This window comes from Mesorhizobium sp. B2-4-17 (assembly GCF_006441275.1).
Lineage (GTDB): Bacteria > Pseudomonadota > Alphaproteobacteria > Rhizobiales > Rhizobiaceae > Mesorhizobium.
Map to the genome: position 1 here is coordinate 1 of NZ_VFUX01000045.1, position 47,298 is coordinate 47,298.

At 62.3% G+C, this 47,298-nt stretch carries 45 protein-coding genes and 1 pseudogene; 12 read left to right on the forward strand and 34 right to left on the reverse strand.

Annotated elements, in window-relative coordinates; translation table 11 throughout:
• Positions 1–677: 677 nt before the first annotated feature.
• Positions 678–1,889 carry an MFS transporter gene (locus FJ548_RS27005; protein ID WP_140779476.1) on the reverse strand — a complete coding sequence of 404 codons (1,212 nt, stop codon included), beginning with the start codon at positions 1,887–1,889 and terminating at the stop codon, positions 678–680.
• A 105-nt stretch (positions 1,890–1,994) separates the two neighbouring features.
• Between FJ548_RS27005 and FJ548_RS27010 the strand changes: the two genes are divergently transcribed.
• Entirely contained in the window at positions 1,995–2,894 is a 900-nt protein-coding gene (locus FJ548_RS27010) for a LysR family transcriptional regulator (protein ID WP_140779477.1), read from the forward strand.
• 128 nt (positions 2,895–3,022) lie between these two features.
• Here FJ548_RS27010 and FJ548_RS27015 read toward each other — a convergent pair whose 3' ends face one another.
• The 5 genes from FJ548_RS27015 to FJ548_RS27035 form a co-directional block, all read right to left on the reverse strand.
• A complete protein-coding gene (locus tag FJ548_RS27015; protein WP_140779478.1) occupies positions 3,023–4,132 on the reverse strand; it encodes an NADH:flavin oxidoreductase/NADH oxidase in 1,110 nt (369 codons plus the stop codon).
• An 83-nt stretch (positions 4,133–4,215) separates the two neighbouring features.
• On the reverse strand, positions 4,216–5,874 hold the full coding sequence (actP, locus tag FJ548_RS27020; protein WP_140779479.1) for a cation/acetate symporter ActP: 1,659 nt from the start codon (positions 5,872–5,874) through the stop codon (positions 4,216–4,218).
• Complete coding sequence (locus FJ548_RS27025) at positions 5,871–6,188, reverse strand: DUF485 domain-containing protein (protein WP_140779480.1); 318 nt, start codon at positions 6,186–6,188, stop codon at positions 5,871–5,873. The genes actP and FJ548_RS27025 overlap by 4 nt, the downstream gene beginning before the upstream one ends.
• Positions 6,189–6,221: 33 nt before the next feature.
• Positions 6,222–6,629, reverse strand: a complete 408-nt coding sequence (locus tag FJ548_RS27030; RefSeq protein ID WP_140779481.1) for a hypothetical protein — start codon at positions 6,627–6,629, stop codon at positions 6,222–6,224.
• A 19-nt stretch (positions 6,630–6,648) separates the two neighbouring features.
• Complete coding sequence (locus tag FJ548_RS27035; protein WP_140779482.1) at positions 6,649–7,872, reverse strand: FAD binding domain-containing protein; 1,224 nt, start codon at positions 7,870–7,872, stop codon at positions 6,649–6,651.
• Between the two features lie 357 nt (positions 7,873–8,229).
• Here FJ548_RS27035 and FJ548_RS27040 point away from each other — a divergent pair, with 357 nt between their 5' ends.
• From FJ548_RS27040 to FJ548_RS27060, 5 genes are all read left to right on the forward strand, one after another.
• Positions 8,230–8,856: a TetR/AcrR family transcriptional regulator gene (locus tag FJ548_RS27040; RefSeq protein WP_140779483.1), complete on the forward strand. Its 627-nt coding sequence runs from the start codon at positions 8,230–8,232 to the stop codon at positions 8,854–8,856.
• Between the two features lie 544 nt (positions 8,857–9,400).
• On the forward strand, positions 9,401–10,645 hold the full coding sequence (locus FJ548_RS27045) for a cytochrome c (RefSeq protein WP_246678783.1): 1,245 nt from the start codon (positions 9,401–9,403) through the stop codon (positions 10,643–10,645).
• A gap of 4 nt (positions 10,646–10,649) precedes the next feature.
• Positions 10,650–11,138 carry a (2Fe-2S)-binding protein gene (locus FJ548_RS27050; protein ID WP_140779485.1) on the forward strand — a complete coding sequence of 163 codons (489 nt, stop codon included), beginning with the start codon at positions 10,650–10,652 and terminating at the stop codon, positions 11,136–11,138.
• Positions 11,135–13,375 carry a molybdopterin cofactor-binding domain-containing protein gene (locus FJ548_RS27055; RefSeq protein WP_140779486.1) on the forward strand — a complete coding sequence of 747 codons (2,241 nt, stop codon included), beginning with the start codon at positions 11,135–11,137 and terminating at the stop codon, positions 13,373–13,375. The genes FJ548_RS27050 and FJ548_RS27055 overlap by 4 nt, the downstream gene beginning before the upstream one ends.
• Positions 13,376–13,438: 63 nt before the next feature.
• Positions 13,439–14,023 (forward strand): hypothetical protein, encoded by a 585-nt coding sequence (locus FJ548_RS27060; protein WP_210242697.1) that lies wholly within the window; start codon positions 13,439–13,441, stop codon positions 14,021–14,023.
• Between the two features lie 46 nt (positions 14,024–14,069).
• On the opposite strand, the gene FJ548_RS30600 is transcribed toward FJ548_RS27060, so the two are convergent.
• From FJ548_RS30600 to FJ548_RS27090, 7 genes and pseudogenes are all read right to left on the reverse strand, one after another.
• On the reverse strand, positions 14,070–14,225 hold the full coding sequence (locus tag FJ548_RS30600) for a hypothetical protein (protein WP_246678785.1): 156 nt from the start codon (positions 14,223–14,225) through the stop codon (positions 14,070–14,072).
• A 260-nt stretch (positions 14,226–14,485) separates the two neighbouring features.
• A pseudogene (locus FJ548_RS27065) lies at positions 14,486–15,562 on the reverse strand (MFS transporter); the annotation flags it as partial.
• A 219-nt stretch (positions 15,563–15,781) separates the two neighbouring features.
• Positions 15,782–16,708 carry a VOC family protein gene (locus FJ548_RS27070; protein WP_140779487.1) on the reverse strand — a complete coding sequence of 309 codons (927 nt, stop codon included), beginning with the start codon at positions 16,706–16,708 and terminating at the stop codon, positions 15,782–15,784.
• Positions 16,709–16,999: 291 nt separating this feature from the next.
• Entirely contained in the window at positions 17,000–17,929 is a 930-nt protein-coding gene (locus tag FJ548_RS27075) for an AraC family transcriptional regulator (protein ID WP_140779488.1), read from the reverse strand.
• A gap of 99 nt (positions 17,930–18,028) precedes the next feature.
• Complete coding sequence (locus FJ548_RS27080; protein WP_140779489.1) at positions 18,029–18,457, reverse strand: MarR family transcriptional regulator; 429 nt, start codon at positions 18,455–18,457, stop codon at positions 18,029–18,031.
• 246 nt (positions 18,458–18,703) lie between these two features.
• Positions 18,704–19,897 (reverse strand): FAD binding domain-containing protein, encoded by a 1,194-nt coding sequence (locus FJ548_RS27085; RefSeq protein WP_140779490.1) that lies wholly within the window; start codon positions 19,895–19,897, stop codon positions 18,704–18,706.
• A gap of 144 nt (positions 19,898–20,041) precedes the next feature.
• Positions 20,042–20,968, reverse strand: coding sequence for a LysR family transcriptional regulator (locus FJ548_RS27090; RefSeq protein WP_140779491.1), 927 nt, complete (start codon positions 20,966–20,968; stop codon positions 20,042–20,044).
• Between the two features lie 97 nt (positions 20,969–21,065).
• On the opposite strand from FJ548_RS27090, the gene FJ548_RS27095 reads away from it, so the two are divergent.
• The gene (locus FJ548_RS27095) at positions 21,066–21,734 is read left to right on the forward strand and encodes a DsbA family oxidoreductase (protein ID WP_140779492.1); all 669 of its coding nucleotides are present in this window, start codon (positions 21,066–21,068) and stop codon (positions 21,732–21,734) included.
• Between the two features lie 125 nt (positions 21,735–21,859).
• Here the strand turns inward: FJ548_RS27095 and FJ548_RS27100 are convergent, their stop codons facing one another.
• A complete protein-coding gene (locus tag FJ548_RS27100) occupies positions 21,860–22,726 on the reverse strand; it encodes a helix-turn-helix transcriptional regulator (RefSeq protein ID WP_140779493.1) in 867 nt (288 codons plus the stop codon).
• 125 nt (positions 22,727–22,851) lie between these two features.
• Here FJ548_RS27100 and FJ548_RS27105 point away from each other — a divergent pair, with 125 nt between their 5' ends.
• The 5 genes from FJ548_RS27105 (at position 22,852) to lhgO (ending at position 28,963) form a co-directional block, all read left to right on the forward strand.
• Complete coding sequence (locus FJ548_RS27105) at positions 22,852–24,390, forward strand: sugar ABC transporter ATP-binding protein (RefSeq protein WP_140779494.1); 1,539 nt, start codon at positions 22,852–22,854, stop codon at positions 24,388–24,390.
• Between the two features lie 47 nt (positions 24,391–24,437).
• Positions 24,438–25,484 (forward strand): ABC transporter permease, encoded by a 1,047-nt coding sequence (locus FJ548_RS27110; RefSeq protein ID WP_140779495.1) that lies wholly within the window; start codon positions 24,438–24,440, stop codon positions 25,482–25,484.
• A 51-nt stretch (positions 25,485–25,535) separates the two neighbouring features.
• Positions 25,536–26,657, forward strand: coding sequence for a substrate-binding domain-containing protein (locus tag FJ548_RS27115; RefSeq protein ID WP_140779496.1), 1,122 nt, complete (start codon positions 25,536–25,538; stop codon positions 26,655–26,657).
• The gene (locus FJ548_RS27120) at positions 26,614–27,630 is read left to right on the forward strand and encodes a polysaccharide deacetylase family protein (RefSeq protein WP_210242699.1); all 1,017 of its coding nucleotides are present in this window, start codon (positions 26,614–26,616) and stop codon (positions 27,628–27,630) included. The genes FJ548_RS27115 and FJ548_RS27120 overlap by 44 nt, the downstream gene beginning before the upstream one ends.
• Before the next feature lie 61 nt (positions 27,631–27,691).
• A complete protein-coding gene (gene lhgO, locus FJ548_RS27125; protein WP_140779497.1) occupies positions 27,692–28,963 on the forward strand; it encodes an L-2-hydroxyglutarate oxidase in 1,272 nt (423 codons plus the stop codon).
• Positions 28,964–28,966: 3 nt separating this feature from the next.
• On the opposite strand, the gene FJ548_RS27130 is transcribed toward lhgO, so the two are convergent.
• From FJ548_RS27130 to FJ548_RS27220, 20 genes are all read right to left on the reverse strand, one after another.
• Complete coding sequence (locus tag FJ548_RS27130) at positions 28,967–29,590, reverse strand: hydrolase (RefSeq protein WP_181168921.1); 624 nt, start codon at positions 29,588–29,590, stop codon at positions 28,967–28,969.
• Between the two features lie 123 nt (positions 29,591–29,713).
• The gene (locus tag FJ548_RS27135) at positions 29,714–30,403 is read right to left on the reverse strand and encodes a hydrolase (RefSeq protein WP_140779514.1); all 690 of its coding nucleotides are present in this window, start codon (positions 30,401–30,403) and stop codon (positions 29,714–29,716) included.
• A gap of 354 nt (positions 30,404–30,757) precedes the next feature.
• Positions 30,758–31,060 carry a UBP-type zinc finger domain-containing protein gene (locus tag FJ548_RS27140; protein ID WP_140779499.1) on the reverse strand — a complete coding sequence of 101 codons (303 nt, stop codon included), beginning with the start codon at positions 31,058–31,060 and terminating at the stop codon, positions 30,758–30,760.
• Positions 31,057–32,664 (reverse strand): FAD-dependent oxidoreductase, encoded by a 1,608-nt coding sequence (locus FJ548_RS27145; RefSeq protein ID WP_140779515.1) that lies wholly within the window; start codon positions 32,662–32,664, stop codon positions 31,057–31,059. The genes FJ548_RS27140 and FJ548_RS27145 overlap by 4 nt, the downstream gene beginning before the upstream one ends.
• A gap of 173 nt (positions 32,665–32,837) precedes the next feature.
• On the reverse strand, positions 32,838–34,184 hold the full coding sequence (locus FJ548_RS27150; RefSeq protein ID WP_140779500.1) for an alginate export family protein: 1,347 nt from the start codon (positions 34,182–34,184) through the stop codon (positions 32,838–32,840).
• Complete coding sequence (locus FJ548_RS27155; protein ID WP_140779501.1) at positions 34,181–35,812, reverse strand: MFS transporter; 1,632 nt, start codon at positions 35,810–35,812, stop codon at positions 34,181–34,183. Before FJ548_RS27155 ends, FJ548_RS27150 begins: the two co-directional genes overlap by 4 nt.
• Entirely contained in the window at positions 35,809–36,237 is a 429-nt protein-coding gene (locus tag FJ548_RS27160; RefSeq protein ID WP_140779516.1) for a DoxX family protein, read from the reverse strand. The genes FJ548_RS27155 and FJ548_RS27160 overlap by 4 nt, the downstream gene beginning before the upstream one ends.
• 19 nt (positions 36,238–36,256) lie before the next feature.
• Complete coding sequence (locus FJ548_RS27165; protein WP_181168922.1) at positions 36,257–36,637, reverse strand: DoxX family protein; 381 nt, start codon at positions 36,635–36,637, stop codon at positions 36,257–36,259.
• A complete protein-coding gene (locus tag FJ548_RS27170) occupies positions 36,637–38,514 on the reverse strand; it encodes an amidohydrolase (protein WP_348640949.1) in 1,878 nt (625 codons plus the stop codon). Before FJ548_RS27170 ends, FJ548_RS27165 begins: the two co-directional genes overlap by 1 nt.
• Before the next feature lie 98 nt (positions 38,515–38,612).
• Entirely contained in the window at positions 38,613–38,885 is a 273-nt protein-coding gene (locus FJ548_RS27175) for a XapX domain-containing protein (RefSeq protein WP_140779517.1), read from the reverse strand.
• A 193-nt stretch (positions 38,886–39,078) separates the two neighbouring features.
• On the reverse strand, positions 39,079–39,201 hold the full coding sequence (locus FJ548_RS30780; protein ID WP_281407113.1) for a hypothetical protein: 123 nt from the start codon (positions 39,199–39,201) through the stop codon (positions 39,079–39,081).
• Positions 39,202–39,277: 76 nt separating this feature from the next.
• Positions 39,278–40,645, reverse strand: a complete 1,368-nt coding sequence (locus FJ548_RS27180; protein ID WP_140779504.1) for a dicarboxylate/amino acid:cation symporter — start codon at positions 40,643–40,645, stop codon at positions 39,278–39,280.
• A 114-nt stretch (positions 40,646–40,759) separates the two neighbouring features.
• Complete coding sequence (locus FJ548_RS27185) at positions 40,760–41,113, reverse strand: cupin domain-containing protein (protein ID WP_140779505.1); 354 nt, start codon at positions 41,111–41,113, stop codon at positions 40,760–40,762.
• A gap of 4 nt (positions 41,114–41,117) precedes the next feature.
• Positions 41,118–42,143, reverse strand: coding sequence for a zinc-binding alcohol dehydrogenase family protein (locus FJ548_RS27190; protein ID WP_140779506.1), 1,026 nt, complete (start codon positions 42,141–42,143; stop codon positions 41,118–41,120).
• 19 nt (positions 42,144–42,162) lie between these two features.
• Positions 42,163–43,077, reverse strand: coding sequence for a 3-keto-5-aminohexanoate cleavage protein (locus tag FJ548_RS27195; RefSeq protein ID WP_140779518.1), 915 nt, complete (start codon positions 43,075–43,077; stop codon positions 42,163–42,165).
• 15 nt (positions 43,078–43,092) lie between these two features.
• Positions 43,093–43,911 (reverse strand): SDR family oxidoreductase, encoded by an 819-nt coding sequence (locus FJ548_RS27200; RefSeq protein WP_140779507.1) that lies wholly within the window; start codon positions 43,909–43,911, stop codon positions 43,093–43,095.
• A 27-nt stretch (positions 43,912–43,938) separates the two neighbouring features.
• The gene (locus FJ548_RS27205) at positions 43,939–44,871 is read right to left on the reverse strand and encodes a dioxygenase (RefSeq protein WP_140779508.1); all 933 of its coding nucleotides are present in this window, start codon (positions 44,869–44,871) and stop codon (positions 43,939–43,941) included.
• Positions 44,872–45,329: 458 nt separating this feature from the next.
• Positions 45,330–46,097 carry a nuclear transport factor 2 family protein gene (locus FJ548_RS27210; protein ID WP_140779509.1) on the reverse strand — a complete coding sequence of 256 codons (768 nt, stop codon included), beginning with the start codon at positions 46,095–46,097 and terminating at the stop codon, positions 45,330–45,332.
• A gap of 260 nt (positions 46,098–46,357) precedes the next feature.
• On the reverse strand, positions 46,358–46,777 hold the full coding sequence (locus FJ548_RS27215; protein WP_140779510.1) for an Rrf2 family transcriptional regulator: 420 nt from the start codon (positions 46,775–46,777) through the stop codon (positions 46,358–46,360).
• Between the two features lie 185 nt (positions 46,778–46,962).
• On the reverse strand, positions 46,963–47,298 hold a 336-nt coding region (locus tag FJ548_RS27220; protein ID WP_140779511.1), incomplete at its 5' end, for an iron-containing alcohol dehydrogenase.

Sequence of the window (47,298 nt, forward strand, 5' to 3'; positions counted from 1 at the left end):
CAAGGCCTCGATCGCCGAATTCACCGACCTGCGCTGGGTGACGATCGAGGATCCGGGCCAGCATTATCCGTTCTGACGATCTGCCGCTAACTCGAGACTGTGCGGTCAATCCTCCACCGCCAACAAGACGGTGCCTTCGGTTACGCTTGAAGCCGGATCAGCCCGCCCGTCGGCGGACAGGTGTCAATTCACGTGTCGCGGTTTGAAAGGCAATTGCGGAACGAAATCAGGCATGGCGAAGACCCAGATTTGGGATGATCTCCGGTGCGCTCTTGCGTTCTTCCGTCACGGATCGGCAGCCGGCGCGGCGAGAGCCTTCGGGCTTTCTCATGCAACAATCCTTCGAAGACTGGAATCAGTGGAGAAGGCCTCAGGGATACGCCTCTTCGGCCGCCTTGCCACAGGTTAGCGCCCGACTGGCGAAGGCATTCGAGACGATCTCGGGCTGAATGGACGCTTATCTCACTGCGCGCCCAAGCTGCTGGCCGCACACGCAACCTCAACTGGGCCGATCGCGTGCATCTCGCCCCGGCCCGGTTTGGCGTCACCAGCAATTCTCACCTGACGTGGCGACGTGGCTTGGTGCAGAGCAAACTCATAGACGGCAAGGCCGACGCTTCCAGGCCGCGCTCGGCCGCTGAAGCGCGTTGTAATAACGCGCTTCAGGCCTTCCCTTGTCAGTGACCGACGGTTGCGACCGGCTGCGCCGTCCGATGATCGAGAAGGCGCACGGCTAGCGCAACCACCGCTAGAAGTCCACCAAGCGCGCTGACGCCGAGCCAGCCGGAATAGCCCCAGGCGGCCGTGCCGAGCGCTGCGCCGGCAGCGCCACCCAGAAACATCGCGGTCATGAAGATCGTGTTCAGCCGGCTCTTCGCATCCGGATCGAGTGCAAAGACGATATGCTGGTTGGAGACGAGAGCGCTCTGGATGCCGAAATCGAGCACGATCACGCCGATCACCAGGGCGGCAAGCGAAGCCCATGTCCCAAAAATCACCCAGGCGACGAGCGTCAGCACCCCGCCGAGCCAAATGATGGCATGCGGGCCGCGGCGGTCGGCGAGCCCGCCAGCGAGTGGCGCGGCGAAGATACCGACGGCGCCAACAATCCCGAACAAGCCCGCGACATCAGCGCCGAGGCCGAAGTGCGGCGTCTCCAGATAGAGCGCGAGGATCGTCCAGAACGCCGTGAACGAGCCAAATAGCGCCGCCTGCATCAAGGCCGCCGTGCGCAGCGCCCGCTCCCGCCTCCACAGATGGGCAAGGGAGCGGATGGCCGTCCCATAGGGCATGCGCGATGCCGGACGATGATTCGGCAGTGCAAGGAACATCAGGATGGCGGCGGCCAGCGCCAGTGGCACGCCGAGCCAGAACATCTCGCGCCAGCCCGCATGAGCGCCGACGAACCCGGAGAGAGTGCGGCTGAACAGGATGCCGGAGAGCACGCCGGCCATGACGGTTCCGATCGCCGAGCCGCGTTTCTCCGGCGCGGCCAGCGCGGCGGCGAAGGGCACGATCTGCTGGGCGACCGTGGAGCTTGCTCCGACGACCAGCGAGGCGCCCGCCAGCGACCAAGCGGACGGCGCCATGGCAGCAATCGCCAGCGCACCGGCGAGGACGACGAACTGCGCAACGATGAGTTTTCGCCGCTGCACGACATCGCCGAGCGGCAGAAGTAAGAACAGGCCGAGCGCATAGCCGAGTTGCGTCGCCGTGGGGATGAGGCCGGTGATCGGCTGGTGCTGGAACTCGCTCTCGATGATGCCGAGCATCGGCTGGTTGTAATAGATGTTCGCGACGGCGAGGCCGCTCGCTGTCGCCATTGCAAAGAGCGCGCCCTTGCCGAGCCCTTGCTCGGCGGAGGCCCCATCGGGTTTGGTCCTATCCATGTTTGTCGCCTTTCTGGCTTGAGACAGATGCAGGAGACGTAGCATTTCCTCTATCATCGTTTTAGTGATGTAGAATGATCGGCCTGTGTAACTGATTTCGATATAATGAACACGGATGATGTCCTCGTCTTCACCGCCGCCGTAGCCAGCGGAAGCCTCGCTGCGGCCGCACGTCGCTTGGGACTGCCGCCCATGGTGGCGACCCGCCGGCTTGCGGCGCTGGAGGCGACGCTTGGCGTGCGGCTTCTGTACCGCACGACGCGATCCCTGTCGCTCACGCCGGAGGGGGAAACATTCCTGCCCTATGCCGAGGCGCTGATCGAAAACGAGACGGCGGCGATAGCGCGCCTGCACTCGGAAAGTGTTGGCGCGGCCGGCCTGCTGCGCGTCTCGGTGCCGATTTCCTTCGGCCTGAAATTCATCCTGCCCTTCGTGCCGGCGCTCTTGCACGAGAACCCGGAACTGCGCATGGCCGTCGACCTAACCGACAGCCTGCCGGACCTCGTCGCGACCGGAACGGACCTCGCTATCCGCATCGCACGGCTACGCGACAGCAGCCTGATCGCGCAGAAACTCGCCGCCAATCCGCGAATGCTGGTGGCAAGCCCTGATTATGTGGCACGACGTGGCAAGCCACGCGTTGTTTCCGATCTTGCCGAGCACGATTGCTTGGCGCTCGGCGCCGCGACCCATTGGACCTTCCGCGCGCCGGATGGCGACCGCCATGCAAGGCTGAACGTCCGCCTCGCCTGTAGCACCATTGCCGGCTGCCATGCCGCAAGCCTTGCCGGCGGCGGCGTAGCCCTGCTCTCCAACTGGTATGCCGAAGGCGACATCGCCGCCGGCCGTCTGGTGCGTATCGACCTCGAAGATGCACGGCCGGAACCGATCAATATCTGGGCGGTCTATCCGACGACGCAGCTCGTGCTGCCGAAGGTGCGGGTCTTTATCGCGGCACTGCGCGCGACGATGGAAAGGGCGGGAATTCGCAACACTGCGGAATGAGTTTCGCATGCATCGATGCTCTCCTTCGGTGCTTTTCCAGCCGATAGTGAGATGCCGGACGGCTGCGGTGAAGTGTTCTAATCACCCGTTTTGCTAGACATTGATTGCGGTCCCGCCCAGACGCTCGCCTAAGCCTGGCGATCGAATAGATGGCGATGCTGCCGAGGCTGCGAGCGCAGATACTGGTCGGGCGCGTCCACCCTTTCTCCGAAATGCGCCGCCGCATGCCACGGCCAGCGCGGATCGTAGAGGATGGCTCGGGCGAGCGCGATCAGGTCTGCGTCTCCCGTCGTGAGGATCGCCTCTGCCTGTTCGAACTCCGTGATGAGGCCGACCGCGATGACCGGAATGGTTACCGCGGCCTTGACCGCGCGAGCGAACGGCACCTGATAATTCGGGCCGAGCGCGATCTGCTGGTGATGCGCGAGCCCGCCCGTCGAGACATGAATGGCCGCGCAGCCGCGCGCCTCCAGCTCCTGGCAGAAGGCGACCGTCTGCGCGACGTCCCAGCCGCCCTCCGCCCAATCGGTCGCCGAGACCCGCATCGTCACCGGCTGAACCGCCGGGAAGGCCTCCCTCACTGCCTCGAACACCTCAAGGGGAAAACGCATGCGGTTTTCCAGCGACCCGCCGTATTCATCGGTGCGATGGTTGGACAGGGGAGACAGAAACTGATGCAGGAGATAACCGTGTGCGCCATGAATCTGGATCGCATCCAGGCCGAGTACGGCGGCGCGTTTGGCGGCGTCAGCAAAGGCCGCGCGGATCCGCGCCAGTCCGGCGCGATCGAGCGCGTCCGGATGATCGTAGACATCGCGAAACGGGATGGCGCTCGGCGCGACCGTCTTCCAGCCGCCCTCAGCGTCCGGCGTGATTTGGTGACCGCCTTTCCATGGAACCTCAGTCGAGGCCTTTCGCCCTGCATGACCGAGCTGAATGGTGAGCGGCATGTCCGACCAGCGCCGCACACCGTCGAGAACCCGGCGCATGGCGCGCTCGCAGGCATCCGAATAAAGGCCGACATCGCCGTAGGAAATGCGCCCTTCCGGCGTGACTGCCGTCGCTTCGATGGTGAGCACGGCGGCGCCCGACAAGGCCAGGCTGCCGAGATGGATGAGATGCCAGTCGGTCATCTCCCCGTTTACAGCCGAATACTGGCACATAGGCGCGATGACGATGCGGTTTCGCAGCGTCATCGATCCGATTTCGAACGGCGTGAAAAGTCTGGTTCCGCTCATTGTGCTCTCCGGGGTTCCATGACGAGGGCTTGACGCGGTCGGCGACTGCCCCTGTCGGGACTTTTGCCGCCTCGGCTACGAGGTTACAAGGTGGCGGAGGGCCTCAAACCCGTATACGCCGTGACATATTGTTCATCGAAGGCATCTCGGGCCTGCGCCGCATTCTTGCTGCGATCGGCGAGCGAGACGATGACCGTCACCGCGAAAGCGAGCGGCACGGAGAACAGCGCGGGGTTGTCATAGGGAAACGGTGCCGGCCCGAGTTTGAGCACCGTCGTCCAGACACCCGGCCCGAACGCGACCATCGCCAGGGCCGAAACGAGTCCCACGACCGACCCGGACACAGCACCGCGTGTCGTCAGGTTTTTCCAGACCACCGAAAGAAAGATGATTGGGAAATTGGCGCTCGCGGCGATGGCGAAGACGAGGCCCACCATGAAGGCGATGTTCTGGTTCTCGAACAGGATGCCGAGCACGATCGCCAGCACACTGATCACCACCGCCGAAAGTTTTGAGATCAGGATTTCCGCACCTTCCGAGAGGCGTCCGCGCAGGATGGCACGCGCCACCAGATCGTGACCGGCGGCCGAGGCTCCGGCCATCGTCAATCCGGACACGACGGCCAGGATAGTTGCGAAGGCGACCGCCGAGATGAAGCCGAGCAGAACCGAACCGCCGAGCTTGTTGGCAAGGTGGAGCGCGATCATGTTGCTGCCGCCCAGAATCTTGCCGGCGCCATCCAGATAGGCCGGATCGCCAGTAAGCAGCGCTATCGCGCCAAAACCAAGGATGAAGAGGAGCGAGTAGAAGACAGTGATGAAACCGGTGGCGACCAGCACGGAGACGCGCGCCTGCTTGGCATCCGTCACCGTGAAGAAGCGCATCAGAATATGCGGCAGGCCGGCCGTGCCGAAGATCAGCGCCATGCCGAGCGACAGGGCCGAGATCGGATCCTTGACGAGGCCGCCCGGTCCGATGATAGCGATGCCCTTCGGATGGACCGCCACGGCATGGGCAAACAGTGAACCGAGACTGAAACCGAACTGCGACAGAATTAGCGCCGACATCAGCAGCGTGCCGGAGAGCAGCAGGATCGCCTTGGTGATCTGTACCCAGGTGGTGGCGAGCATGCCGCCGAAGGTCACGTACAGCATCATCAGCGTGCCGACGAGCACCACGGCCACCCAATAAGGCAGGCCGAAAAGCAGCTCGATCAGCTTACCCGCGCCGACCATCTGGGCAATCAGGTAGAAGAGCACGATGACCAGGGTGTTGATGCCCGCGACGGTGCGGACCGGCCGCTCCGACAGGCGATAGGCTGCAAGGTCGGCAAAGGTGTATCGACCGAGATTGCGCAAGGGTTCGGCGACCAGAAAAAGGATCATCGGGAAGCCGACGAGAAAGCCAATCGCATAGATCATGCCGTCATACCCCGCCCCATAGACCAGGGCGGTCACGCCCAGAAAAGTCGCCGCCGAAGTATAATCCCCGGCGATCGCCAGGCCATTCTGCAGGCCACTGAGGCCGCCGCCGGCAGCATAATAATCGCGTGCCGTGCGCGTCCCGCGCCGCGCCGCCCAGACGGTCAGCACGAGGCTTGCGACCACGAACAGCAGGAACAAGGAAATCGCCAGCGGATTGACTTCCTGCCGGGTGACCTCCCCTGTCAGCGCATCGGCAAGAGCAAGGGACGGAAACAGGGCCGCGGCAAAGGCCGCACAGCAGAAGGTGCCGTTTTTCATAGCGCGAACTCCTTCAGGGCATCGACCATGGCATCAAGATGGGCCGAGGCATAGGCGACATAGATGGCGGTAAGGACGAACCCTGAAATCATGATGCCGACCCCGGTGATGATCCCGACGCTGATCGCCGAGCCCGATGCGATCGGCGTGGCCAAAACCGCGGGCGCGAACGCGACGAGGCCTATGAAAGTGAAATAAATGACTGCCATGGCAATGGCGAGGCTGTTGCCGAGCCGCTTGCGCTTGGCGCAAAGCTCCCGAAAGTCGCGCCGCTCGGCAATGGCGCGCAGATCCAAAGGTCGATGGGTGTCCATTGAAAGATCCCGATTGCGAGGAAGGTTCGTCCGTCAGACGGGCAAGGGCGCGTTGGCGCTGTCCTTGAATTCGACGGTGGTGAAAATCAAATCCGTGCCGCCGATGTTTTCGAGGTCATGGATCATGAACTCCCCGGCGCGGTAATGATGGTGCTGCGTGTCCCCCGGCTGGTAGCTGGTCTCGGCCACCCGCCCGTCGCCGTAATGCGAGCGGGCCCTGCCCCCGGTCACCGCGGTCCAGAAGTAATCCAGGACGTGCGTATGGAAGCCGATGCGCTCGGAGGGTTTCAGCGTCAGCGACCAGACGCGCACCCTATCGGTCTCCGACACGAGCTCGCTGCCGACACGGCCATTGCCGGCATTGGCGACGAATTCCTGGGCGCGTATGGGGTGCAGCCACTCCGGCGCGTCCGGCCAGTGCTTGAAAACAAAAACACCCATTTCGATCTCCTTTGACGTGTCAGGCTGCGATGCCAGTCGATACGGCGGTTTCGCTCATGATGGCATCCGGGTGGCGGTGGCGTTCCGCCATCGCCCTTTCCTCCTCGGTGAGGATCTGGGCCTGCATGTAAGCTCCGAGATCGCGCGCCCGGCGGATCACCGCAGCGCCATAGGCGAGCCGAGCTGTCTCGTAACGAGCGAGTGCCTCGGCCCTATCGTCCGTGGTGGCAAGCGCCTCGGCGAGCGCGAAAGCGTCGCCGGCAGCCTTGGTGACGCCCATGCCCACATGCGGCCGCGCGACGAAGGCGGCATCGCCGAGCAGCACGATGTTTTTGCCGATCACCATGCGCGGCGTCTCGAAGTCCTGGATGGCCTGGATAAAGGGCTGCTGGGTCTTTTCCACCACCTCCGAGAATTGCGGCGAGAGCGTGCGCCGCGCCGCATCGCGCATCTCCTGGATGACTTCGAGGCGGATCTTGTTCGGCGGAATAGAGAGCGCGTGGGTATTGCCGTCCACGTCGGTCAAAATGCTCTTCAACGCGCCGTCCTGTGCCGCCGGGCGATACCAGACGAAGTTGAAGCGCCGGTGGCCAATCTCGGTGGATTCATCCGCGCCCGCGACGGGATAACCGAGCATCTGCTCGCCCGAGGGTAGCGAGAAGGCGAAATGGTTGCAGATCGCCTGCGCTGTTTGCGCCGAAAGATCGCGTTCCTCCACCAGCCCGCGCCAGGCAATATAGCCGACATAGTTGGGCATCGCCTCAGGCATGAACTGCAGGCGCACCGCGGAAAAGATGCCGTCCGCGCCGACGAGCAAATCGCCCGTCACCGCATTGCCATCCTCGAATTGCGCAGTGACCTTCGCGTCCTCCTGAACGACGTGCACCAGGTTCTTGCCGTAGTGGTAGCAACCGGCAGGCAAGGCCACCTTGAGGATGCCATAGAGCTTACCCCAGGAGGTCAGCACCTGAGGCAGCGGCAGTTCCGCCTGGATGCCGCCCTCCCGGTCGAACACGCGCCGCCCTTCGACGCTGCCGCCGACCTTGGCGGCGGAGCTGTCGATGCCGCACGCCTCCAGCACGCGAAAAAGCTCCGGATGGGTGACGATGCCGGCGCCTCGGCCGGCAAGCTCGGACGAGATCCGTTCGTAAATGCCGACGGTCCAACCCCTGCGGATCAGCAAGTGCGCCGCGAAGAGGCCGCCCATCGAGCCGCCGATGATGATTGCACGTTTGCGAGTCATAGTCGTTCTCCACGAAGTGCTAGGCGCGGCTCAGCGCACGCCTGAAAAAATTCGGAAGTTGAGTGGCCGTCCGGCGTTAGGCGCCGACCCCTCTCTTGCCGCACGCTGTGGCCGCGCCCGAACGACTGGTTGGCCGTCTGACCCCGGGTTTCGCGCAGCGGATTGTTTCCCCTCCTCACCATAGAAATCCTCCAATTTCTATTTATCGTTTGATAAATATCATATCATCCTATTTTCCGTCAACGGAAAATATTCCCGCTCTACGTGCTGCAGTTTCAGCTTGGTGGGCCGAAGCCTTGCAACTCTTTAATAATTGCCCGATAAATTACGGACCAAAACGGCCAAAGGAGAAGGCGGATGAGCACATCTCAGCCGAAGCGTCGAATGGCTCCTGATATGCGGGAGCAAGAAATCGTGCGCGGGGCGGTCAGCTTCTTCGCCGAGTTCGGCTTCGAGGGCCAGACCCGGGAACTGGCGAAACGCCTCGGCATCACGCAGCCCCTGCTCTATCGCTATTTCCCTAACAAGGAAGCGCTGGTCGAGCGTGTCTACCAGGAAGTCTTCCTTCGCCGCTGGAATCCCTTCTGGGAGGAACTTATCGGCGATCGCCGCCGCCCCCTGCAGGAGCGCCTCACGGCATTCTATCGCGACTATTCGGAGATGATCCTCACCTACGAATGGGTCCGCCTCTTCATGTTTTCCGGCCTCAAGGGCCTCGACTTCAATACGCGTTACCTGGAACTGCTACGCCAGCGCATTTTCACGCTGATCATCCAAGAGCTTCGCCATGCGAATGAACGGCCGTCCATCGAGACGTGTGCGATCTCCAAGATGGAGATTGAAGCCATCTGGGGCCTGCATGCCGCCATCTTCTATCTCGGCGTTCGAAAATTCATCTACGATCTGCCCGTCGACGACGTGAAAAGAGTCGTCGAGATGGAGCTGAAGGTCTTTCTCTCCGGCGTCGGAGCGATCCTCGAATGAAGCAGGGTCCTGTTCAGGAAGCCGCAACAGCGCGGCTAGAATGGTCGGGTAGCGAAACGCGGTTACCGTACGATGTCGCGCCGTCTGCTTCAGCATCAACACGCAACGACGGGGTTCAATTGAGAGTGAGAATGCAGGCGAGCACCGCTACCGTGATCCGACAAGGCGCTAGCATCGAGCTTAGACGTATCGCTGCACAGCCCTCGGACGAGATCGCCATTTGCTCATTCACGCTTTGACCTGCGACGACCTTGACAAAGCGGGCTTTATCCGTACGCGCGCGGTCGGCGAAGCACTCCGGCCGGGGCTGGGGTATCGCAGGCGAGGCGCCTCGTCCCCAATCTTCCGGCGTGCCAGCAGCACGACGCCTAGCCCCAAGAGGCGAGGTCCTGTTCCGACCGGCGCCATCGTCGAACAAAGAGAAGATGCATACCATCCAAATTACGGCCCTTTTCATCAAGACCGGCGGTCGGAACATTTTTAGAAGTCGGCATCTGAACGGCGGGTAGAGAACATGACGAGGGTTTCCCGAAGGACAGCCTTGGTGGTGCTCGGGGGCGTGGCGGTCGCAGGAATTGCGGGCCTGGTCGTCTCTGTCCACGAACCTGCTCTGGCCAGGATCGCCAGACCTGCGAGAGAGAATTTCGAAGCCGACTCGGTCCGGAGGGGAGAGCAGCTCGCGACGCTCGGCGACTGCATCGTCTGTCACACTGCGGATGACGGCGCGCCCTTCGCCGGATCTCGCCCGCTGCGAACGCCCTTCGGGACTCTCTATTCGACCAACATCACGCCCGATGAGCTGACTGGCATCGGCAATTGGTCGGAAGAGGCTTTCGTCCGGGCGATGAAAAACGGCGTGGCGCGCGATGGCAACCATCTTTATCCCGCACTGCCTTACGAGCACTTTACGCATGTCACGGATGGCGACCTCAAGGCTATCTATGCCTTCCTGATGACACGCCGCTCCGTCTCCCGGGAAACGCCGGCGAACGATCTGCTGCCCGGTCTCGGTTTCCGGCCTCTGCTTGCGGGATGGAAGCTACTATTCCTTCGCCGAGGCGAATTCGAGCCGGTGATGGACCGGACGGCAGAATGGAACCGCGGCAAATATCTCGTCGAGGGACTCGCCCATTGCGGTGCCTGCCATACGCCGCGAAACCTTGTCGGTGGTGAAGAACGCGGGCGGGAATTTGACGGTGGCGTGGCTGAAGGCTGGAATGCGCCCGCGCTAGACGCTTCAAATCCCTCGGCCGACCGCTGGACCGAGACGTCCCTCCACGCATATCTGAAGACCGGTTTCGACAAAGCCCATGGCGCCGCCGGCGGCCCCATGGGCCCGGTCGCGGAGGGTCTTTCCCGTGTCGACGACGCCGACGTTAAGGCGATCGCCGTCTACGTTGCCGCCCGAATGCAGGCCGGCAAAGACCGGAATATCCTAGCGATCGACAACGCCGTTGAGGCGGAAACGCGTTTTCCACAGGGTGCCCACCTGTTTCAGGGCGCTTGCGCGGGGTGTCACGAAACTGGCTCCCCGATGGGCCAGCAGGGACGCCCGCCGTTATCCCAACTCACGGCGGTGAAGATGGCGGACCCGACGAACGCCGCCCTCGCACTCCTGCAAGGCCTGCCGGCGACCAACGGAAGGGATCAGCTCATGCCGCCGTTCGCCGAGACCATGAGCGATAAGGATCTTGCCGACGTGCTCGCCTATGTCCGCGCGCGGTTCAGTGATGGTCCGGCCTGGGAAAACCTCAAATCATTAATTACAACGGCCCGTTTGGAGGATTAAGCAAGTGCGCTCCAGCCTGACTGTCAACGGAACGGATCACACGATCGAGGCGGATCCCAGCACACCCCTGCTCTATATCCTGCGTGACGATCTGGAGCTCAATGGCGCCAAATATGGCTGCGGCCTCGGCCAATGCGGCGCCTGTACGGTGCTCGTCGACGGCAAGGCGGTCTTCTCCTGCCTCACCCCCATCAGCGTCTTGGTGAACCGCAGGATCACGACGATCGAAGGTCTTGGCACCCTCTCGAACCCCAATCCTGTTCAAAAGGCCTTTCAAACCGAGCAGGCAGCGCAATGCGGCTACTGCATTGCGGGCATGATCATGCGGGCGCAGGCCCTTCTCGATCGAAACCTGGCACCTTCCGATGAAGAAATCCGCCTTCACATGCAACCGAACCTATGCCGCTGCGGCACTCATACGCGTATCCTGCGCGCGGTGCGCCGGGCCAGCGATGAGATGGTCGCAGGAACCGCGCCGGCAGGTACGAAATGACCCTGTCGCGGCGCGCATTCCTGAAATCCAGCGGCATCGCCGTAGCCTTCTCGTTCGTCTCACCGGCGCTAGCGCAGCTTTCGGGCGGCGGAGAGGGTGGCGCCGGGCCAGCCATTGTGGCGCCCGACCTGCCCGGCAGCCTGAAATCCTGGCCCTATCTCGATGCCTGGATCCAGCTCGACGCCACCGGCCAGGCTACGGTTTTCACAGGTAAAGCGGAACTGGGCCAAGGTATCAGAACTGCCCTACTCCAAGTCGCCGCCGAAGAACTCGACTTGGCGCCCGCGCTGATAACGCTAGTCACCGTCGACACCGAACGCACGCCTGACGAAGGGCTGACCGCCGGCAGCCACTCCATGCAGGACAGCGGGACCGCGATCCGCAACGCGGCAGCGAATGTTCGCATGCTCCTGCTCGAGAACGCGGCTGCAAGGCTCGAGCTGGCGGTCGACCAATTGCAGACCCAGGGCAACGGCATGATCAAGGCCGCCGACGGACGATCCTTGTCCTACCGGGATATTGCCGCCTCGCTGTCGCTGCACGTCAAGGCGATTGCCGGTGCGCCGTTGCGGCAGACGACCGACTTTAGGACGATGGGGACGAATATCCCGCGCGTCGACATCCCCGCCAAGACGACGGGCGGCCAGGCGTTCATCCATGATCTGCGACTGCCAGGAATGCTGCATGCGCGCGTTATCCGCGGACCAAGCGAGGGAACCCGCCTGAAACTTCCGCCAGGTACCGAGATCGAAGCTATGCCTGGTTTGGTGAAATTCATCCAGAACGGCGACTTCGCTGCCATTCTCGCCGAAAAGCAGTGGGATGCCATCCGGCTGATGCGAAAGCTCCTGGCATCGCCGTTCGAGCCGGTAGAGGCGGCGTTTCCGACAAACTCGGTCGGCGAAACACTGAAGGCATTGCCATCCCAGGATATCGTGATCCTCGATATCCGTGCGCCGACGCCGGCACCTGTAAAAGCCGTCTCGGCACGCTATTCGCGCCCCTGGATTAGCCACGGCTCGATAGGTCCTTCCTGCGCGCTCGCCCTGCTCGAGGACGACATGCTTACGATATGGACCCACAGCCAGGGCACGTTCGACGTACGCCGCGTGGCTGCGGACCTCCTTGGGCGGCCGATCGAGAAGATCCGCGCGATCCATGTCGAGGGCGCCGGCTGCTATGGCCAGAATGGCGCCGACGATGTCGCGGCGGAAGCAGCTCTCATCGCCATGTCCGTGCCCGGACGCCCGGTGCGCTTGCAATGGATGCGCGAACAGGAATTCGGATGGGAGCCGCTCGGCCCGGGAATGCTTACGGAATTGCAGGCCGGGGTCGATGGGAACAACCGCATCGTTGCCTGGAGACACGAGGTCTGGAGCAATCCGCACAACAATCGACCTGTCAATGCGGGCGGGGTACTCGTCGGAAACGAGATTGCATCTTCATTCCCGGTTCCGGAAGGCAAACCGATCCCGATGCCGGAGGGGGATGGCAGCCGGAATTCCAACCCGCTCTACGACCTGCCGAACATGAACGTGCTGTACCATTTCATAAAGGATAGGCCGGCCCGGGTCTCGGCACTGCGCTCCCTCGGCGCGCATTTGAACGTCTTCTCCATCGAGAGCATGTTCGACGAACTGGCCCTGCAGGCCGGCGTGGATCCCCTGGATCTGCGGCTCGACCATATGGCAGACAGGCGGGCAAGGCGCGTCATGCAAACCGCAACCGATGCCTTCGGCTGGAGAGGGCGGGTTCGCGGGGAGCACATGCACGGCTTCGGCATGGCATTCGCCCGCTACAAGAACCTCGGCGCCTATTGCGCGCTCTGCTTGGAAATCAGGGTCGATCAGGACACCGGCCGGATCGCTTTCGAGCGCGTCCAGGCCGCCGTCGATTGTGGCGAGCCCGTTAATCCCGACGGAATTCGAAACCAGGTCGAAGGCGCCGTCATTCAATCGCTGAGTTGGTGCACGCGCGAGGAAGTGGGCTTCACCTCCACGCTTCGCACCACATTCGACTGGAGCGAATACCCGATCCTGCGTTTCTCGGATATACCCGAGCGGATCGACGTAATTGTCGAGTCCCAACCCGGGCAGCCGTTCCTCGGTGTTGCGGAAGCCGGCCAGGGACCGGCATCCGCCGCACTTGCCAACGCCCTTGCAGACGCCACTGGCGTGCGCTTCCGTGAGATGCCGCTGACGCCACAGAAGGTACGTGCTGCGATCGTTACCCAGTGACGACGAACCCGGCCCACGGAAGGAGACACCTGGGTGCGGCATGTTTAGCAGAGGACGGAAACGATGACGCTTGACCAAGCCATGCCGGAGAGGAATGGCATCGAGCTCGAAACACCGGTGACGACTGTGATCCAACAGCATCCGCTGCCGGATGCCGTGGCTCGCTATGAGGAATGGCTCAAAGAAGTGATCCCGGTCGCTCAGACCTTTACCGGCCATCAAGGCGTGAATGTGATCCGGCCACAGGTGGCCTCTGAGCCCTACACGATTATCCTGCATTTCGAGACCGTTGCGAACCTTCGCAAGTGGCTCGACTCCGAAACGCGGGCGCTTCTCGTTGAGAAGATACGCCCCTTCCTCCGCGGGCAAGAGAACCTCGACATCAAGACTGGTTTCGAATTTTGGTTCACCCCACCGCCAGGCGGCCGGCCCGCCAAGCGCTACAAGCAATTCCTGATCACGCTATCGGCGATCTTTCCGCTGACGATTGTTGTTCCGTGGTCTCTCCAGCCGCTGTTTGGCTGGATTCCTCTGCTAGGGCTGCCCGTGATCCGCCATCTTCTGGTCGCGGCTTTGATCGTCGGTATCGTCGTCTATGTCGTCATGCCGCGCTACACGCAACTCGTCTCCCGCTGGCTGTTCCGTTGACGCAGAGAGGGTTGACTGGATTCCAACTCGCCAGCGTTCCCAGTGATCAGTGGACGCCAAGATGGGCGTGGAGGAGCGCGGTGTCGGCGACGAAATCTGCCGCTTTTCCGCGAGCTACTACTTCCCCCATATTGATGATGACGACATCGTCCGCGAGCCGGATGGCGAAATTCGTGTGCTGCTCGACCAGCACGATCGACAATCAAGCGCCTTGAGTGTCCCGATGATGCGGCCGACTTCCGCGACGATCTCTGGTGCGAGGCCTTCGGTCGGTTCGTCCATTAGCAGGACCAGCGGATTGGTCATGAGCGCGCGGCCGATAGCGAGCATCTGCTGTTCACCGCCGGAGAGCCGGCCGGCTAGATGAGCCCGGCGCTGAGCCTCGGAAAGAGCTCCAGAATGTCTCCCGCCTCCCATACAACGCGGCCGGCCGGCGCCGGGCGGCGGCGGGCGACGAGCAAATTGCATCGCTGCCGCGACAAGGGCGAAAGCCAGACCAAGCCCGACCACGCCGGTCCAGCCGCCGAGTTGGCCGTCATGCCGCCCGCCGAGCCGAGCGCCCCACCAAGAAACATTGCGTCTATCAGACAGTATTGAGCCGAGCTCTCGCTTCAGGTCGCAGCGCGAAGACGATGTGCTGGTTCGAAACCAGAGCGGACTGCACGGCGAAGTCGAGCAGCACGACACCGACGATCAATCCGGGGAGCGAGGTCCAGGCCCCGAAGACGATCCAGGACACCAAAGTCACAATCGCTCCCATCGCGACGACCGGCGCGGGGCCACGTGCATCGGCGAACCGACCGGCCAGCGGCGCAGCCAGGATGCCGACGGCGCCGATGACACCGAACAGCCCGGCAATATCCGCCCCAAGCTGGAATGGCGGCGCTGAAGCCGCAACGCGAGCACCGTCCAGAATACGGTAAAGGCCGCGAAGACAAGTGCTTGCGTCATGGCCGCGAGCCGCAAGGCCGGAAATTCGCGCCACATCAGCCCACCCGCCGCGAGCGCCATTGCTACGCCCAGCCAGAACATTTCTCGCCACCCGGCGTGGGTTGCCACGAAGCCCGCCAGGGTCCGGCTCAAAAGGATGCCTGTCAGAATGCCCGCCAGCACCATGCCGACAACAGCCCCTCTCCGCTCCGGCGGTGAGAGATGCGCCGCCAATGGAACGATCTGCTGAGCCACAGTAGCCGAGAGCCCCACCACGAGAGAGGCAAGGACGACGAGCAAGGCATTCGGAGCGAGTGCCGCCAGCACAAGCGCTATGGCGAGGAAGCCGAACTGCAGAACGATCAGTCGCCGCCGTTCAACGATGTCGCCCAGCGGGACGAGCAGGAAAAGTCCGCAGGCGTAGCCGAACTGGGTTGCGGTCGGTATCAATCCCGTCAGCCGGCCGGGCAGATCCTCTTCGATGAGGCCGAGCATCGGCTGATTGTAGTAGATATTCGCCACGGCGATGCCCGCGGCGCTGGCCAGCGCATAGATTGCCGAGCCTCGCAACATCAATGGAAGCGGGACGGCGACGCCCTCCTGTTTCATTTGTCAGCCTTTCCTGAAGCAGGTCTGCGCGCCATCGGAGCTGTCGATGAGGGCTGGATCCGCTCATCTGCCCAATGGCATCGGTGCGCTCGCAAGGTAATTCATCGCTGGCGGTCCGGGATTGCAGATTTGCATCGTCGCTTGAATGGAATCGCGACGAGCAGTGCCTGCATCGATCGCACGTCTTGACGCGATGTCGCGCGACAGCCGTGCGAAGGATCAGTCGAGGGGTGGCAGGAGCCGCATGATTTCCTCCTGGCGGCCGGCTAGCCCGGGAGGCAGGATGAGCCGCGTCCCCAGTTGCTCCCGCGTCTCGTCAAGAAGGAAACCCGGACCGTCGGTGGAGATCTCGATCAGCAGGCCATCCGGCCCGCGAAAATAGATCGAACGGAAATAATGGCGGTCCTTGGGCGCGGTCGCGGCAATGCCGAAACGTTCCATCAGGATCTCGGCCATCATCGCCTGGTCAGCTTCGTCCCTCGCCCTGAACGCCACGTGATGGATGGCCCCGGCCCCCAATCTGGCCCGGGGCCCGCCGCGCCGCCGGTGCAGGTAGAATTTTCCACCAGGTCCATCGTGGGCCGAGAACGCGGTCCAGTCTCCTTCCTGACCGATTTCCGTGAAGCCAAGGACGTCGGTCAAAATCTCCCCCATCAGGCCGGTTGCCTGGATGCTGAGAGAGACGCCGACCAGACCATCGACAGCGAACGCCGCGGGGAAGCCGGGCGTTCGCCGCACTGCTCCAGACATCGGCTCGGAGGCCACAAGCGCCAGCCTCACTTGGTCCGGATCTTCCAATATCAGCCCCGTCCCGCATAAGGGCAGATGGTCGCGCCTGTAGGGTATGCCGCAGCGCCTAAGGCGGCTTTCCCACCAATCGAGCGCGTCCGGGTGAACTCCGAGCAAAACCAGTTCGGCATCGGTTGGCTGCTTCGTCGCAGCTGTCGCGCTGGCCCAGGAAAAGAAGGACAGATGACCTCCAGGCGCACCGTCGCCTCGTCCATAGATGAGGTGATAGGTGCCCGGATCCTCGTGGGTTACTGTCCGTTTCTCCAAACGCATGCCGATAAATCTTGAATAGAAATCAAGGTTGCGCGCCGCATCCGTCGCAATCACCGTGACATGGTGCAAGCCGCGCCCAGTCATACTTGACGTCCCCTGCTCCGCAGCAGCGCCTCGACCTCAGCGCATATGATGACTGGCAATTCGACCACAAGCCCGTTGTCTCATGCACGTACCCCATGGCCCGTTGGTGTGAGCATCGGCCAATTTTACCGCGACAGCACTGGAGCGTCGGCCGGTCGCTAGGCGTCGAAGCCAATAGCGGATGTATCGCCCGATGCCCACCCGCAAAAGCTGCGAGACTGCAAAGATCAGTGATATTTGTGCGGAGAAAGATTGTGCTTGCCGGCCATGACAGCGTGTCTGCTGGCCTCACTACGGATTATTCCCAACTTGTCGACGCCATGCGCCGGGACTGACACCCGTGAATTGTCGGAACACGCGCGTGAAATGGCTTTGATCACCGAAACCGCAAATCAGGGCAATGTCTGAAAGCGAGGAATGCTGCGCGGCGAGGTGTTTCTTTGCTTCACCGATACGCAACTGTGTCAGGTATCGATGCGGTGCCACGCCCACGCTTCGACGGAATGCACGCGCGAAGTGGCTTGGCGTCAGTCGGCATTCGCTCGCCACCTGCGCGATCGTCAGAGCGGAAGCGAGGCGCATCGTCATGATTTCCTTGGCTCGGCGCTCTTGCCACGCCGCCAGACGGCCAGGCTGAGTGGCAGCGGTATCGAGTCCGCCATAAGCTTCCGCAAAATGGGTTAGAAGGCTGATTGCAAGCTGATCAATCAGCAGTTGGTTGGAACTGGCCACGGCAGCGGCCTGGATCAGCGCGTCGGACAATCCCCCCAGAATCCTGTCGGGAACGCCAATCTCCCAGCGCAAGGTCGAGATCGGTCGGCTACCATATTGATCGGCGAATGCCGAAAGGGCTCGGAACGGAATGTAGAATTGCAACGCCTCGAAGCGGCCTCGAAATTGCCATTGCGGAGTATCGCGCAGATCGAGCACGTCAACCTCTTTGGCCTCCACCCGGCCCGAACTGTGATGATGGCCGTCGAGCCAGCAGGAACGGCATTCCAATTCGTCGAGTTGATGCAAGATCGAGAACGCATCCTCACAGGGCGCCGGACCGGTTCGGTCCCTGAAATGGCGTTCGCAGGACAAATGGGTCGCGGCCAGTCCCAACTCTCCGTCGAGTTGAAACTCGATGATCGATCTTCCGGGCATCCCGAAATGCTCGGAAACGCGCGGGCCGAAAAAGCCCAGTTTTTCCTTCGTCGTCGACGATTTCATGAGCATGACAAGCCGCCCGTGGGCATTCCGGAAAAATTTAAATCATCCCGAGGCCCTGACACCATTTTTGAAACCTAAGCCCAAGTTCGCCGCGAGCAGAGCAATTCAACCAATCGCCGCTTCCAGTCGATCACGGATGGCGACGAGCGCGCGCCGGATTTCCTCTCGATCTTCATCAGTCTCGCCAATCGCATCGGCGATGGCGACATTGATCAGCGGGATCTTCCCCAGGATTTCCCGACCTGCCGGCGAAAGATCGACATGCACGACGCGTTCATCCTTCGTATCCCGTCGACGGATGATCAGGTCGGCCTTTTCAAGGCGCTTCAACATCGGCGTCAGCGTGCTCGACTCCAGCTTCAATCGGTCTCCGATAGAGCCAACGGATTGAGCCCCCTCCTCGCTTAGCACCACGAGTGTCAGATATTGCGGATAAGTCAGTCCAAGCTCGTCGAGCATGGGGCGGTACAAGCGATTGAACATATGAGCGGTCGAATATACCGCGAAGCAAATGTGCTGTTCGAGCGAGAGCATCCCTGCACCTGCTAACCGTTGGATGATGCGCCAGGCATTCCAACTGATCCATCCATAAGTGAACTTCTATAGCACCCGACATGAAATATATATGTTGCACGATAAACAATCGTGCAACAATAGCAAGTGTGTTGTGACGGTCGCGTGAAAAGCGCGATGACGCGGACCGGTCGTCTTCTGATGCAAGGGCGGAATATCGTGGATTATCGGGCACGGCGCCGGCGAGCGGCGGACATGGCGCGATCTCTAACCGCTGACCTGCCTTGCCGAGTTACGGAAGAGAAGGTAATTCCCAGTCTCGACGCCCTGTTTTTCGAGGTATTTGCCATACATCACTTGGGGCGGCTCCCATTGCGCGAGCGCGGCATCGACGTCATCTGGTGACGCGGCGAGTTCATCGGCAAGCGCGATGGCATTGGCGGCGGCCTTCAACGTGCTGGCGGCCGTATGTGGACGTGGGATCGAGGCAGCATCGCCAAGGATGATTGCTCGCCCTGACACCATTCGATCCGAGGCGAGATCGCGGATTGCCTGAGCGAAGGGCTGTGGCGTCGCCTGCACGACATCGCGAAAGCCGGGTGGCAGCAGATTCTGCGCCTCTCGGTGAACGTGATCGACCCAGCGTTCCGCCAAAAGGCCCTCCGGTATCGCATAGCCTCGTGATTTTCCGTCGCGGTCTGTCATCACCTCGGCCAGCATCTTTTCATCGACGACGCGGTACCAGACCCAATTGTAGATCCGATGGCCTGGGCGGACGTCGTTGTCGGCCCCCGGCACAAGGTAGCCGAGAATGTGAGAGCCCTTGTTGTTGGCAAAACCGAAATCACCATGCAGCGTGTCCCGAGAGACCGGCGACATACGGTCCTCGGCCAGCAGACCACGCCAGGCGATGTAGCCGGCGTAGCGCGGCTGCATGTGCGGCCAGTATTGGCGTCGCACTGTGGAATTGCCGCCATCCGCGCCTATCAGCAGATCACCAACTTCCCGGGTGTTGTCGTCAAAAATCGCGGTCACGTTCCTTTGGGCTTCATCCTGTTCGACGCGCAGCAGGGTTTTCGCCCGATGATAGTGCTCTTCGCCGAAGGCGGCCTTCAGCGTTGTGTAGATCAGCGACCAGGAGGTCTGCGTCTGCGGCGCGATGTGCTTCGACTCGATCGAGCCATCCGGTCGGAAGACGGTCCGGTATCGCGACTGGACACCGAGCACGGACTTGTCGAGCGTGGCCTGAGAACGACGGAATACTTCCACAACGTCGGGCTGGAGCACGATGCCGCCGCCACGGCTGTCAAGATCGCCCGCGGAGCGCTCGAAGATATCGACGTTCCAACCGACGCTGCGCAGCATGTTGCCGGCGAAAAGGCCGCCGAGCGAACCGCCGATGACGATAGCCCGGCGCGCCTTGGTAGCAGAATTCGTAGTCTGTGAACGAGCGTCCCGCATATGTCACCTGCTTGCCTGGTGACATCAATATGGACACCCAAGAGCGAAGCGATAATCCAGCGATGCCTGCTATGTTCTTTGCGCTGGGCGCAAAGATCTGCACGATCAAGAGATAAGAAAAACGGGGCGGCCGCTCAGCAGGGCTCAGCCGGTCGTCGTCGGATCCCAGTAGGGCGGCGATCCAAAATGTTCCACCAGGAAATCCAGGAAGCAGCCCACCTTGCGCGATCCGCGCCGGCTGGGGAGGTAGAGCGCCCAGATGGCGCCTTCCTCCGAACCAGGACTGACGGACCACTCTTCCAGAACCGGCACCAGCCGTCCCTCTGAAAGGTCGGGGCCGACCAACCATGTCGGCATCAAGATCAGCCCGGCACCGCCGATTGCCGCCTCCCGCAAAAGCTCCGAGCCGCTGGCGCGCAGGTTTCCCGAAACGGAGACCCGTTCGCGCGCGCCCTCCCTGGCCAGGGTCCAGGTGGTATCGCCGGTGAGATAGTCGAACAGCAGACAATTGTGCCGTGAAAGATCGCCAGGGGATACCGGCGCGCCACGATCCGCAATGTAGTCCGGACTGGCACAGATCAGCCGCCTATGCGGCGCCAACTTGCGGGCAATTAGGCTCGAGGAGGTCAGTGCGCCCAGGCGGACGGCGATATCGATCCGCTCCTCGACCAGGTTCACGACCGTATCCGAAAGCGAGATATCGAGCCGCATCTCGGGGAAACGCCTGAGAAAGAGCGGCAGCGCCGGGCCGACATGCAGCCGGCCGAAGGCAACCGGCATGGATATGCGCAGCAATCCGCTGGGCAGCCCGCCCTGTTCGCTGATGGCGCGATCGGCGTTCTCGATATCGTCGAGAATGCGGCGGGCATCCTCGAGATAGCGCGCTCCGGCATCCGTGAGCGTCACGCTGCGCGTCGACCGGTTCATCAGCAAAGTGCCGAGGGTTTCCTCAAGCGTATTGATCTGCCTCGTCAACGAAGAAGGTGCGAGGCCCATACGCCGAGCGGCGGGCGCGAAGCCGCCGTGATCGACTACAGCCACGAACGCGTTCAGCGCGGCAAACTTGTCCATCGATCACCGTTGCGTGCTGCGCAATGAACATCTCGAATGTTTGTCTATTATCATCGGATCCTTCATGAGACAAATTGGTTTCCGAAAGGAGCCAATCATGACCATATCCGTTGCCATTACGTCCGACTTCATCTGCCCCTGGTGCCTGATCGGCGAGCGCCGCCTGAGCAAGGCTATCGAGAGTCTCCCTGACGGAACGGATGTCGAGTTGAAATGGCTGCCGTTCGAGCTCAATGCCGACATGCGTCCTGAAGGCATGGACAGGAAGACCTACCGCTCGCTCAAATTTGGGAGTTGGGAACGCAGCCGGTTGCTCGATGCACATACAGTAGAGGCCGCGAAAGGCGATGGTGTGGAGTTCGACTATCTCGCCATCGAAAGGACTCCCAACACACTATCCGCCCATCGCCTGATGCAGTTGGCTCAGGAGCAAGGCAGCGCGACGTCAATGGCCAATAGAATCTTCTCCGCCTATTTTGAGCATGGCCGCGATATCGGCAATGCCGACGTCCTAGCCGACATAGCCGCTGAAAACGGCATGGATCGTGCACAGGCAGCCGCATTCCTGGCGGGAGGCGGTGGTGCCGAAGCCGTCCGCGATCTGGAACTCAGCGTCCAGAATCGAGGCGTACGCAGCGTTCCCAGCTTCGACATCGATGGCGAGATCGTTTCTGGCGCGCAACCAGTCGAAATCTTCGAAGCGGCGCTCCGCCGTGCCGCCGAACGGGGCAGTGCTTGCACCGCCGGTGCCTGCACGGTTGGTTAGGTCTCGCCAACACCGCTTTCAATTTGCGGCACAACGCGAGACCCGCGATGTATCACAGGAGCTCCGAAGTGGTCCTTCTCTTTCCCTGCTCACGCCGTCGAGCGTTCCTCTTGATGACCGGTCAACTATCGGCGCGCGAAACTCCTCGGCGTTGAGCCGGTGTAGGCCGTGAATGCAACCGAGAAGGCCCCGACGCTGTTGAACCCGACTGCATATGCTGTTTGCGTCACGCTGCAAGCACCTTCGCGCAAAAGCTTGATCGCCTCGCTCATGCGAGCCTCGTTGATGAATTCCCGCCAGCTGATGCCCAATTCGTCCTTGAATCGCCGGCGGAGCGTACGTTCAGACATGCCCGCGGCATGCGCAGCATCTGTGATCGACGCCGTTTCCAGATTTTGGCGGGCAAAGGCGATTGCATATGCCATCTCCGGATCGTTGCTGAAGGGAGTCCACATCTTCCGTTTTGCATCGAACCAGATGCTGAGAAGCTGTCCCATGGTTCGGAAGAAGTCATTGGCGATTGTATCCGTTGGATCGCGGTCCGCTCCCCATCGCCGCGCAAAGGATGCCATTTCAATCGCAAGCGGAGACATGAGGACAGCCCAGCAGCCTGGATGGCGCCAGATCGATTCGGAGCGGGTGAACTTCACCAGGGTCAGGTGAACCGGTCGCGCGCTCGCCAGCCGATAGGAACGTTCCGAGGGAATGAACACCATGTGGCCAGCTGGCAAGGTCCACCGCCCCGCCGCCCCCAACAGTTTGGCTTCGCCCTGATGCACGCAGACCAGCATCCCGCCGGCTTCACGTTCGGAACTTGCGTCGAACGACAATGCATCGACTTCGATCGCGTGACTGGGATGGCCGTGATCGATGGCGAAACGTTCGTCCCGTGGCCCGAGCACGAAGCGGGATAGACCGGTGCCGACTCCGCCGAGGGGGCAATCGGTCTCAGGGCTGGTAGTCACGTTCCTACTTTGTGGGATCAGATTCATGAAACTCTGTCCGGTTTTAGAAAAAACATGGCCTATTTTCGAATGACGGCCTCTTCGTAACGTGCAATCGTGAACGCTGCAAGAGGTTGCGTGTAAGCACCCGGGAAAGACGCCAGTGGAGGAGCATGTCCAAACCCGAGAATGAATCCGCTCCTTTGGTCGGCCTGGGAATACGCGCCGACACCTGTCTGCTCGACGTCTCGGGGGTCGGAAAGCGGTTCGGCGGAACGGTTGCGGTGCGGGATGTTTCGTTTTCCGTTGCTGCCGGCGAGATCATTGCCCTGCTGGGCGAGAACGGCGCCGGGAAATCGACGCTGATCAAGATCATGGCAGGGGTATTTCAAGCCGATACCGGCTCGCTAAGCTTCAAGGGTGGTTCGCTTCAGTCGGCCGCCAACGCGGGCCGCATTGCCTTCATCCATCAGGACCTTGGCCTCATTCCCTGGATGACAGTCGCCGAGAACATGATGCTCGGCGGCCGCTATCCGCGTCGACTGGGCCTGATCGATTGGCGGGAAAGCCGAGAACGGGCACGACGCGCACTCATCGAGATCGGCGGTGAAATCGACCCTGACGATCGTATCGAGACGTTGAGCCGCGCCGACAAATCGCTTGTCGCCATCGCCCGGGCGCTGGCAAGCAACGCCGAGTTGATCATTCTGGATGAACCGACCGCTAGCTTGCCGCAAGCCGAGGTTGAAAGATTGCATGATGTCCTACGGCAGTTGCGCGCGCGGGGCGTCGGCATGGTTTACGTCTCCCACCGCCTCGACGAGGTCTATGCCCTGTGCGACCGCGTCGTTGTCCTGCGTGACGGTCTCGTTGCAGCGACGGCTAGGACCGCCGAAATCAACGCGGAATCTCTCGTTCAGGCGATCATCGGCCGACCTCATGATCAGGTCTTCATTCGCCCGCCGAAACCGCAGGAACCGCAGACCGTACTAAGGCTTGAAGCAACAGAAATCGGAACCGTCGGCCCCCTCGACCTGAAACTGGGATCCGGTGAGGTCGTCGGTCTTGTCGGTCTGCGCGGGGCGGGCCAAGACGCCATCGGCAAGGCGCTGTTCGGAATCGAACCTATCGCTGCCGGCACGATCCGGCTTTTCGGCGAGGCTTATGTGCCACGCGACCCGTTCGACGCCATCGTCAAGGGCGTGTTGATGGTGGCTGGAGACAGGAATACCGACTCCATCGCTCATGGGATGAGCGTGCGCGAAAACATGTTCCTCAATCCGGTCGCCACCGGTCGGGGACTCTTCAGCCCGCGATTCCCGGCGCTGGAGAACCGGGAAGCAGAAGGACTCGGCGCGCGGGTGAGTTTGCGGCCAAATGCTCCTTCGGCACCGATTGAAACGCTCTCCGGCGGCAATCAGCAGAAAGTCGTAATGGCTCGCTGGATGCGGATCGGCGGCAGAGTGCTCGTGCTTGAGGATCCGACCGCTGGAGTCGACGTGGGCGCCAAGGCTGAAATCTATCGCCTGCTCGCAGATGCATCGGCGAATGGTCTCAGCGTGCTGCTGATTTCCACCGACTTCGAGGAGGTTACCGCGATCTGCCATAGGGCTTTCATCTTCCGGGCCGGGAGGATCGTCGCGGAACTGCCCGAAGACAGACTGTCCATTGCTAATCTGCTTAGCGCTGCGTCGCTGTCACCTGCTGCGTAGCTGAACCATGTCAATCGCATAAAAAACGGGGCGGAAGGAAGAACGTCATGGAATCCATTCGATCGACTGCCCTGGAGCCAACGCCGCGGGAACTGGCGGGGCTGTCCCGCCTACAGCGCAGCATTCGGTTGCTGCCGGTCTACGGTCTGCCGATTTTGGCCGTAGCGCTGATAATCCTGTTCAGCGTTATGTTGCCGACCACCTTTCCGACGATGCTCAATCTCCGTTCGGTGCTCGGGGACAAATCGATCATCTGTATCCTGGCCCTCGCCGCCATGGTGCCGATGATGGCGGGCCGCATTGATTTGACCGTCGGCTACGGCATCGTCATGTGGCACGTGCTCGCGATCAGCCTGCAAACGCAATACGGCCTCAACTGGTTTGCCGCAGTGTTGGTCGTGCTCGCACTCGGCGCGGTGCTAGGGCTGGTAAACGGGTTGCTCGTCGAGATTGCCCGGATCGACTCTTTCATTGCGACCCTCGGCACGGGGACCGTCCTCTATGCACTGACATTGTGGTATACCGGCGGTCGTCAGGTTATCGGTGCGCTGCCGAAAGAATTCACCGGCATCTATACGACAAACCTCTTCGGGTTGCCGATTGCGGCCATTTATGTGCTGGCGATCAGCGTCGTCCTCTGGATCGTCGCCGAATATCTGCCCATTGGTCGAATGCTCTACGCGATCGGCGCCAATCAGCGTGCCGCCTCATTGAACGGTATCCGAACACGACGTTTCGTCATCGGCGCCTTCGTCACGTCTGGCGTGCTCGGTGCCTTCGCGGGCATCGTCCTTGCCGCGAAGCTGCGGATCGGGCAGGCAAGTGTCGGCCTTGAATTTTTGCTGCCAGCGCTAGTGGGCGCCTTCCTCGGCTCAACCACCATCAAGCCCGGGCGCGTGAATGTCTGGGGGACAGTCGTCGGAGTGGCGATCCTCGCTGTCGGGATCTCCGGCATCCAGCAATTCGGCGGTGCCTTCTATGTCGAGCCGCTCTTTAACGGCATGACACTTCTCGTTGCCATCGGCATCGCCGGCTACTCGCAGCGAAATCGGTCCATCGGCCGAACCAAGCCCCTTCAGAAGAGCGGCAGTTAAGGCCGCCGCCGAGCTACCAGCTTGCAACATGTCACATCAGGAGGAAACCACATGACAACAATCCGTCGGAAGAACACCCGTCTCCTTGTCCTTGGACTTGCCGGCGTGCTGGCAACAGCCGCTGGCGCCTATGCTCAGGACAGCAATGTCAAAGCTGCTCAGGATTACATCGCTTCAGTCACCAAAAGTAATCCGCCTTGGAGCGGCCCAACATCCGGCCCCATCGCCCAGAAGGACAAGACCATTGTCTACGTCTCTGCCGACCAGCGTAATGGAGGCGCACTTGGCGTTGCAGAAGGCGTGGAAGAAGCAGGCAAGGCAATCGGCTGGTCGGTACGTGTCATCGATGGTCAAGGAACAGTTTCAGGTCGATCCTCGGCATTGCAACAAGCGATCGCATTGAAACCGGACGGCATCGTGCTCGGGACTGTGGATGCCAAAGAGCAGGCCGAACTGATCAGTCAGGCCGTGGGCGCCGGCATCCAGGTCGTCGGTTGGCATTCGGTGACCAACCCGGGCCCTTCAGAAGAATACAAGCTCGTCACCAACATCGCCACCGACCCGCTTGATGTCGCCAAGGCCGCCGCTTCCTTCGCGGTTGCGGACTCCGAGGGCAAAGCCGGCGTCGTGATCTTCACCGACTCCACCTACGCGATAGCCATCGCGAAGTCGGATGCGATGGCCGAGGTGGTTAAGGACTGCGGCGGATGCAAGGTTCTCAGCGTGGAAGACACCCCGCTCGCTGAAGCCGCTACACGTATCCCGCAGCTTACCACGTCGCTGTTGCAGCGCTTTGGCGATCAATGGACCTATGCACTCAGCATCAACGATTTGACCTTCGATTTCATGTCGGCCTCTTTGGCCTCGGCTGGTGTGGCGCAGGATGGCCATCCCCGGAATATCTCTGCTGGCGACGGCAGCGAGGCCGCTTTTCAACGCATCCGCACCAGCTTCTATCAGTCAGGAACGGTCGCCGAGCCGCTTCATCTGCACGGCTGGCAGGCTGTTGACGAGCTGAACCGCGCCTTTGCCGGACAAGCGGCGTCCGGCTTCGTCGCCCCGGTCCACCTGGTGACTGCGGCTAATATCGGGTCGGATGGCGGACCCAAGAACCTCTACGATCCAGACAATGGCTATCGCGACGCCTACAAACGAATCTGGACCGGAAAGTAAGACCTCGCGGAGGCCGATTTTTGGCCTCCGCATTCCCAAGATATGGAGTTGGATCATGAGCAAAGCCTACTGGCCCGATGGAAGCCGTCTCGTCATTTCCATCTCGATGCAAATGGAGGCCGGTGGCGAAGCCCCCTACGGGCCGGGCGGCCCCTTTTCTGGCTTCATCGATATGGACCCAAGCTATCCCGATTTTCCAACGAAGTCCTGGTACAAGTACGGATATCGTGAAGGCATCCAGCGTATGCTGGATCTTTGGGACCGCTTCGGGATCAAGGTGACGTCGCATATGGTCGGGTCGGCCGTCGACCGTGCGCCCGAAGTCGCAAAGGAAATCGTTGAGCGCGGCCACGAGGCCGCCGCACACGGCCGCGATTGGGTACAACAATATGACCTGGACTACGAAGCCGAGAAGAGATTCATCCAAGACAATATCGACAGCGTCAGGCGCGCGACGGGCAAGGTGCCGGTCGGCTATAACGGCGCGGCGATGCGGGGCACGATCAACACACTGAAGATCCTTCAGGAACTGGGATTCAGATATTTCATCGACGATGTCAGCCGCGACGAACCGTTCCTCATCAAGGTGCGTGAAAAAGACATGGCGATCGTGCCCTATTCGCTGAACCTAAACGACATCATCCAGTTCGAGGCCTATAAATTCTCGACCGGAGAATACGAACAACAATTGAAGGACGAATTCGACCAGCTTTACGAAGAAGGCGCAATGCGCCGGCGTATGATGGCGATCTCCACCCACGACCGCATCCAGGGCCGCCCTTACCGCGTCCGCTCGCTAGCCAGGTTCCTGGAATATGCAAGCAAGCACGAAGGAGTGACTTTCTTGCGCAAGGATCAAATCGCCGAGATCATCTATTCCGATCCTCAACCGTTGCGCGACGTCAACGAGCACGATGCCTGGGCCGAATGGGAGCGCAAGCACGGTAAGCAGAAGATCGCGCCTATCGTCTGAACATCGACGAGCCGGCAGAAAGCACCTGGCCGGGCCGTCCTCGAACGCGCGGAATTCATCCATGAGCCATGATCTTGCAATCATCGGCGGAGGCATCGTTGGGCTGGCGACTGCGCGTGAGGTGACGCGTCGTTTTCCTGGCCTTTCGATTGTCGTCCTCGAGCGCGAGGATGACGTTGCCCTGCATCAGACTGGCCGCAATAGCGGCGTCATCCATTCTGGTATCTATTACCAGCCTGGAAGCCTGAAGGCGCGCTTGTGTAAGGAAGGCGTCGAGGCAACGATTCGTTTCTGCAAGGATCATGACCTGCCTTACGAGCAATGCGGCAAGATGCTGGTAGCGACACAAACCAGCGAGCTTGACCGCATGGCCTCACTCCATGAGCGCGGCCTCGCCAACGGCCTGCCTGTCGAGCGTGTCGACGCCGCGGAACTGCGCGCGCGCGAACCGCATATCCAGGGAGTCGGCGCCCTCTTCGTCTCGACGACGGGTATTGTCGACTACGGCCTCGTTGCGCGTACAATGGCCAAGGAGCTTAAGGAGCGCGGTGTCGAAATCCTGTTCGGCGCAATGGTCGACCGCATTAGCGAGGAACCGGCAGGTCTGACGATTGGCGCCGGGATGCGGCAGATAAAGGCGCGCAACATGATCGCCTGCGCCGGTATCATGGCCGACCGCATAGCGCGTCTCGGCGGCGTCGATCTCGACTTCCGAATCGTACCCTTCCGCGGCGAATACTATCGACTGGGCGCCGACAAGAACGATATCGTCAGCCACTTGATCTATCCGATCCCCGATCCTGGCCTGCCCTTCCTTGGCATCCATCTGACGAAAATGATAGGCGGCTATGTCACCGTCGGACCCAATGCGGTGCTCGCCTTTGCCCGCGACGGCTATCGTTTTGGCGATGTCAGCTTGCGCGATCTGGCCGAAACGCTGACCTATCGCGGCTTCCGCCGCCTTGTCGGAAAAAGCCTGCGCTCGGGCCTATCGGAAATGTGGAACTCGTTGAACAAGCACGCCTATCTCGCCCTTTGTCAGCGCTACTGTCCGGAACTCACCGTGCACGATCTCCAGCCTCACCGACCCGGCATCCGTGCCCAGGCCGTGCTCGCCGACGGCACGCTGGCTCATGATTTCCTGATCCGCGAGACGGCCCGCAGCATCCATGTCTGCAACGCACCCTCGCCCGCAGCCACGTCCGCCATTCCTATTGCCCGTGAACTCATTGACCGCGCGGCGAAACACTTCCGCTGGCGCGAAGCTGTGCGCGGCGGTCCTCGGATCAATCCGAGGACCGCCGATCCGGACTCGGCGGTCCCAAGCGCGTAGCTGTCAGGCTGGTTTGATCATGTCGCGGGCATAGGCCAGGCCAATACCATAGCCGCCTCCAAATTCCTCGACGATTGCACGCGCACCGTCATAGGTCTCGTGGCGTGTCCAGTCGCGCTGCAGTTCCAGCAACACCTGAATCCAGCTGGTCGTCCGGATGCCCGCCGACTGCATGCGCCGCAGCGCAAAGTCGTGACTCTCGGGTGTGAGCCCTCCGCAGGCGTCGCCAACGACGTAGACTTCATAGCCCTCTTCGGCGGCGGACAACGCGGTAAAGCTGACACAGGCCTCGGTCAGCAACCCCGAGATCAGAAGCCGCTTGCGGCCTGTCGCAACCATGGCCCTGCGAGCCGCCTCGTCCTCCCAGGCGTTCATGCTGCGCCGGTCGATCGGCACGACGTCCGGGATAGCCCGCTGCAGCACCGGCATCATCGGACCGCTGTAGACCTTGGTGGCCGAGGTCGAAGCCACGATCGGCAGTGCGAACACTTTCGCCGTCTTCGCCAGCGCCACCGCGTTGTTGAGGAGCTTCTGGCGATCGCCGGAGCCGACGCCGAAGGCCAGCCCAGCCTGCTGATCGACAAAGACGAGTGCGCAGTTACCGCCATCGAGAAGAGACTTTATCATGATCATAATTCCTTCGGGCTGCCGATCCACATGGATCTCGCGCGGTCGCCGGTTGGCCACACAGCGCGCTGACGTTCGTTGCCGTTGCGAGCGCGTCGGACGCGCTCGCAACGGCAATCCGGCTCAGGAGGAAATTTTGGCCGGGTTCGGCCCGATGCGCTCGCCATGGGCGACGCGCTCGGGACCTTTGTGAACCATGGTGACGGCGTAATCGACGCCCATGCCATAGGCGCCACAATGCTCCTTTATGACCGCTGTGACGGCTTCGTAGGTTTCGCGGCGCGCCCAGTCGCGCTGCCACTCCAGCAGTACCTGCAGCCAGGTCACCGGAACGGCGCCGGCCTGGACCAGCCGGTCCATGGCGTATTTGTGAGCGTCCTGCGAAGTGCCGCCGGAAGCATCGGCGACCATGTAAATCTCGTAATCACCCTCGAGCATCGCACCAAGCGCGAAGGTCAGGTTGCAGACTTCGATCCACAGACCCGCCACGACGACCTTCTTGCGCCCGTTCGCGGCCAGCGCGTCGCGGACGTTTTGATCATCCCAGGAGTTCATTGAACTTCGCTCCAGGATCTTGTGCTCGGGATACACGGCCATGAGTTCAGGAAACACATAACCAGAGAAGCTCTCGGTCTCGACCGTGGTGATCGTCGTCGGGATATTGAACACTTTCGCGGCTTTCGCCAGGCCGACGACATTGTTCTTCAGCGTCTGCCGATCGATCGACTGCACGCTAAACGCCATTTGGGGCTGCTGATCGATGATGATGAGCTGGCTGTTTTGCGGCGTCAGGACTTCCAGATATTTCGACATGGCTCTCTCTCCGAATGAAAATACTCTGATCAGAAATGCTGGGATGCTGTATCTGGCATCAATCCGGGCAACTGCATTGTCGGAGGAGATTCGGTCCTCGGCTTGCATATCCGCATCGCGGTTTGTCGATTTGTGCAAAGTTTGTTTGCACCGAATGAGAAAATAAGACGGTCACCCAGCGAGGGCGAAGGAGGTGCCGTCGGCCGGGCGGTTCCGGCCACCAGCGTTACCGGCGACTTCTGCAACAAAATCTGGATATCCGGCAGGCGGGCAAAACCGCAGCCCTGATCATCATATGGGCCGGACGCGGGCAATGTCCGGTCGCGATCTGTCGTCACCGCGGATGCCCGGTTGTCAGATGAACCGTGGGATCGGCCTTCGCTGCGGGGTCTGGTCGGGAAGGATCACCTCTTCCTGATCGATGTAGCACCATCCCCAACCCTCGGGTGGATCATATCCTTCGATGACCGGGTGGCCGCTCTGCTCGAAATGCGCGCGCGCGTGGCGAAGGGGGGAATCATCGCAGCAGCCAACGTGACCGCAGATTCGGCACAACCGAAGATGTACCCAGGGGCTGCCCATTTTGAGGCATTCTTCACATCCCCTCGCGCTTGGCACGACATCACGGATCATGTTCACATGGTTGCAGGCGGTCATAACGCTTCCTTTGCCGATCTGCTGAGGTAACTGTGAATCTGGGCGACAGCCGCCGCTCCATCGCCGACTGCGGCTGCGACCCGCTTGGTCGAACCAGCGCGAACGTCGCCGATCGCAAAGACACCCGGCATGCTGGTCTCGAGCGACGCTGTCGCTCCGTCGGTCAGGATAAAGCCCTTTCCGTCCGTCTTAACCGAGCCGCCGAGCCAGCTTGTATGAGGCGTCGCGCCTATGAACAGGAATAGGTGGGTAATGTCGTACCGGGCATAGGTATCACTGGCACGGTCGCGAACGACGGCACCGGCAAGGGCGTCGCCGTCGCGGTCGAGTTCGACGAGGTCCGTGCCGACGTGAATCTCCACGTTGGAAAGCGCCGAGACACGGTCGATAAGATAGCGAGACATCGTCTCCGACAGGTCCCGCCGGACGAACACGTGAAGGCGCTCCACATGTGGCGCCAGAAACACGATCGCCTGGCCTGCCGAGTTGCCGCCGCCGACAAGAGCAACGACCTTGCCCGTACACAAGCGAGCCTCGACCGGGGACGCCCAGTAGGACACCCCTGCCCCCTCGAAACGAGACAGACCAGGAATGTCGGGGCGCTGGTAAGTTGCACCCGAGGCGATCACGACGGTGCGCGAGGCAATCGTGGTACCGTCCGAAAGATTGAGAACAAGCCGGTCACCGACACGTTCCAGCCGCTCCACGCTCACGGGAATGGCCACCTCCGCCCCGAATTTGAGGGCCTGGTTGAATGCGCGGCCGGCAAGCGCTTGTCCCGATATCCCCGTGGGAAAGCCGAGATAATTCTCGATCCGCGCCGACGCGCCGGCCTGGCCGCCCATGGCTCGCTCGTCGAGAACGATCGTCGAGAGGCCTTCCGAAGCACCATAGACCGCCGCGGCCAACCCGGCTGGACCCGCGCCTACGATGGCAACATCGTAGATATTATGCGGATCTATTTTGGGAACGATGCCGAGACAGGCAGCCAACTCTGCCTCATTGGGCCGCTTCAACAACGTGCCGTTGGGGCAGACGACCAGCGGCAGCTCGATCGGCAGAAGCGCCATGCGCTCAACGAAGCTGCGGCCCTCGCCATCAACTTTGGGATCCATGACGAGGTTGGGATAGCCGTTTCGGGTCAGGAAGCCCTGAAGGCGCAGAACATGTGCATCGCCTGGCCCGCCAATGACAATCGTGCCCGAGCCGCCCTGCTCGATCAGCCTGACCCGGCGTAGAATAAGCGCGCGCATAACGATCTCACCGACTTCCGCCGATCCGATCATCAGCGCCCGCAAATGTGCTGGATCGAACGGAAGCAGGGTCGCGCCATCTTGGCCGGATCGAGCCGAGGCGATGGTCGCGCGGCCGTCAATTTGGCTGACTTCTCCGGTGAATTGCCCTGCACCATGGGTGGTGATCGGCGCTTCTTCATCAAGGCCGTCTCGCCGCAAGACATCGATCGAGCCGTCAAGCACAAGCCAGACCGGCACATCCCGGTCACCTGTGGCGAAGATCATCTCGCCGGCTGAAAAATGTTGCGGTGGACCGCTCGCGAAACGGCGCGCCGCTTCGACCTGGATTTGTGCAAGGACGGGGAACATCTGATCCCCGCGGGATCCAACACCGCCCTTCTGCTGATCGGTCACGCGAATGCTCTCCTTATGATAAGGGCGCGCTCGGCATGATTAGGGCGCGCTCGGCTGCACGACCTGCGAGCCTGCACATCCGATTGGCTGAATGCCGATGAGCGGGGAAAATCATGTTGTGCCTCCAACTAGAACGATACGGTCGCCCAGCCGGCGGCGAACGACCCGGACGTGCCGCCAGCCTCGCGGACACGCTCACCCGGAACATAGTTCACATAGGTGCCTCCCAGCGTTAGATGATCGGTTACCTCCCATTCCAGCGTGGTCGAGAACTGCTGGCCGATGTAACGGCCGGTGCCCCCGGTCGTCCCCGCGACGGGCGTGATGGCCGGCCCATAAAACGCGTCTTCCTGCGCCTGCTTCCAGAGTGGGTTCCAGCCGAGGGTGAGCTTGACTTCAGGTAGCAGGGTCAGACTGACGTTCGGCTGGATATCGAGGAGGTTGGCGGGGGCCACCAGGTTCGCTTCCGAGAAGTAGGGCAGCTTCGGGAAGAGCGGATAGAAAGTGCCTAGCGTGCTGTCTTCCAGATTGCCGTCGCCACTGATCGCGTCGGCATTAAGGCCGAGGCGTGGCGAGAAGGGCATGTTTACGAAGGTGTAGCCGAAATTGGCCGAAACGGTCCATGCCTGTATCTTATCGTGTCCGAATTGACCGAACTGATAGGCGGCCTCGACATTCCAGTCGAGATTGCCCGCCTCGCCGAAGAGCCGGGCGCCCACAGTGTGACGGTGCTCGTCGGCGGTGCCCTGCGCGAAGCGGGCATTTTGGCGATCCAGGCCGAGATAATAGAGATCGATCTTGAGAGCCGGCAAATCGGGAACCTGACCCGTGCCGTAGACGCCCCAGAACGCCTGACCAGGGTCGGACTTGTCGTCGAAGATACCGTCCTGCGGCAGCACGGGCCGCGTAACGAAGGCGTCGATACGCGCATCCGACGAAGCGATCCAGGCGGCTCGTACGCCGTCGAAGGAGCGGCGGACATTCGGACTTTCGCGTACAGAGACCAGCCTCGATGAGCCGTAGCTCATCTCCTGCCTTCCGCCGCGGATCATGATGCCGCCGAGATCGGTCGGCAGCATGAGTTCGCCATAACCCTGCAACAGATCCAGCCGGTCGAGTTGGGTTGGCGGGGGCGTTCCGTTCCAGACAGGCGCCTGCCCACTGACAAGCTCGACATAGGTCTTCAGGAATTGGCCGATACGCAAGCCGGCCGAAAGATAGGTCCGCATCAGCACGCCGTCGTTGCGCTCGGGCGCCGCCAGCCCGAACACAGGATTGCGCGAGAACTCCGACCGGATGCGCAACTGCCCTCCGAGCGAGAGGGTGACCTGGCCATCAGGCGATAAGGGGATGTCTTTCAGGGCATCGAAAGGATCTTTCGCCGCCGGCTTATCACGATCATCCGCCTGCGCCGTGACGACACTGCCCGAGGTCAGCAACAGCCATATCAGCGCGATCGGACCCACTCGCGTCATGCCTTCACCCCTTTACCGGAACCAGCGGGGCGACGTGGCGGATCCATATGGATGAAATGCCGCACGACTGGTCCATCCGGCCCTACATGGAAGCGCGCGATTTCGCTCTGCAGATCGGCATCGGCTTTCGATACGCGGTGATGCTGGCGCAAATGCTCCGCCCATGACGACACGATGAACCACTCGACCAGCTTTTCCGGGTCGGCTGCATCTTCCGTGATGCCCCAGCCATAGGCTCCATCGCGCCGCCGTTCGGCGGAGAGTTTGCGGATTGTCCGCAGGAACGCTCCGCGCTCCGTCTTCGGAACGCGATACTCGATCAGGATGAGCACCGGCCCGCGGTCATTTTCGACCGGAGCGGCAACGAGCGGTTCCGGCCAGTGGTTGGAGGGTGCAAGATCAGCCTCCCCTACCGGCAGTTTGACGCGGTGCATGATCAGGCCCGCGACGAACAGTGCGGCCGCCCCGATCAGCAAGGTGCCGCGGATACCGGCGGCCTCCGCGACCGCACCCCAGCCGAGGGAGCCGGCGGTCATCGCGCCGTTGAAGACGGTCAGGTAGACTGCGAGCGCGCGCCCCCGCACCCAGTTCGGCAGGATCGCCTGGGCGACTCCGTTGAGTGTTGTGAGGGCGACGATCCAAGCCATGCCGAGCAGGAGCAGGATTACGACCGCGAGCCATTGCGGCGGGCCGAAGGAGAGCGCCGCCATCACAGCCGCTGTCACAATTGCCGATAGCAGCAGCAGCGTGTCGGCGTCCAAGGTGCTCCGCAAGCGCGGCAGTACGATCGCGCCCATAATGGCGCCGGCCCCGACAGCCCCCAGCAGCACACCGTAGAAGCCTGAGCCACCGCCGAGCAGGTTGCGGGCGACAAGCGGCAACAGGGCCCAGACGGCACTTGCGCAGGCGAAGAAGATCGCGGCGCGCAGCAGCACCACATGCAGTTCGCGGCTGGCCCTCGCATAGCGAAGCCCGGCACGGAAGGCGCCGCCGAAGCGCTCACTGAGAGCATCGTCGCTGTCGGGCGCGCGCCGCCACCACATCAGCGCACCGACAACGACGACATAGCTCGCCACGTCGGCGCCATAGGTGACGCCGGCGCCGAGAGCCGCCAGGATAAGGCCACCCAGGGCCGGCCCGATCGCGCGCGCAATGTTGATGCCGAGCGAGTTCAGCGCAACCGCGCTCTTGAGGTCCGCCTTGCCCACGAGCTCTGGCACGATCGCCTGCCAAGTCGGACCCATCAGGGCGGCGCCGACGCCACCGAGAAAGGTCAATGCCACCAATGAACTGACGCTGAGAAGTCCACTCAGCGACAACGACATCAGCGACAGGCTCACCAGCCCGAGCATCAGCTGGACGGCGATCAGGAACTTCCGGCGATCGAGGATGTCGGAGAGTACGCCGGCGGGGATCGCAAGCAGAAAGACCGGCAGCGTTGCCGCCGCTTGCACCATCGCGACCGCGGCAGGGGCACCGGAGAGATCCGTGACGAGCCACGCGCTGGCGACATCGCGCATGAAGCTGCCGACATTGCCGATGATCGTCGCCGCCCACAGAACGGCGAAGACCTTTTGTCGCAGCGGCGCGAAGCTGGATACGGCGGCCCTGGGAGGCTCCCCGCTCAATTGTCCGCTCCCTTCGGCCGCGCGAGGTCATCGAGCGCGACCAGGAGGAAGCCGCCGATCAGGCCGAGATGTTCGAAGAAGGCGTTGGTCGCCATCGTCCGGTCCTGTCCGGCCGGCAGTTCCCAGAAACGCAGGGCGATGAACGTGGCGACCAGCGTGAAGCCGGCGAGGCAGAGCGCGGCGAGCCAGCGCCAGCGGCCGGCCAGGATCATCGCTGTCGCCGTGAGTTCGAAGGCGATCACCAGAACGGCGAACACAGGCGCGGGCGACAGGCCGAAGTGATTCATCTCGGCGATGGCGCCGCCGAAATCGAGAATCTTGGTCACCGGCCCCTGGATATAGGCGCCGCAGAGCAGGAGCATCGCAACCCACCGCAGCGCTGGAGCCTGCCTCGCAGGCACGGTCGCGGAATCCGATATCGTCATCATGGTCTCTCGTTTCGTATCAAGGCGAAGCGGCCGGCGCCGGCGCCGGCAAGCACAAGAAACCGCCGGCCAGGCCGAGGTTTTTCAGGAAGTGGATAGACTGCATCTCCGCGGCGCCCGGGTCGGGCATTCCCCAGAAGGCGTGGAAAACGAAGGCTGTCACCAGCGCGTAGGCGGCCAGTCCCACGGCCGCAAGTCGTGGCAAGACACCGACGATGATCGCCAAAGCTCCCAACATCTCGGCGCCGGCCGCCAAGATCGCGAATGCGAATGGCGCGGGAAAGCCCTTGGCGGCGATCGTTTCGGCCGTGGCGGCGAGGTTGCCCCATTTGCCGAGACCACTGACGACAAAGAGCACGACGAGCAGAAGGCGGCCCGCAAGCAGGCTTATGTCGCGCATCATACTGCCCAGCAGGCGCAGCCGAGCGCGCCCCAGAAACTCTTGAGATCGGAGACCGGGAGGCGGCTCGACCAGGCCCCGGCATGGTCGTGGCCATGAACGCCGCAGCTGCTCGCGCAGCCGCAACTGGTCATGGCCGTTCGCCGCAACGAGTTCTTGCCGGCGCCCTCGGGCTCGCCCCAGGCCGCATAGCCCTTGAAGGTCCTGACCGGCGACCAGTCGGGCATCGCCGGAGGGGGTGCGCTCTCGTCCAGACTTGCGAAGTCCCCGGCTCCATAGACGATCTTGCCGCCAACCACCGTCAGATCGGCGCTGATGTGCGATATCTCGTCCTCTGGACACGAAAAGAAATCGCGGTCGGGCACGATCAGATCGGCGAACTGGCCGACAACGACCTGGCCTTTCTTCCCTTCCTCGTTGGAAAACCAGGTGACCTTTTCGGTCATCATCCGCAGCGCCGTCTCGCGATCGAGGCAGTTGCGCTGTGGTGTCATGCGCAGGCCGCCGACGGTGCGGCCGGTGACCAGCCAGGACAGCGAGACCCAGGGGTTGTAGGAGGCGACGCGGGTGGCGTCGGTGCCGGCCGAGGTCTTCACCCCCTTTTCCAGCAAGCGTGCCACCGGCGGGGTCGCCTCGGCCGCGCCGGGGCCGTAGCGCTCGACGAAATACTCGCCCTGATAGGCCATGCGATGCTGCACGGCAACGCCGCCGCCAAGTGCTGCGATGCGATCGATCGAGCGTTCGGAGATCGTCTCGGCATGGTCGAAGAACCAGTTCAGACCCTTGAGGGGAACGTCCTGGTCGACCTTCTCGAAGACGTCGAGCGCCCGCGAGATCGTCTCGTCATAGGTTGCATGCAGGCGCCAGGGCCAGCGATTTTCGGCCAGGATGCGCACGACGCCCTCGAGGTCGCCCTCCATCTCGGGCGGCATGTCGGGACGCGGCTCACGGAAATCCTCGAAATCGGCGGCCGAAAAGACCAGCATCTCACCGGCGCCGTTATGGCGGAAATAATCCGTTCCCTGCTTGTACTTTGAGTTCCTGGTCCAGTTGAGGAAGTCCTCCTTCTCCTGCTTCGGCTTCTGCGTGAACAGGTTGTAGGCAAGGCGGATGGTCAACTGGCCGTCATCGGCAAGTTTCTGGATGACGGCGTAATCATCCGGATAGTTCTGGAAGCCGCCGCCGGCATCGATCGCCCCCGTCACGCCGAGCCGGTTGAGCTCGCGCATGAAATGGCGCGTCGAATTGAGCTGGTAATCGAAGGGCAGCTTGGGGCCCTTGGCGAGCGTCGAATAGAGGATGCCGGCATTGGGCTTGGCCAGCAGCAGCCCGGTCGGATTGCCGTTGGCGTCGCGCGTGATCTCGCCGCCTGGCGGGTTGGGCGTATCCTTGCCATAGCCAACTGCACGCAGCGCCGCTCCGTTCAGCAGGGCGCGGTCGTAGAGGTGCAGAATGAAGACCGGAGTGTCGGGCGCGACGGCATTGAGTTCCTCGATCGTCGGCAGGCGCTTTTCGGCGAACTGATGTTCGGTGAAGCCGCCGACGACGCGCACCCATTGCGGCGGCGGCGTCACAGCGACCTGACGCTTGAGCATGCTCATGGCGTCCGCCAGCGAACGCACGCCGTCCCAGCGCAGCTCCATGTTGAAGTTCAATCCGCCGCGGATGATATGCAGATGATTGTCGATCAGCCCCGGAAGCGCGCGGCGTCCCATGAGGTCGATAATCTTCGTCTGCTGGCCGGCATGCGCCATCACGTCGGCCTCGTTGCCAACCGCCAGGAACACGCCGTCCTTGATCGCGACGGCGCTTGCCGACCGCTTGGTGCGGTCGAGCGTGGTTATTTGGCCGCTGTGCAGGATAAGGTCTGCTGTCACCGACTTGTCTCCGGATTGTTGGGGTTGACCTTGAGCAAAGGCAGACAGGGCGAGACCGGGGAGAGCAAGCCCGCCAAGAACGGCACGACGCGTCGGCACTATGCGCGCTCCTTTTCTTCCGTCTCGTCCTGAGCCGGCTTGCCGCGCGGCAGGTGACCGAAGACATGGGGCCGGACCTGATTTTGCCAGGATTGCAGCGCGGGCTCCTTGGCCCATAGACTGCGCACCAGCGGCGGCAATTGCTCCCCGACCAAAATGCCGAGGAGACCTACGAGCGCCACGACCGGCGGCGCCGGTGAACGAACGTTGATGAGACTATAGATGACGCCGACAAGGAGGCCCGCGCCGAGGGAAAATAAATAGACTTTCATCTGCCTACCCGGTGCCGTGAAGAGAAGGCCGACCACCTGTCTCGATGGAAGGCCGCCATATTGCGACAGGGTGCGAAACATGCGCGCCCGCGTCTTGTCGAATTGAACGGTTCTTTGTCTAATTTCGCGAGGGCCTTGCGGGCACTACTCAGGTGCCACGATCAGAACTTGCTCGCCAGCAACTCGTCCTCCGTCACGCCGGCGGCGAGTTCCAGAAGACGGCAGCCGCCCGCTCGACCAGTGGTTCGAAGGCGCCGAGGGCGGTGGTCACGAGATCGACCACTGCGGCGGCTGGCGGCAGCATATATCGCCCCATCAGCTTCTGCTGCGGGCGGCCTTCCCTATCCAATGGCAGCGTGCTCCATCGCCACCCTGGTCCGGGCGAGCGGGGATTAACGCGGCACGACGGCCAGCGGCCCGATCGCGCCGGAGTCAGCTTCACGGCCCGCTTCGACGACGTCGAGCGGATAGGGATCGACGAGCGGCTGGCCCGAAAGCGCGGCGTCGAGCCGCGCGTAGTCGAGTTCGCCTTCCCAGCGTGCCATGACCACCGTGGCGACCCCGTTACCAATCATGTTCACCAGCGCCCGGGCTTCACTCATGAAGCGGTCGATGCCGAGGATGAGCGCCATGCCGGCGACCGGGATGGCGGGAACCACCGAAAGGGTTCCGACCAGGGCGATGAAGGAGGCGCCGGTGACGCCGGACGCACCCTTTGAGGTGAGCATGGCGACGGCGAAGATGGCGAGTTGCTGATGCAGTGACAGGTCGGTGTTGGTGGCCTGCGCCACGAACAGCGCCGCCAGCGTCATGTAGATCGATGTGCCGTCGGTGTTGAAGACGTAGCCGGTCGGCACGACCAGGCCAACCACCGGCTTGGAGACGCCCGCGCGCTCCAGCTTTTCCATCAGGCTGGGCAAGGCCGAGTCCGACGACGACGTGCCGAGCACGAGCAGGATCTCTTCCTTGATGTAGAGCAGGAACTTCAAGATGCTGAAGCCCGCCCACCAACCGATGAGGCCGAGCACGCCGAACACGAATATGATGCTGGTGAGATAAAATGTGCCGATCAAGAATACGAGCGGGCCGAGCGCGGAAACGCCATATTTGCCGACCGTGAAGGCCATCGCCCCGAAAGCGCCGATCGGCGCCAGCCGCATGATGACGTTGATGGCGCCGAACACCAGGTGCGAGCCGGCATCGATCACGTCCCTGACCGGTTTGGCGCGGTCGCCGAGATGCGACAGCACATAGCCGAACAGGACCGAGATCAGAACGACCGGCAGGATGTCGCCTTTGGCGAAAGCGTCGACAATGGTGGTCGGAATGATGTTCATCAGGAAGTCGCTGACCGACTGTTCGGCGGCCTTGCCGGCGTAGGCCGCGACCGCGCTTGCGTCGAGGGTCGCCGGGTCGGCGTTGAAGCCGGCGCCGGGCTTGACCAGATTGCCGACGATCAGACCGATGATCAGCGCAACCGTGGACACGACCTCGAAATAGATGAGCGCCTTGCCACCAACCCTGCCGACCTTCTTCAGATCGTTCATGCCGGTGATTCCGGACACGACGGTGCAGAAGATGACCAGTGCGATCACCATCTTGATGAGCTTGATGAAGGCGTCGCCCAGCGGTTTCATGTCGATGCCGGCTTGCGGCCAGAAGTGGCCGAGCACGATTGCCGCCGCGATGCCGATCAGCACCTGCAGATAGAGGATCTGGTACCAGGGTTTACGCGGACGTGGGGAATGCACATGAGCCATTGGGTTCCTCCCTTGGGGCGAATGACATCGCGGCGACGGGCAACACCCGTCGCGTGGGTTGATGGTAGGCATGCGTGGTCACGGAGCCCGACGGGCGGACGTCCCAGGTGCCGGTCAGCGCGGCGGCCCGGTCGCCTGCAACGGCATCACCAGCAGGATCGTGGCGGGTTCCTGGGTATGGTTGTGCAACCGGCGGGCCTCGTTCGGCCCGATGCGGCAGGAATCCCAGCGTCGCAGGCGCACATGCTCGCGGCCGTTCGATACGGTCACCTCTCCGTCGAGTACGACGTACATCTTCTCGACGTCCGAAGTGTCGAGCATCGTGCCGCCATTTGGCGCAAGGGTCGAGGCGCCCAGCCAGACGGTGTCGGCCGGCCCGGCCTCGCGTCCTTGCAGCCGCGTCATCCGCATATCGTGATGGCCGGGTGCGGAGTAGGCGGGAGCTTCGGCGAAACGGACGACGTGCATGGCATCAGCCTCCCGGCACCAGCACGACGCGGTTCCGCGACGAGCCCATCACGGCCTGGTAGGCGGCATGGGCGTCATCGAACCGGTAGACGGCGCTGTCGATGATTGGAAAAGGCCGCAGCGAGCCGTCGGCGAAACCTGGCGCCAGCGCCTTCAGGATGGCGCCGGTCTCGACCGAGCCGAGCGCGATGGTGTCGATGCCGACATAGGTGTGGCGGCCTTTGTAGAAAGCGAGGATGTCGAAGCTGACAAAGCGGTCAATGACGGAAATGAAGATCGCCCGACCCCCGACCGCCATCGACTTCTGGCCGATCTCGTAGAACGGGTCGCCGACGGTGTTGAAGACGATGTCGGCCCCCTTGCCGCCGGTAAGTTCGCGGACCTTCGCCGGCACATCCGTCGTGTTCGAGGCGATCACCTCCACCGGCCCGTTGGCGTGGCCAGCATGGGATTCCTCGCGCCGCACGACGCCGATCACACGCGCGCCGCGCCAACTGGCGATCTGTGCCGCCGCCTGGCCAACCTTTCCGTTGAGCCCGAGGATCATCACGGTCTCGCCCTCGGCAGGCAGGCCCGCACGCCGCAACCCTTCCCAGGCGGTGACGAACGGCACGCCGATGCCGGCGGCCTGGCGGGCGCCGATGCCTGGCGGGATCTCGACGACGGCGTCCGCCTCGACGATCATGTGGCTGGCGTGCGAACCGTCCTGGCGGATGCCGAGATCGCCCGATGAGCCGAACACCAGCTTGTCGACGAGGGTTTCCGGGCCGACCACCACCTTGCCGGAATAGTCGCGCCCCGGTGTTCGCGGAAACACCGCATAGGGCATGAGCCCGGTGGCCGCCTTGGCATCCGAAGGGTTCACGGCGGCGGCGTGGATCTCGACCAGGACCTCGTGGGCCGCGACGGCGCGCAGCGGGTATTCCTCGACAGCGAGCCTGATCGCCGCATAGTCCGGCGCTTTCTCGTACAGGCGCAGTCCTCTCGCGGAGACCTGGAGCTGGCGTGGACGTTCGGTCGTAAGTGACATGGTCGGCCCCGTTCGAATTTCAGGCGACGCGGTTGGTGTTGGCCGGCCAAGCGGGCAGGCCGAGAATGGCTCGCGCCTCGCGCGGGTCGGCGACCTTGCCGCCGAGGTCTTCGACGATGCGGCGTGCCTTCTCGACCATTGCGGCGTTCGACGGCGCCAACACGCCGCGATCGAGATAGATGGCGTCCTCCAGGCCGACCCGCACGTGACCGCCGGCAAGGTAGGACTGCGCCACCATTTGGAAGGCGGAGCGGCCGATGCCTATCGCGGTGAACGCGGCATCCGGCGGCAGAAGGTTGCGGGCGTAGACGACGGTTTCCGGCGATGGCTGGAAGCCGTAGCGCACGCCCATGATCAACGAAGTGAGCGGAGGCCCCTGCAGCGTGCCGTCGGCGAGAAGATCGGCCAGCAGCGCGATGTCGCCCGAATCGAACAGTTCGATCTCCGGCCTGACGCCGGCCCCGGCGATCACCTTGGCCATGCGGCGCACATTGCCGGGCGTGTTGATCACCACTTCGCCACCGGAATTCATGGTGTTCAGGTCGAGCGTGCAGATGTCGGGCTTGAGCGCGGCGATGTGCTCGACGCGGCGTTCGGGCGCCAACAGCGTCGTGCCCGGGCCGGCGACCCTGGGATCTTCCTGCGACGGCACGAAACGACCGCCGGGACCGGTGGTCAGATTGATGATCAGTTCCGGGTTCGAGCCGCGGATCAGGTCCAGCACCTCGCGATAGAGCTCGAGTTCCATCGACGGGCGGCCGGTCCGCGGGTCGCGCACGTGGATATGCACGACCGCAGCGCCGGCCTCGGCGGCGGCGAGCGCCGAGGCCGCGATTTGTTGTGGCGTGATCGGCAGATGCGGGGTCTGTTCCGGCTTGGTCAGATTGCCGGTGATCGCACAGGTGATGACGATTTTTGGCAGCGGCGAGCGCATCATCGAGCCTCCGTCCTAGAGCGCACGGCCGCCATCGACCTGGACGATGTGTCCGGTCGAATAGCCGAGCATGGTGGCGCATGCGGTGATGGCGGCGGCGATATCCTCGGCCTCGCCGATCCGCCTGAGCGGCGTCGAGGCACTAACCCTGTCGTTGAAGTCGGTGCCGCGGCCGGGCACGAACTCGGTGTCGACGACGCCAGGCGACACCGCCAGCACCCGCACCTCGGGCGCCAGCACCCGTGCCAACGCCTTGGTCATCACGTCGATGCCGGCCTTGGCGGCACAGTAAGCGATCGAGGAACCAACGCCTGTGAAGGCGGCGATGGACGAGATCGACACGACGAGCCCGTCGCCGGAAGCCTTCAGCATCGGCGCGAAAGTGCGGATCGCCGCGAACTGACCACGCCAGTTGACCTGCAGCATACGATCGATCAACTCGTCGGTCAGCGCATCCAGGTCGGCATGCGGCACCGGCTTGGTGAAGCCGGCGGCGTTGACCAGGATGTCGAGCCGTCCGTAGCGGTCCTGAAGCTGCGCTCGCAACGCGATCAGCGAAGGGGTATCGACGAGATTGGCGGTATAAGCGGCGTGATCGCCGCCCAGTTCGGCGATCAGCGCCTTGGCTGCGGCCGCATCGCGCTCGGTGTCGAGATGCGTGACCACTACCGTTGCCCCGGCAGCGGCCAGCATGCGGCTGGTGGCCGCTCCGATGGCGCCGGCGCCGCCGACGACGAGGGCCACCTTGCCGGCAAGCGATCGGGGATAGGATGGTCGCGGACGCACCGTGACCGACGAGGAGGCCGCGGCCCCCGGCTGGACTGAATTTGACATGATTGCTCTCTGGCGTGTTCGGGGCTGCTAACGGATAGGAGGGTTCGGCAGCTTGGCTTCGCCGGCCTCCATCACGAAATCGTAGGTCAATCGGAACCACGGGCTGTCGACCCCTGGAACCGGGGCGGCACCGGCACCTTGCTGGAAATCACCGATGAGGTGGCGCGTGACGCCGAAGACTACGTCGCTCTCGATATGCTGGTCGTCATCGACGAAGACCTGGGTGATCAGGGTCTTGTAGCCGGGCTTGTGGCAGAGAAAATGCAAATGCGCCGGCCGATAGGGATGACGCAGCTGCGCGCGCAGGAGATCGCCGACCGGTCCGTCGGTCGGCACCGGATAACCGGCGGGCTTGACCGAGCGGAACCAGATGCACCCGTCCGCGTCGGTCCGGAACTTCCCACGCAGGTTCATGTCGGCCTGGCCTGGGTCCTGGTTCTCGTAGAGCCCTACCGGCGAAGCCTGCCATATGTCGACCTCGACATCCGCCAACGGGTTACCATCCGGGTCGGTGATGCGGCAGTTTGCAAACAGTGCCGGTCCGGGCGTTTCGGACCGTACGATCGAGCCGCCGTTCTCGGTAGCCGGGGAATGCATGCGCCAGAACGGCCCAAGCAGAGCCGAGGCCGTCTCGGTGGCGCCGTTCTGACCATTGTTCAGGAGACAGACCAATGTCGAGAAGCCGATGGCATCCGAGAACAGAACGCCCTCATTGTGCGCGTCGTGGGTGGACTGGCCTATGCGGTTGAGGAAATCGACGCCGAGCTCGAACTCCTCCTCGGTGAGCTTCACCTCGCGGGCAAAGGCGTGCATGTGCCGCACGAAGGCCGCGGCGACCTCGCGTAGACGGGCGTTCGGCGCCCGCGACATGGCGTCAAGGACGATCTCCGTCACCGCGCTTTGATCCCCGATGATGTGGGTGCGGTGCCCCTCTCCCCTGACTGCTATCCCTGCGCTCATCGTTTCCTCCAACGCGTTAGTCTATCCAATGCGCTTATCCAATACCTTTATGCAATCGATTGCACCGTTTGTTATGCGATCGATTGCACATTGTCAAGCGAGGGGCGAATTCCTTTTGGTGAAGCTGGTTTCCCCCGCCGCTCACACTGTCGGCGTCGGCCTTGCGGAAATGGGGGAAACGAGCGGCGCGCCGCCGCCTGCGCGATATCAGAACCGATGCGAAGGCCGCGGCTGTTCCAACCGCGCCAAGGCTTATTTTGCGTGACTCGACGCCGAACTATCGATGCGCCGGAGACGATGCCTCCGGCCCGTTGGGCGAGATAAGAGTGCCGATGCTTCGGATGAAGCGCCGACATCCGAGTGCACGAGAGCGGATCAGCCTTCGATCATATCGCCGACCCGCTCCAAGTATTCGCTTCCGCAATTTCGGGCGGAAATCGCCAGGCGGATCTCCTGCTTTAGAAACCGAACTTGCCGTTCGCGTTCTTCCATTCGATCTGTGGTGGGATCGTTTCGATTGTATCCCAGTGCTCGACGATCCTGCCGTTATCGACGCGGAAGAGATCGTAAAAGGACGAAGCCTTGCCGGCAAAGGAACCTTCGCTGACGGTGAGCACGAAATTGCCCTCGCCGAGCACTTTGTGGACCGTGTCGTACTTCATGGTGATGCCCTGCTTGGCCATGGCTTCCAGCGCGGCGCTCAGGCCCGACAGGCCGTTGCCGATGGCCGGGTTGTGCTGCGTGTAATTCTCGCCCTCAATGTAGCCACCAAGCTTGTCGAATTGCCCACCGACGAGGATGTCCTGCACGAAGGCGCCGACCAGCGCCTTGTTGTCGGCGGTCTTCTCCTGGTCTTTCGGCACGGTCGGGCCGTTGGTCATGGTGTTGCCGCTCGGATTGGGGCCGGCCGTTTCCTGCAGATTGTCCCAGTGTTCGACGATCTTGCCGTTCTCGAAGCGGAAGATGTCGAAGCCGATCTTCGGTCCGAAGAAATCATAGTCGGAGTGGGTGAAGACATAATCGCCATCCTGGAAGACGCGGACGGTATTGACCCTCGCAGAGCCTTTGGGAAGCAAGGCCATCAGTTGACCGAAACCAGCCAGGCCGTCGGCCGCGGCAAGGTTGTGCTGGATGTACTTTTTGGGATTGATAACAGACACCGGACCGGCGGCTCCGGTCTCGATCGACTTGAGCAGGTCGACGACCTGCTGTTCCTGTTCAGTCAATTTACCCTCCTAATGTGCGGTTGCGGAAGACGCAGGCACCATGACCGATGCCAGCGAGACGAATGAGGCCGCGAATGCGGCGGTGAAAGATCGAGTGGTTGAGCGCATTTATGTATCCGATCTAGGTACAGACAATATGTACCTAGATCGGATACATAAATATGTCAAGCGCTGCGGTGCCTGGTGATGCGGTTACAGCCGGACTGGAATGTTCAGGAGCGCGACGGGGGGCCGTGGATGCTCGGATCCGTGCGGCGCGATCAGGCGCTGCGGGCCGCTATCCTGGCTGCGAGGTCGGCGATGGTGGTCGCGGAAAGCCGGCGTTCGAGCGCCTGCTGGGCTTCGTTTACCTCGTTCGCCAGCACCTCGTTGATGCTGCGGCCCACGGGGCAGGCCGGATTCGGATGCTCATGTAACGCAAGCAGCACCCCCTCCTCATCCACGGCGCGATAGACGTCGAGCAGGGATATCTGATCACCGGGCCGGGCGAGCAGCGCACCGCCGCCGCTGCCCATCATCGACTTTGTGAGGCCGGCCCGCGCCAGCAACGACAGCAAGCGGCGGATGAAGGTCGGATTGGTGTTGACGCTCGACGCGATCAATTCGGACGACGCCGGTTGGCCCTGCTGGTACTGCAGGAAGGCAACGATGTGCGTGGCGACGGCGAAACGGCTGTTCACGGTGAGTGATCCAAATATGTGCGTAAATTAGGCACATATCGCCGCGGGTTCAAGCGGTCGCACAGATCGCCGTCCCTGCAGATCCGTCACGACCGGCGCTCGCGCGCGCGGTGTGAATGAAGCTGGTCAGCCGTTCGGGATCACCTCTTCGTGCGGCCGCATCCATTTGTCATTGAGACTGTCTTTCAGCCCTTGCCACCTTTGCTACGGTCCTCCCCGGCCCACGCCGATCTCAGCAGACCGAGGATTTCGCCGCGTATCAGCGGCCGCGGATTCCAATAGGCGGACGACATTGCAAGATCGGCGGCGCCGGCGAGATCCGCTTCGCGCATTCCGAGGTCACGCAAGGCCCGTGGCGCTCCGACGCCGTCCGCGAAGATTGCAAGCGCATGACCAATGTCGCCGTCATCAAAGATTTCGCGTATCGGATCCAGAAGGGCACCTGTGGCGGTCGCGTTGAAAGCGATCGTATAGCGCAGCATTACCGCGTGGGTCTCGGCATGAGGCAGGCCGAAGGAGCC

What these genes read in the sequence shown, in the direction of transcription:
- FJ548_RS27005 (WP_140779476.1), bottom strand. Translation starts at nt 1,889, where the DNA reads ATGGATAGGACCAAACCCGATGGGGCCTCCGCCGAGCAAGGGCTCGGC.
- FJ548_RS27010 (WP_140779477.1), top strand. Translation starts at nt 1,995, where the DNA reads ATGAACACGGATGATGTCCTCGTCTTCACCGCCGCCGTAGCCAGCGGA.
- FJ548_RS27015 (WP_140779478.1), bottom strand. Translation starts at nt 4,132, where the DNA reads ATGAGCGGAACCAGACTTTTCACGCCGTTCGAAATCGGATCGATGACG.
- actP (WP_140779479.1), bottom strand. Translation starts at nt 5,874, where the DNA reads ATGAAAAACGGCACCTTCTGCTGTGCGGCCTTTGCCGCGGCCCTGTTT.
- FJ548_RS27025 (WP_140779480.1), bottom strand. Translation starts at nt 6,188, where the DNA reads ATGGACACCCATCGACCTTTGGATCTGCGCGCCATTGCCGAGCGGCGC.
- FJ548_RS27030 (WP_140779481.1), bottom strand. Translation starts at nt 6,629, where the DNA reads ATGGGTGTTTTTGTTTTCAAGCACTGGCCGGACGCGCCGGAGTGGCTG.
- FJ548_RS27035 (WP_140779482.1), bottom strand. Translation starts at nt 7,872, where the DNA reads ATGACTCGCAAACGTGCAATCATCATCGGCGGCTCGATGGGCGGCCTC.
- FJ548_RS27040 (WP_140779483.1), top strand. Translation starts at nt 8,230, where the DNA reads ATGAGCACATCTCAGCCGAAGCGTCGAATGGCTCCTGATATGCGGGAG.
- FJ548_RS27055 (WP_140779486.1), top strand. Translation starts at nt 11,135, where the DNA reads ATGACCCTGTCGCGGCGCGCATTCCTGAAATCCAGCGGCATCGCCGTA.
- FJ548_RS27060 (WP_210242697.1), top strand. Translation starts at nt 13,439, where the DNA reads ATGACGCTTGACCAAGCCATGCCGGAGAGGAATGGCATCGAGCTCGAA.
- FJ548_RS27070 (WP_140779487.1), bottom strand. Translation starts at nt 16,708, where the DNA reads ATGACTGGGCGCGGCTTGCACCATGTCACGGTGATTGCGACGGATGCG.
- FJ548_RS27075 (WP_140779488.1), bottom strand. Translation starts at nt 17,929, where the DNA reads ATGCTCATGAAATCGTCGACGACGAAGGAAAAACTGGGCTTTTTCGGC.
- FJ548_RS27080 (WP_140779489.1), bottom strand. Translation starts at nt 18,457, where the DNA reads ATGCTCTCGCTCGAACAGCACATTTGCTTCGCGGTATATTCGACCGCT.
- FJ548_RS27085 (WP_140779490.1), bottom strand. Translation starts at nt 19,897, where the DNA reads ATGCGGGACGCTCGTTCACAGACTACGAATTCTGCTACCAAGGCGCGC.
- FJ548_RS27090 (WP_140779491.1), bottom strand. Translation starts at nt 20,968, where the DNA reads ATGGACAAGTTTGCCGCGCTGAACGCGTTCGTGGCTGTAGTCGATCAC.
- FJ548_RS27095 (WP_140779492.1), top strand. Translation starts at nt 21,066, where the DNA reads ATGACCATATCCGTTGCCATTACGTCCGACTTCATCTGCCCCTGGTGC.
- FJ548_RS27100 (WP_140779493.1), bottom strand. Translation starts at nt 22,726, where the DNA reads ATGAATCTGATCCCACAAAGTAGGAACGTGACTACCAGCCCTGAGACC.
- FJ548_RS27105 (WP_140779494.1), top strand. Translation starts at nt 22,852, where the DNA reads ATGTCCAAACCCGAGAATGAATCCGCTCCTTTGGTCGGCCTGGGAATA.
- FJ548_RS27110 (WP_140779495.1), top strand. Translation starts at nt 24,438, where the DNA reads ATGGAATCCATTCGATCGACTGCCCTGGAGCCAACGCCGCGGGAACTG.
- FJ548_RS27115 (WP_140779496.1), top strand. Translation starts at nt 25,536, where the DNA reads ATGACAACAATCCGTCGGAAGAACACCCGTCTCCTTGTCCTTGGACTT.
- FJ548_RS27120 (WP_210242699.1), top strand. Translation starts at nt 26,614, where the DNA reads ATGGCTATCGCGACGCCTACAAACGAATCTGGACCGGAAAGTAAGACC.
- lhgO (WP_140779497.1), top strand. Translation starts at nt 27,692, where the DNA reads ATGAGCCATGATCTTGCAATCATCGGCGGAGGCATCGTTGGGCTGGCG.
- FJ548_RS27130 (WP_181168921.1), bottom strand. Translation starts at nt 29,590, where the DNA reads ATGATAAAGTCTCTTCTCGATGGCGGTAACTGCGCACTCGTCTTTGTC.
- FJ548_RS27135 (WP_140779514.1), bottom strand. Translation starts at nt 30,403, where the DNA reads ATGTCGAAATATCTGGAAGTCCTGACGCCGCAAAACAGCCAGCTCATC.
- FJ548_RS27140 (WP_140779499.1), bottom strand. Translation starts at nt 31,060, where the DNA reads ATGACCGCCTGCAACCATGTGAACATGATCCGTGATGTCGTGCCAAGC.
- FJ548_RS27145 (WP_140779515.1), bottom strand. Translation starts at nt 32,664, where the DNA reads ATGTTCCCCGTCCTTGCACAAATCCAGGTCGAAGCGGCGCGCCGTTTC.
- FJ548_RS27150 (WP_140779500.1), bottom strand. Translation starts at nt 34,184, where the DNA reads ATGACGCGAGTGGGTCCGATCGCGCTGATATGGCTGTTGCTGACCTCG.
- FJ548_RS27160 (WP_140779516.1), bottom strand. Translation starts at nt 36,237, where the DNA reads ATGACGATATCGGATTCCGCGACCGTGCCTGCGAGGCAGGCTCCAGCG.
- FJ548_RS27165 (WP_181168922.1), bottom strand. Translation starts at nt 36,637, where the DNA reads ATGCGCGACATAAGCCTGCTTGCGGGCCGCCTTCTGCTCGTCGTGCTC.
- FJ548_RS27175 (WP_140779517.1), bottom strand. Translation starts at nt 38,885, where the DNA reads ATGAAAGTCTATTTATTTTCCCTCGGCGCGGGCCTCCTTGTCGGCGTC.
- FJ548_RS30780 (WP_281407113.1), bottom strand. Translation starts at nt 39,201, where the DNA reads ATGGGGCGATATATGCTGCCGCCAGCCGCCGCAGTGGTCGATCTCGTG.
- FJ548_RS27180 (WP_140779504.1), bottom strand. Translation starts at nt 40,645, where the DNA reads ATGGCTCATGTGCATTCCCCACGTCCGCGTAAACCCTGGTACCAGATC.
- FJ548_RS27185 (WP_140779505.1), bottom strand. Translation starts at nt 41,113, where the DNA reads ATGCACGTCGTCCGTTTCGCCGAAGCTCCCGCCTACTCCGCACCCGGC.
- FJ548_RS27190 (WP_140779506.1), bottom strand. Translation starts at nt 42,143, where the DNA reads ATGTCACTTACGACCGAACGTCCACGCCAGCTCCAGGTCTCCGCGAGA.
- FJ548_RS27195 (WP_140779518.1), bottom strand. Translation starts at nt 43,077, where the DNA reads ATGCGCTCGCCGCTGCCAAAAATCGTCATCACCTGTGCGATCACCGGC.
- FJ548_RS27200 (WP_140779507.1), bottom strand. Translation starts at nt 43,911, where the DNA reads ATGTCAAATTCAGTCCAGCCGGGGGCCGCGGCCTCCTCGTCGGTCACG.
- FJ548_RS27205 (WP_140779508.1), bottom strand. Translation starts at nt 44,871, where the DNA reads ATGAGCGCAGGGATAGCAGTCAGGGGAGAGGGGCACCGCACCCACATC.